This is a genomic window from Ignavibacteriota bacterium, from assembly GCA_019637995.1.
Taxonomy (GTDB): Bacteria; Bacteroidota; Ignavibacteria; order Kapaibacteriales; family UBA2268; genus JANJTB01.
Genome location: JAHBUQ010000002.1, coordinates 1,267,322 through 1,324,992, shown reverse-complemented (window position 1 = coordinate 1,324,992; position 57,671 = coordinate 1,267,322). Strand labels below are relative to the sequence as shown.

The window sequence follows — 57,671 nt, the reverse complement described above, 5'->3', positions numbered from 1 at the left end:
GCTTTGGACCGTAAACCGGTCTTACTGAAACGCAGCTTTAACTCAACTATCAATGAATTTCTACTTTCTGCTGAATATATAATAAATGCAGGCAACCCGAATGTTATACTTTGTCTTAGGGGAATTCGCACATTCGAGCAAATTGATTCTATGATGCGCAACACACCTGATTTGGCAAGTATTCTTGAGCTTCGTGAGCATACTGACTTGAAAATCGTTTTCGACCCATCTCATGCATGCGGAGATGCGAAGTTCGTAGTACCGACTGCTGAAGCTGCTTTAAAACTCGGAGCAGACGGCTTGATAGTTGAAACTCACAATGCTCCGCATGATGCTATTACTGACGGCAAACAGTCTATCGAACCTCGTGAACTCGAAAGGCTTATCAATTATATTAATATCAACTACTGATTTTGGAAATGTCTGAAATAAAATCTACAAATCATGTTTATAGTTTTTGCGATATTGAATCTGTCCTCAAATTTTTCAATAACCCTGATTATTTTTGTATAATTGATAGTAATGTTGTTGAATTATTCTTTAGTGATTTGAAAATTAATAATCAATTTGTTATAGAAAGTATAGAGAAAAACAAAAATTTAGATCAAATTGCCCTTTTATTATCTGAGTTGATTGTTAGAGAAATAGAAAGAAGTGTTACAATAGTCGGAATTGGTGGTGGAATTGTATGTGATATTGCTGGATTTATAGCTTCTATTTACAAAAGGGGTACAAACCTTATTTTAGTTCCAACTTCACTTCTGGCTATGGTTGATGCTGCAATTGGTGGCAAGAACGGAATTAATCATAATGAAATAAAAAATTCAATCGGGTGCTTTAAAATTCCTGATTATATTTTGATTTCCATTGATTTTCTGGATAATTTACCCGACAAAGAAGTCCGGAATGGAATTGCAGAACTAATAAAAATTTCTCTTGTAGCAAATGCTATACTGTTTGAAATTTTATCAGAGTTATCAGTACTCAATATTACAGATTTTAAAAAACAACCGAACCTTAAATCAATTATCGAACTGGCTGTTGATACGAAAATTGAAATAGTAAGTCAGGATTTATATGACAATGGCATCAGACATATTCTAAATTTCGGACATACAATTGCACATGCATTAGAGCTTAGAAATGAAATAAGTCATGGACAAGCTGTTGCTTATGGCATTTATGCAGCTGCTGCTTTTTCGAGAGAATTGAAAATTTTAAGTGGTTATAATTTTGAAAGAATTTCTAAGATTCTACAAAATTATGGCTTTGTGACTGATTTTGATTTTGATACAAAAACTGTTTTAAATGATTTGAATAATGATAAAAAAATTTACTCCGGCAAGATTCGTGAAATCTTTTTAGAGTCAATTGGAAAGTTTAAGTTTATGAATTTGTCTTTTGAAGAGTACGGAGACTTACTAAATGATTTGCGTTAGCATTGGCAATATTGAGCTGGATGAATTTGAAAAATTAGTTGACAATTTTGATTTGATTGAAATAAGGCTTGATTTATTCAATGCTGAAAATTTACGCTTATTCGAAAAATATTTATTATTTGCGGAAAAACTAATAATTACAGCAAGATTAAACGGTAAAGATAACATTGAACATCTTATATCTGCCATGGTAAAAGCTGTTGAAAATAGAGTAAGATATATTGATATTGATATTAATGAAATTGGTCAATTCAGTGAAATTATCAAAATAACAAATAAAAAATATACAAATCTGATACTTTCATATCATGATTTTGACAAAACACCAAATGATGAGCACATAGAAGATATTATATCTATGATGCAGGCTAAATCGGCTGATATTTTCAAATTGTGTTTTAAGATGAATTCAACAGGAGATATTATAAGGACATTCAGAATCTACAATAATCATAAATCAAAGAAAATAATTGCATTTAATCTTGGACAGGATGCTTCTCTTACAAGGTTACTGGCATTGCAAATGGGAGCGACATTTGTTTATGCCGCATTAGACGAAAATTCCAAAACTGAAAACTCACAACTTATACATACTGAAATGGAAGAACTTATTAGGATTTTGAATTTATGAATAAGTTGGCTGTAGTTGGAACTCCCATTGCTCATAGTCTTAGTCCTGTGATATTTAATCATATAAATCAATCAAATAATATTGATTCACATTACACAAGATTGTGCGGCAGCTCATTTTATGACATTATTGACCTTGTTAAAAAACTGAATATAACGGCATTTAATATTACCTCACCCTACAAAAGTCTTGCTTATAAAGTCAGTGAAAACCAGCATCAGAATGCTCAAAAACTTAAGCTGGCAAATTTTTTATATTATAAAAATGAATGGAGAGCATATAATACGGACTCCTATGCTGTCTCCGAAATTATCAAAAATAATAATATCAGAAATAGCAGTAAAGTATTAATTCTTGGCAGCGGTGCCGCCGCCTATACAGCATACAAGAAGCTGAAGTCCATGAAATTTGATAATATTACGGTTGCTAAACGAAATTTTTTAAATAGCTCGGATTATATTCGAATTATTGAATTAAACAGGATTAAGACTTTTAAAAATTTTGATATACTTATAAACACTTTACCCGAAAATGAGTATATCACCGCCCCGATGATTGATAATCCTGAACTAACCATTATAGATGCAATTTACCATAAACCATATCTCAAAGCTGCCGAATGCAAATATATTTCAGGGTTAGAATGGCTTGCTTATCAGGCAATACCATTTATTGAGCTTCTTTATAAGACTACGGTCAATTTTGAAACAGTGCTATCATTACTTCAAGATGCCAAACCCAAAAAATCAATAGTTTTAATTGGTTTTATGGCAGCAGGAAAGTCAAGCATTGGTCAGGATTTAGCCAGAAAATTAAAAATGAATTTCATTGATACAGACAAACTTATTGAAAAAAGTGAAGGTAAGAGTATCGCTGATATTTTTTACGATCATGGTGAAAATCATTTCCGTGAACTGGAAAAGAATATGATACTTAACCTGAAACCTGAGAATAATTCGATAATTGCTTTGGGTGGAGGTGCCCTCAATTGCGCTGAAATCAAAACTCATTTAAAGCAAAATTATTTTGTTGTTTACTTATATAATGATTTTGAAACTTTGAAGAATAGAATTTTAGAAGATTTGAATTCAGATAGACCGCTTTCTAATTCGGAGAATTTAAAAAAATTATATGACCAAAGGCAGGACGAATATTTCAATGCTTCTGATTTAGTGATTTATAACCGCCATTTTTCTGAAACATTAAATACATTAAGCAATGAAATTCGTAGAATCATCTAAAATATCCGGGAGCTACGAACCACCAATATCAAAAAGTTATGCTCAAAGACAGATTATATGCAACTATCTTAGTGGTTATGATAACTCGTCTTTAAGTTCTGATTCAGCTGATGATATTGCTGTAGCATATAATTCGTTAAAAAAATTAGAGGAAACATACTCGGAAATTTTACTCGGAGATTCCGGTTTCTGCCTGCGTGTAATACCTGTACTGGCATCTCTCTGTTACGACAAATCGAGCTTCCTGATTTCAAATCGTATGAAAGAAAGATTTGATATAAATCTTTTCGGACAGACCGGACTAAAATCACAAATTCTGGATTTTGATAATCAAAACAAATTACTTTCAGTAACCGGAAAACTTAAAGCCGGCAGATTCGAATTAGACGGCTCTGTTACAAGTCAGATTTTAAGCGGTTTGATTATGTCTCTTCCTCTTCTTGAAAGTGATTCAATTATTTATGTAAATAATTTAGAAAGCAAAAATTACATTGATTTGACAATTGGTATAATTGGAAAATATTCAGTAAAAGTTTTCCACGATAATTATAAAGTTTTCCACATTCCAGGTAAACAAAAGTATAAATATGTGGAAAACTATGTGGAAAAAGACTGGAGCAGTGCCACATTTATATTATCAGCTGCTGCTTTCGCTTCTGAAATTGAATTACAAGTTTCAGGATTGAACTTGGCAAGCTCTCAACCTGACCGAGCCATTCTTAATATTTTTGATTTAGCAGATATTAAATATACCTCAATTGATGACAAAATCATAGTTAAAAATTCAAAAATAAAATCATTCAGCTATGACTTTTCGGATTGCCCTGATTTGGTACCTGCAATTATACCTCTTACAATAAATTCAGATGATATTTGTATTTTAAAAGGTATTAGCAGGCTGAAATACAAAGAAAGCAACCGTATAGAAGCACTAATAAGCGAGTACAAAAAATGCGGCATCAAAATTGAGCATACTGATAATACTTTGATAGTTCATCCCGGGAAATTTTCGGGTAATATCATTAACACACATAATGACCACAGAATAGCAATGTCACTGGCTGTTTCCACATTGTCAGGAGTAGGTAAATTGTCAATCGAAAATCATCAGTGTGTATCAAAATCATATCCAAATTTTTGGAGAGATTTAACAGAATTAGGAGCGAAAATTTATGAACAGGTTTGGTAGAATATTTTCAGTGCAAATCTTTGGTGAAAGCCATGGATTTGGTGTAGGTATACTTATTGACGGTTGTCCTCCGGGTTTATCTTTAGGTGAAGATGATTTCATCCCTGATTTGATAAGAAGAAAATCCGGAAGTTTCGGCACCACAAAACGGATGGAATCAGACCATCCGATAATAAAATCCGGATTATACAATGGCACAACAACAGGAGCTCCGATATTGATTGAGTTTCCAAATATGGATATTAAATCAGAAGATTACTTCAAAAACAGATTTTCGCCAAGACCCGGACATTCAGACTTTACAGCATATACCAAATTCGATGGATATAATGATTTCAGAGGTGGCGGGCATTTTTCGGGAAGACTTACAGCAGGGATTGTGGCTGCCGGAGTTATTGCCAGGAAGATAATAAGTCCGGCAAAAATAGAAGCACGTTTGATTGAAGCCGGTGGCTCCAAAGATATAGAGACGGCAATTCAAAATGCAATGGACAGAGGCGATTCTGTTGGTGGTTTGATTGAATGCAGAGCTACGCAGATGCCTGACTCATTAGGTGAGCCTTATTTCGATTCTGTGGAGTCAGTAATATCTCATATCATTTTCTCAATACCTGCAATTAAGGGAATAGAATTTGGAGCCGGGTTTAAATCAGCTGAAATGAGAGGTTCAGAAAATAATGATGAAATAATTGATATAAGCGGAGCTACAAAAAGTAATAATTCAGGTGGCATCAATGGCGGTATCACAAACGGAAATGATTTGATTTTCAGGGTTGCTGTAAAGCCAACATCATCAATAGCAATTAAACAAAAAACAGTTAATCTTAAGACAAGTGAAATTCAAACTATTGAAGTTAAAGGGCGGCATGATGCTTGCATTGCATTGAGAGCACCTGTGATAATAGAGGCAGCAGCGGCAATAGCACTTGCAGATTTGAAACTAATAAATAAAATGTATAAAAATTAGATTTGTTCTTGGTGATCCCGACTGGATTCGAACCAGTGGCCCCAAGTTTAGGAAACTTGTGCTCTATCCAACTGAGCTACGGGACCATTGTTTTTAAATCAATTTATTGTATCATTGCCTTCGAGCATAATTCTTCCGGGATAGTTACTTGAAGGTGAATTATCAAAATTTAATGCAGCAATAAACGAACGTAGAAGATACCTGTCAATTACCGGAAGTCCTGTAAGAAGTACTCTGTCAATCAGCATTTCAAGCTGTTCGTTATTCATAAGACCTAACGTTTGATATTGCACTAAATCGGCTAAAGCTTCTTTTGTAAAAATATCTGTTTCATGGTCAAGCAATACTCTGAATCCTTTGGTCTCGACTAAATACGGACCTGCATCAGGAATTTTGACTGAATCGGTCTTTTCGGCAATCCAGCTAAAAGCAGTGGAAATTTCGCTTGTAGTATAACCCAACTTTTCGAGTTCCTTGATATTGGAATCCGAAAAACGCTTTTGGTCTCTTATCGAGCTCATAACATAAATTATGATTTCCATTATTCTTTCAGCCATTAATTACCTTCTTTAAGCATTTGTAGGTAAAAATCTTCTTTTATCGTCATCTTTCTTTTTTCTTCCTCAGAATCATCTTTATAACCGGCTAAATGCAAAGTTCCGTGAATTGATAATCGTAAGAGCTCATCTCTGAAGGGAACACCATAGTCCAATGCCTGCAGTTTTGCAGTATCGGCACTGATGTAGATTTCGCCAACAAGTGGATTTGATTCAATTTCAAAAGTTATGACATCTGTAGCATAATCATGATTAAGAAAATTTATATTTAATTCATGAATAAAACTATCAGAACATATTATAATGCTGATTTCGCCGGTTTTTTTTATTTCTCTTTCCGCAACTTTAAGTACTGCCTGAGTCATCAATTTACTTGGCAGGTACTTATGCGTACTTTCGTTATATATATTTACTTCTATCACAAATACCTTGACGATAAATTCAGCATAATAGTTTTAATCAAGAACTGATTCAGTAATAGACAGCTGCATTGCTGATAAAATTACTGCCGGATGAAGCTCTGCAAAGTCCTGTCTAAGGAGTTCTTTACTGATATTTGAGTAAAGTGAGCAAGTACATTCACTGCCAATAATCAAACAAGAAAGTTTATCAGTGTCATTTTGAATAAAAATAACTTCGTCAGGCTCAAAAAACATCATTGCAGATATGTCGTGAAGTTCGTAATAGCCATGTCTTGTCTGCACTGAAACCATAGCGCCTTCTATGTCGCCAAGGTGGACATCTTGATAAATTGTAAACACAAGAGGTTTGAAATTATCAGGACTTTTTAGTGTCCAGGTAACTGCACCTTCAAAAGTCTGATGCTCTGCACCGAGAGTATCATCAATTTTCTTAATTATATCACTATTTATTTTGAATTTCATTTCTAAAGCCGAATAAGTTTTCTATATTTCATTTAATTCTAATCAGTAAAAATAAGTTTTTATAAAAAAATATCAAAATATTTTGTTCATTTTTTCAATAATTTCATATATTTATTATTCAATACGATTATTGAGGGTTTAAGTTTTAACATAGATTAAACTAATTAAATTTTTAAATAATTATCGTTTCAATCCGTATGTGCAGTTTTTGTTGGACAATATTGTATTTTATTTATTTAGGAGATTTTTTATGTATAAAAAAATTATTTACTCGTTTCTTATTTTAGTGATTTCTTTCAGCAATCTTAAAGCTGATGAAAAGAACATTGCTGTTGGTGTGGGTCTTGGACTTAACCGAGGCATAAATGAAGGTATTCAGGATGAAAGAACAATAGGTCCATTATTCAGTGCGTTCGGTATTTTCAATAATGGAATCCTTTGGGGATTAAGCCCTGAAATCGGTATATCCTACTACCAAAATGGTACCTCAGATGTTGAAGGGGGGTTTTCGCAGTACAAAACATCCTATATTGTTCCTGAATTAAGATTACGCTATTCACTTGGCAATAATCTTGTTTGGAAGCCATATATATTTGGCGGTGTAGGCGCTATGATATACAATATTGATAATAACGTACCCTTTAACCGTGATTTCTTGGAAAATAGCGGTGTTACAGTTGCATTTCCTGTTGGTGCAGGTGTCGGATATCAGTTTGACTATAACTGGGGATTAGATCTTAGTGCAGGTCTTCATCTTACTTTAACAGATAATCTCAATCCTGTATATGATGATATTAATGACGGTAACTGGATAGCAAGACTTGGTGTCCATTATGTTGTTGCAAGATTTTCACCTGATTCTGATGGTGACGGTCTTACTGATGACGAAGAACGCCTTCTCGGAACTGACCCTAATAATCCTGATACCGACGGTGACGGATTGCTTGATGGTGAAGAAGTGAAAAAATACAAAACTGATCCACTTAATCCGGATACTGACGGTGGTGGTGTAAATGACGGAATAGAAGTTCGTAATGGTGCTAATCCTCTTGACCCTGATGATGATATCCTCAATATTGGAGTTGGTGAAAGAATCATTATGAAGAATATTGAATTTGCAACCGGCAAATCTGAAATCAATCCAACTTCAGAAAAAATCCTTAATAATGCTCTTAATGCTATGAATAAGATGACTAATACTACATTCGAAATCGTCGGTCATACAGATGATGTAGGCAGTCGCGAGAATAATATTCAACTTTCTTTGGAAAGAGCAAATGCTGTTAAGAAATGGCTTGTTGACCGTGGTGTTAATGAAGCAAGATTAACTACTCGCGGTGCTGGTCCCGATGAACCAATCGTTGCAAATACTAATGCTGAAAATCGTCAAAGAAACAGAAGAGTAGAGTTCTTCAGAACTAAGTAATCTTCATTCATTCAAATTACTTATTAATAATTAAGGGGCTGCTTGTTTTTAAAAACAGGCAGCCCCTTAAAATTTCAAAATTATACTTATTCTACTTTCTTCATCTGCTTTTCAAATACATTATCTTGCTTGCATTTAATTTCTGAATTCCATTCCTGACCTTTGTAGCCATCATAAGTGACATCGAAAGCATATTTACCTTCACAAAGATTTGTAAATTTGACATAACCATCTTCGACTGTAAGTGTTTCAATAAGTTTTCCATCTTTCCATATTCTAACTTTAGAACCATTGAGAGCTTTTTTGGTGTCAAAATCAGTTACCCATACTTTAGCCCATGCATCGCAGCAAACATCTTTTTTGGTAAGAATTTTGTTAAACTCCTTAACCTCATTGCAGTCCAAATAGACTTCAAATTCAAGTACATCGTAGCTTTCGTGATAGATCATTACAACATAATTTCCTTTGCAAAGTTGTTTATCAGAAGCAGCAGTACCATTCTGAGTTTTGAGTGTGGTAACAATTGACTTTTCTTTGATAATCTTGATCTGAACATTATTGAGCAGATTACCGTCTTTGTCATTAATTTCAAATTTCATCTGATTATTGCAGCAGTCATCGCCTTCTTTTCCCTGAAGTTTGATATCTTTTTCTACCGGTTTATCGCATGATTCGATATAGAAATAATCTTCAGAAACTTTATAATCGCTATGAGCAACTCTTATAAAATGCTTTCCTATGCATAATTCTTCGAACACAACTTTACCATTCTCATCGGTCTTCAAAATGCGATTTTTTCCATCAAAAGTAACTTTGACTTCAGCATTTGCAATTGGATTGCCCGATTTATTGTCTTTAATATATATAAATGCTTTGCCACAGCAGTCTGAGCCTTCTTTCTTCTGTAATTCTTTTATGATCTCAATTGTTTGCTTACAATCAAATTCTATTGACCATTCTATAGATTTATATCCATCAATGACTATCTCGGCAGTATATTTTCCTTTACAAATTCCATCAATCGCCGCAATGCCATCTTTTGAATATCCATAGTAAATCATCTTGCCATTTTGCCATAAAATAAGTTTAGCATCATTAATTGGGTTACCCGAGCCGGCTTCCTTAATTGATACTTTCAAAATATTGTCGCAGCATGGCTCTTCAGAATTCTTCTTCAAAACAACAGCTTTCTCTAAATTCTGCTCACAGTCAAATTCTAAATCCAGTTCCTGTGAAGCAAATCCCTCCTGCTTTATTAAAACCGAATATTTACCCTTACAAATATCAGTAATCTTCAGCTTACCGCTTTCGTCTGAATATCCCTCATATTTGACAGCACCATCTCTGCGGAACAATACCTTTACAGATTTCAGAGGGTTTCCGCTTTCGTCTTTAATCAGAAAATCAGCAGAATTATTGCAACATGTTTCTTCTTCTTCCTGCTTTTTGATTAACTCAACAGCAACTTCTACTGTGTCGCACTTCCCAATTTCCTTATATCCCTCAAGGACTTTAAATCCATCGAGAGCTATACGATAAAAGAATTTTCCTTCGCAAAGTTCCGTGAATTCAACTTTACCGTCATCACTGGTTTTCTTCGTGTCAATTATCCCATCTTTGTTTGATAGCTTGACTTCAGCTCCGGACAACAAATCATCTGAGTCATTCTTTTTTACTACAAAAGAAATTACTCCGCAACAATCATCATCTTCGCTAAGCTTGGATAGTTTGATATTGAGATTTTCCGACTTACCGTCTTTGAGAAAATCATTAGGTGATTTAATCATGGTTTTGAAACCATCAGCTGAAATTCTGAGACGATAAGTCTCAAAATCAATGTTTACTGCAGAAAATGAAAATTCACCTTCAGCATTTGTTTTTGTGTTATATTTTACCTTTTCACTCTCATCAATTATTTCTACCGATGCTTCAACAATCGGATTATCATCAGCATCATAGACAAATCCGGAAAATGTAAAGGATTTATCAGGCGATGTGGTGTTATCGGTACAGGACTGAACGAAAATCAGCATCAAAGCTGATAAAATGAGAAAAAAATACAATTTCATAAAAACTCCGGTTAATAATTGAATGAATTATATTACTATGACACACAAGAATGAAAAAAATCACATTGGTGAGCATAAATTAATTTTAAATTCACAATCGTTTAATGAGATGACATATTTATACATATAATCATAATTAAATATATACCTATAAATTTGTTTATGTCAGCAAAGATTGTTAAATTTGTAATTAGTTATTTTTGAATTTTAAAACTAAATATTTTAATACTTATCATAGGTTTACAAATGTCAAATTACAAAATAATCTGGACTAAAATTGACGAAGCTCCCGAGCTTGCATCTTATTGTCTGCTCCCAATTGTGCAAAGTTTTACAAAAGGAACAGCAATAGATATCGAAACGCGGGATATTTCACTTGCCGGAAGAGTTATAGCCAATTTCCCTGATAATCTTACTGATGAACAGAGAATTCCTGATTACCTGAGCCAGCTTGGTGAAATTGTTAAGCAACCTGATGCAAATATCATTAAATTGCCAAATATCAGTGCTTCAATTCCGCAATTGCAAGCAACTATAAAGGAATTGCAGCAAAAAGGATATAAAATTCCCGATTATCCTGAAGAGCCAAAAAATGATGAAGAAAGAATATTGCAGGAAAGATTTGCAAAATGTCTTGGTTCTGCAGTAAACCCTGTTCTCAGAGAAGGTAATTCTGACAGAAGAGCAGCTGCATCAGTCAAGAAATTTGCTCAAAAATTTCCTCATAGAATGATGAAGCCTTGGCCCACGGAAGGCTCTAAGTCTAAAGTTGCTTATATGAAGTCTGGTGATTTTTATGGCTCTGAAAAGTCAATGACTATGAGTAATGCTGATGATATAAGAATTGAATTTGTAAATCCAAATGGTGACGTAAAAGTATTAAAACCAAAAGTTTCTTTGCTCGCTGGAGAAATAATTGATTGTGCTGTAATGAATGTAAAATCCCTTCGTGAGTTTTACTCCAAGCAAATTGAAGAAGCTCGTAAAGATGGAGTTCTTCTGTCTTTGCACTTAAAAGCTACAATGATGAAAATTTCAGACCCTATAATGTTTGGTCATGCTGTGTCTGTTTATTATAAAGAAGCACTTGATAAACATTCTGATTCATTAAAGGAAATCGGTGCAAATTTAAATAACGGGCTGGCTGATGTGATAGAAAAATTAGACAGGCTACCTGCTAATAAAAAAGCAGAAATTGAAGCCGATATTGCTAAAGTATATGAAAATCAGCCGCCCCTTGCAATGGTTGATTCAAGATACGGTATTACTAATCTACATGTTCCTAATAACATAATTGTAGATGCTTCAATGCCTAATGTTGTACGAGATGGTGGCAAAATGTGGAATGCTAACGATGAACTTCAGGATTGTATTTCGATGATACCCGATAGAAGTTACGCTACAATGTATGAAGCAATCATCGAAGATGCAAAAGTAAATGGGCAGTTTGACCCTTCTACAATGGGTGCGGTTTCGAATGTCGGGCTTATGGCTCAGAAAGCTGAAGAATACGGCTCACACGATAAAACATTCGAAGCGACAGAAAGCGGGACAATCAGAATTGTTAGTTCCGCCGGTAACATACTGTTAGAGCAAATTGTGGAAAAAGGCGATATTTTCAGAATGTGCCAGACTAAAGACCTGCCAATAAAAGATTGGGTTGGTTTAGCAGTTAGAAGAGCGCGTGCTGCTCAGGCTCCTGCTATTTTCTGGCTGGATGAAAACAGAGCTCACGATAGAGAAATTATAAAAAAAGTAAATTCCTACCTTCCGGAGTACGATACAAATTCGCTTGATATTCGTATTATGAAGCCTGTTGACGCAATGAAATTCTCACTCGAAAGAACAAGAAAAGGTCAAGATACTATATCAGTTACAGGTAACGTTCTCAGAGATTATCTGACAGATTTATTCCCGATTCTTGAGCTTGGAACGTCTGCAAGAATGCTTTCAATAGTACCACTTTTAAATGGTGGTGGTCTTTTTGAAACAGGCGCAGGTGGATCAGCTCCTAAGCATGTTCAGCAGCTTGTTAAAGAAAATCACCTCAGATGGGATTCTTTAGGTGAATATTGTGCTCTTGTGCCTTCGCTTGAACTGGCTTATGAAAAGACAAATGATAAGAAAGTTAAAATTTTAGCCGAAACTCTCGATACAGCTATTGGTGTTTATCTCGAAAATGGCAAGTTGCCATCACGTAAGGTTAAGGAGCTTGACAACCGTGGCAGTTCCTTCTATTTGGCTTTATATTGGGCAAAAGAATTAGCGCAGCAGAATGAAGATTCTGAACTTAAAAGCAGATTCACTGAGATTAATAATTCTTTAACTGAAAATGAAGCGAAAATAACTGCAGAACTTATCGAAGCTCAGGGACAGCCTGTTGAATTGGGCGGTTATTATATGCATGATTTTGAAAAGACAACAGCTATAATGAAACCAAGCAAGACATTCAATAATATAATTGATAGTTTATAATATTAGCATATAAAAATGCCCCTCGCAAATCTACACATCTGCCAGGGGCTTAATTTTTTTAAAAAAATAGCTGAGCTCAAATTGCTGAATTTATTTACTCAACATTTTTTCTTTCTTATCATTTCTTTTCTGAATCATGATTATAGCCGCTATTGGTACAACTACCATTAGAATCATAACAATGCTCATTCCAATCAATTTAGAATCCATTTTATTCTCCATGAAAATTGGTTATTAAATACAGGGCAAAAAACAAACTACCCCAAAAATTAAATGTATTCAGGAGAAAATGTTAGAAGAAGGTTTTGTAAGGAAAATTTAAATTTTGACTGTAAATATTGCTAAAAATATCGCTTGTTTTGAAATTATCAGATTTTAAGTAATGCGAATACTTTAGATTTGTGAAATGTTTTAATCTAAGTAGTGATTTAAAGAATATTGAGTTATTAGATAAATATCTGATGTTATCATTATTTAATTTATTAAGATTATAATTATATAAAATAATATAAATATCTGATATATTATCAACTTTATGATGTGATTCGTTATCAATCTCGCTTATGCTAATTGAATAAATTATCAGATTTAGTGTGATAATCAGAATAAGGAAGTAAACCGATATTATACTTTTTATTTTCATTAATTTATAATATTTAAACAAATTTAACATATTGACGGAATGAACTGAATTGATATTTTAATTCCAAAAATAAAAAAAAGCCGACTTTTTGAAGCCGGCTTATTTTGAATGGTAAAGCATATATTGTTTAATTAAACATATACCTTATGGTAAATTGCATACGCCAAACATCGAAAATGGAGTTGCCGTTTATAAATGAATTTTTTATCCATTCATTATTAATTCTTCTGAGTCTGTACTGTGGAGTTCCATCAGGTAGTGCAGTTTGTGATAGTAACGGTTGATTATTTTCTAATACTTGTCTTACACCCCAATCAGGATTTAGCATATTTGTAAAGTTAAATAAGTCAAGTCTTAGAATTATACCATTTCTTTTGCCAAAAATTTCACCGTAAATTTCCTGGCTTAGGCTTAAATCAAGTCTTGTAACCATAGGAAGTTTCACTCCATTTCTTTCAGCATACTGACCACGTCTCGAACTTAAATAGTCGTCCTGATTAATGTATGCTTCCCAAGCATTTGCTTGCTCTGCGGCAGTGAAAGTAACACCACTTGCAGTATATTCCTGGAAATTCATTTCTGACTGGTCTTTAGGAACATAAATCAGGTCATTGCTTGTACCACCATCACCATTGAAGTCGCCTGCAAATACATAGCTTTGTCTGCCACCTGTATAGGCATCGAGGAATAAAGAAAGTGTTGTGGAGCCAACATTAAAGTAGTCAAGTTTATAAGACATAGCCGCAAAATATCTATGGTCAGGTGTATAAGCTGAATAGCCAAGTCCCGGATTATTCGGGTTTCCTGAGTGTTGATTGTTATTCCATGAGCCGAATGCTATAGAACCAGGGTCAACAGTATTCTTTGCTACACCATAAGCATAACCTACTTTTGCATAAAGACCTTTTTCAAAGCTTTTTTCCAATGAGGCAGCTATATTCCATGAATATCCGATATCCTGATTTTTAAGAACAACAGCATTGTCAATATTAGAATGAATACGATTGCCGGAAGTCCATCTCTCGCGATTGTCAGGACCGGCATAATTTGAACTTGGGTCAGATAAGTTTGCATTTATGTAATAAACGCCGTTAACATCCTGAGTATAAATAAATTCAGCTGTACCAATTACATCCCAAGGCATTCTCTGGTCAACTGCGAAATTAGTTCTCCAGACCTGTGGAAATTTAAAGTTTTCATCAGTAAGAGCAAGTTCATATCTTGATGCAGGTTCGCCTGTAACACTGGCGGGCTTGTAAGCATCAGGATTTGGGTTAAAAGGACGATTGTTTACTGGATTTGCATCAGTTCCGTCTAATCTTTCGAAACCGGTCATTACACCGTTATTACCTATTTGGTTTGATATCCATACAAATGCAGGTTGACCTGTGAAAACGCCTGTACCGCCACGCAACTGAGTAGTTTTATCTCCCATCAAATCCCAGTTGAAACCTAAACGAGGTGAAATCAAAGGTGCTGCTTCAGGAAGTTTGTCAGTTCTGTATTGTACATTATTTCCTGCTTCATCTTTGAAAACAAGTTGTTCGGCTGCTTCATTTCTAAATCCTGTTTCTTCAAACATAGGAATATCAACACGAATACCACCGGTTAGTCTGAAATTATTAAGCACTGTCCATTCATCCTGAACATAAAAGCCCATATAATTCACTTTGAGTGGCTGAACCGGCTTGTCCTGTCCGGGAATATTTGAATATCTGTACTGGAATCTACGAAGATTTACAGGTGAAGTTGTACGGTTTGGATTTGCTAAATAGTCATTAGCATCTGTGTAGAAATCTTCAAGTGAATTATATACATAAGCACTTTGTGAACCTGGGAAGAAGATATTTTCTGATTCATATCTTTCATAAGAAAAACCAAAGAGCAGAGTATGGTCTTTAAGAAACCAGTTAAAGTTGTTTTGAATCTGGAAACTTGAGTATCTTAACTCATTGCTTGGTGTGAATGGTTCGGTGCCGAATGAAGTATAAACCTGACTACCATCCAAAATATCAACAAATGGGAACAGAGAACCAGGAGCTTCACGGCTTTCATCGTGGAATCTGTAACCTACGATAAGATTATTTGTCATATTATCGTTAACAACGCTGTTCCACTCACCAATGATAGAACGGATATTTTCCAATATTGCATAGTTTGAATTCTGGAAATTAAGTGAATTTATAGTTGTTCTTCTTGTACCGAATCCAAGAGATGATGAGTTTGATAACAATATGTCAGATTTTGAATTCAAGTGATTATATCTCAATGAAAATTTGTTTTTCTCATCTAAGTTATAATCTAATCTTAAGATAAATCTAAGAGCAGGTGTACCAAAATCATATCCTTCATAAGCTCCTGTTTCGTAACCGAAATTTTGTTTTAAAAAGCTACTTAATTGGTCTAAATCGCTTCTTAAAACTCTTGTAACATTACCACCTGCTTCCTGAGTGCCATCATTAGCTTTGTAATTTGTACCGGGACGTACATCATCTTCCCACTCAAAATTTGCAAAGAAGAATAATTTATTTTTGATAATCGGACCGCCAAGTCTTCCGCCAATCATATTGAAACCGAAAGTACCCGGGTCAAAATCTCTTTCGCCGATTTTTGTACCAACAAGAGCATCAGTTCTGTTCTGGAAATAGACTGAGCCTGAATATTCGTTTGTACCGCTCTTTGTAACCATATTTACACCGGCACCAACAAAATTACCCTGACGTACATCATAAGGAGCGATATTTACCTGAATCTGCTCAATCGCATCAATTGATATTGGTGCAACATTTGTTCTTTCACCGGGTTGGCCACCAAGGCCAAAAGAGTTATTAAAGTAAGAGCCGTCAACAGTAATATTATTCAATCTGTTATCCTGACCAGCAAAACTATTTCCGCGTGACTGTGGAGTTAATCTTGTAAAATCGCCAATTGTACGATTAATAGTAGGAAGTGCATCAATCGCATCGCTCGATACTGATGTTGCAGCACCTGTTCTGTCTGAATTGAATACAGCATCCGATTTGCCGTAAACAATAACATCTTGAGTTTGAATTCTTGATTCAATCAATTTGAAATCAAGTTCATTTGTCTGTCCAAGTGTAACACTTATATTTTCATATTGTTTCTTGGCATATCCAAGAAACGAGGCAACAACCCTGTATGGTCCGCCTACTCTCATACCAAGTATAGTATAGCGACCGTCAGCACGTGTAATTGCGCCGTAAGTTGTTCCCGATGGAACGTGAAGAGCTGTAACTGTTGCACTTTTCAGTGGCATATTGCCATCATCAGTTACACGACCGGTTATTGAACCTGTAGTTACACCTTGTGCTAATGCAGTTGAGCCTGCTATTACCAGCACAAGTAAAATAGTAAATAAAAACTTCATACCAACACCTAAAAATGTTAATAAAAAAAATAATTTATTCAAAAGTAACATTTGAATAAAAACATTAAGTAAATAAACTGTTAATTATCTATTAATTTTCTTTTTCTAAAATATTATTTAAAAGTTTTTATTTTTTACAAAAACTATCTTCTCCTGCTTGGAAACCGGTCAGGAGTCCATGGAGCACCGATGTTGTCAAGTTCCGAAAGTAGCTGTTTGTAATCATTTTCATAAATATATTTCAATTTTGAAATAAACTTTTCAAATTCTGAATCAGCAATTTTATAGCTGTCAATATTTGTTTGTGTTGGAGAGGAAGTAGTGTACCACATAGTAAATACAATATATCCAATCCTTCCGGATATACTTAGAGGTTGATTTCCTGCACGGTTCGAAATAGATTCGTCACCATTGAGTTCTTTGTTCAATTCATTCAATTTAGAAATCAATAAATCAGTTTTTGAAATCAATTCCAATTTTGCTTCAGGAGTAGCTTTGACAGCGTTTTTTATCGCTTTCAATTTGCTTTGCATATCTTTGATTATAGTGGTTGATGCAGATACTGCTGAGCTTAAGCTGCTTACTTTTTGCTGGAATTCAGCTAAAAATTCGACATCCTGAGCCGGCATTGTTCTGCTTTCGAGAGGTTTGCATCTGAATTCAACGGCAGGATGAAGTTCTTTAAACTGACCATTATGGTACAATTCCATTGATACTGAGTATCTTCCCGGAACAACCGGCATAGAAGAATGCTTATTAGGGTCAGTTTTCTCCATAACTGATGAAGAACTTGGATATTTCATATCCCAAACAATCCTGTTAATTCCTGCTGAAGGACTTTGTTTAAGTCGTCTGATAATAGTATTTTCAGCATTTCTGATTGTAAAAAGCAAATATGCTGATTCTTCCAAATCTTCCTCTCTAAGTTGTTCAAAAGTTGGATATGGAGGAATTTTACCTTCTTTATTTAATTTACTTTCCTCTTCTTTTCTGATTTGTTTTTTAGTTTTTGGTACATCTTTCAGATAATAAGTAAATACAGCTCCAAATGGATGATTTTCACCTCTGTAGAAGGTTGAGCCTTCATTATTACGGCTCTCAGATCGGTCTTCAATATACATTAATGCATCTTTTATCGGGAAAATAAAAGCATCTTTTTCAGTAAATTCATCATTTAAATATCTCAATGGACTGTAATCATCAAGGATATAAATACCTCTGCCGAAAGTTCCGATGACCAAATCTGTTTCGCGTTCCTGAATGTCCAAATCTCTTACAGCAACTGTTGGAAGCCCGCTTTTAAGCTGCGTCCATTTTTTACCGGAATTATTTGTATAAAAGAGCCCAAACTCAGTACCAGCAAAGAGTAAATTTGCATCCTGAGTATCTTCTTCTATAGTCCAGATTGGTCCATTATCCGGTAAATCCGAAGATATTGATGACCAGGTTTTCCCTTTGTCATTGCTTTTCAGAATATATGGTTTGAAATCAGCATCCTTATGGTTGTTGAATGAAGCATATACAACATTTTCGTCGTGTCTTGAAGCGTATATATCGCTAACATAAGTATTGGCAGGAACTCCCGGGAATGATTCTATTTTTGTCCATGATTTGCCATTATTATCAGTTACCTGAATAAGTCCGTCATCTGTTCCAATATAGAGCAAACCTTCTTTCACAGGCGATTCTACTAAAGATATAATATTACCGTAAAGTGAGGTAGATTGATTTTTGGCAACAGCTTCAGGACTCCATATCTTGTCCATTACTTTGAGTTGGTCTCTGTCAATTTTTCTTGTCAAATCATCACTGATTTTTGTCCATGAGTGCCCTCTGTCGTTGCTCATAAAAACTTTATTAGCTGCGACATAAAGTCGCTCGGGCTTATGTGGGCTAATTATGAGTGGTGTATCCCAATTCCATCTTAGTTCTTCATCTTTCTCAGGTTGTGGCTGAATACCTGCAATCTCCCCACTCAATTTATCATATCTTATGATATTGCCATATTGCCACTGTCCATAAATGATATTTGGGTTTTTGGGATCTATTTGCGGTTTATAACCGTCTCCACCAACAAGATAAATCCAGTGTTGGTTTAAAATTCCCCCTGAATGGCGGGTTCTGGCAGGTGCACCAAGTGAATTGTTATCCTGAGTTCCACCATAAACACTATAAAATGGCTCACTATTATCTGCCTGAATTCTATAAAACTGTGTAACAGGTAAGTTTTCAAAAAACCTCCAGTTTTCACCTCCGTCATAGGATTCATAAAGTCCGCCATCACCGCCTATTAATACATAATTATTATTATCGGGGTCAATATAAATAGCGTGGTCATCTACATGTCGTTGCTTGAGACTAACATTTTTCCAATTTTTTCCGCCATCCACTGATACTTTTGTGTAAGTATCGGGCATCCATATTTTGTCAAGCTCAACAGGGTCGCAAAATATTTCTGAATAATATTGTGGACTGGCAGACTTAACAGAACTTTGCTTTATCCATTTAGCTCCACGGTTTGTGGATTTAAAAAATCCGCTTTTATCATCTTCCGCTTCTACTAAAGCATAAACGAAGTCAGGATTAATTGGAGATATAGCCAGACCAATTCTCCCAATATCGCCGGATGGCATACCGCTCATTATTTTCTCCCAAGTTGTACCTGCATCTGTTGATTTATAAACAGCTCCTTCAGGTCCGCCATTGAGTAAAGTCCATACATGACGTCTTCTTTGATAAGAAGCGGCATACAAAGTTTTGCTGTCACGCGGGTCAATTACGACATCAGTAACGCCTGTATTATCAGAAATGAAGAGGGATTTCTCCCATGATTTTCCGCCATCAGTGGATTTAAACAGACCTCGGTCGCCGCCCGGACCCCAAAGTGGACCTTGTGCAGCGACATAAATAACATTAGAATTATTCGGGTCAACAATGATTTTTCCGATGTGTTCAGATTTATCCAAACCCATTTTTTTAAATGAATCTCCACCATCTGTTGATTTATAAATTCCATCGCCCCATCCGACACTTCTCTGACTGTTGTTTTCTCCGGTTCCAATCCAAACAACAGAAGGGTTGTTGGGGTCTAATGTAACACAACCAATCGAATATGAGCCGTAATTATCAAATATGGGTGTAAATGTTACACCTTTGTTTGTGGTTTTGAATACATTGCCGGAAGCTACTGCAATATACATTTCAGATTTATTATTTGGATTAACTGCAATATCGCCAATTCTTCCTGATGTAAGTGCTGGTCCTATACATCTCATTTTCAATCCACTAAGTGATGGCAATTTTGAGTCTTCAGATTTGTTATCAGCAATAAGCTGACTACAGTTTACAAATGATGCCAATAATAAGATATAAATATATTTCATAAATAAATAAACCGTTTTTGTAACAATCAAAAAGATAAAAATAAATACTTTTTTTTAAATATATGAAAATTATTTTTCAAAGTAATAATTTGTGAAAAAAAAAATGTCTTATACCCAAATTTTTATCAATAAAACTGACAATTTCAAAATTAACATATATATAATCTTATTATTATATTGAAATGTATATTAGTATGTTATATTAGAATACTTTAGAAATATTAGAATCAATAAAACTATGAAATATTATTCATACACTTTTTCGTTTTTTGATAAAGAATTCCCAAAATAAAGTAGAATTATTAACCGAATATTATATTTTTTTTATCAACACATGTAGCAAAAATGATTTTCGTTTGTCATTAGTATAAAAGCGATGCCTAAAAATCTAAATTTAATTAGAAAAATGCATAGCTGTAAATTGATAAGAATTTTAGTTAAAAAATTAATAAATAAATTAATAATTAATGAAGTATTTTTAATAAATTGAGGTATGAGATGAAAAAATTCTATACTATGCTTGCTGTGATAATAGCTATTATTACATTAGCAGCATCATTGAATCTGCAAGCTAAAGACCAAAGCGATGCCGAAATCAGAAAAGATTTGAAGGAAAAACTTCCTTATCTGATGGGCTCGAATAATGCCGGAACACTGTTCTATATTACTTTTCACCCTTGCTGGGAAGAAGTAGGTGAAAATAATAACCTACGAGTTTATATATCAGCTCCGGTAGCAACAACTGTAACCCTTGAAATCGAAGGTCTTGGTATCTTCCGTCAGAAACAGACAATACCAAATGACGTAATTGATTTCATGCTTACACCATCTGAAGGTCAGCCATATACAAAAACTGACCGTGTTCCACCGCAACCGGAACAAATATGGGAAAAACGCGCTGTAAAAATTACTGCCGATGACCCAATCATTGTGTATGGTGTAACTCGTTTCCGTTATACATCTGACGGTTATCTTGCACTTCCTGTAAGCTCTCTTGGAAATAATTATCAGGTTGCATCTTATGCAGACCCAACAAATAATACTTTCCAATGGCTTACTTCATATACAAGTGTTGTCGGTATTTATGAAAATACTCGCGTAACATTTAGAATGGGTGGTTGCGAAAGCTGTTATGTTCTGCGTGAAGACGGTTCATATTTAACATTCAACCAAACAATAAGACGTACCCTTCATCAGGGTGACGTTTGGTTGTTACCCGGAATCGGACCTTTTAATGATGTATCAGGCTCAACTGTCAAAGCAAATAAACCTGTGAATGTAATCTCGGGAAGTTTCTGTGCTTATATTCCAACCCACATCGCAGCTTGTGACTTTATAAGTGAGCAGGAATTACCTGAAAATACCTGGGGTACAAAATACCATGTTACACCAATACACACAAGGAAGAATTATTCTCTGATTAAAGTATTTGCCAAAAAACCATTTACTACAGTGAATTTTGATGGCAATCCTACTGTTTACATTGCTACCCCCGGTGGTGTGGCAGGTACAGGTTATATTGAAACCCGCGCCGGTGTAATGAATCCCGGTGATGTATCACCTAAGCCGGTCGAAGTATCATCTGATGAAGCAATTTATGTAGTTCAATTTAACCCTGGTCAACAGGATGACGGTGTTGAAAATGACCCATTCCAGCTTGTACTTACTCCTACTGAGCAGTATCAGACGGAAATCGTATTTAATACTCCGGGTATCCGTGGTCTTTATGGCTTTAAAAATAATTTCCTTAATATTGTCTACAAAGCAACAATTGACGGTGGTATTCCTGAAGATATGATGTGGGCTGAAGTAGTTGACGGACAGTTCCGATGGATTCCTATGACGTCATATTCAGGAAACCCGGGAGAGAGATTCTTTCCAACAGAAGAAGACGGTCGCCATTACCGTTCAAAATTTTTGAGATTGCCTTATGATGGTGTTTACAGAATTAAAGCTAATGATCCATTTGCTGCTTATGCCTATGGTTCAGATCAGTATGACTCATACGGATGGCCCGTTTCTGTAGCTGTTGCTGACCTTGAAACACCTGATTCACTTGCTCCTTATGTAGAATTTGCAAAAGAATGTAGTGGCAATGTTGCCGGTTATGTATTAGACGAACCAAGAGTTGACCCTGAAAATCGTTCAAATCTTGGACTTGTTTATATGGACACTGATGACAGCTACAATTACAGATTTCAATATGACCCGTTTATTGCCGGTATGGATCCAAAAACAGACTGGACACTTACAGTCCGAAATGCAGCTTTGAACGCTCAGGCACATCTTGTATTTGTTGATAGAGTGGGTAATCGTACTGATACAATAATCAATCACTTTGCAATCAGTCCGAATATGTTCCCATATTTCAGCGATTACGGTACTTTCAAAATCGAAAATCCTAATGTTGAAAAAACGGTAACATTTACTATTAAAAATGATGGCGATAATGCTATTACCAGAGACTACGAAATCTATGTAATTCTTGACTCTGATGAAGAAGAAGCAAAGGCAGGCGACATCAATACTTATCAAAATTTTGACCTTATTGATATTCAGGGTTTGGACTTATCACCTATGGCAGTTGGTCAGGAACGTAAATTTGATGTTAAGTTTACTGCACGCACTGAAGGTACATTCAGAGATTCAGTAGGTATTATGGTAATTGACAGGAATACCAGAGAAGTTTGTGTTCATCAGTATTTTGCTGAAGTGGTTGCATTCGTTGGTAATCCATTTATTTCAGCAACTGATAAAAACTTTTACGAACAAGTAGTAAATAACAGAACTGTAAAATACGACTTAACAGTTACTAACCCTAATCAGGGTGAATATTTAGCAACTGTTCCACTGAGAATTACCGATATACAGTTTACTGGAGATGAAATCGGTCATGGTGGAAGTAATGCTGTGTTTGAAATAGAAGGATTAAATAATATTTCTGCAGCTAATCCATTGCTAATAGCACCGGGTGCAAGCCATACATTTACAGTAAGCTTTATGCCTAAAGCTGTTAGAACTTACAGCTCCCGGATTACCTTCATAGCTGATGCCGATATGCCTAAGAACTATACTGTTCTTGATGGTGTAGGTATTCAACCCGGCTTGCTTGTTAATGGTGATGATTGGGGCGAAAGATTAGTTGACCCGAATGTTTATATTCAAAAACCCGGACCTTATGACTATACTCCTTACTTGTCTCCAAATGGAGCAATCGAACTTACAAATGACGGTTCAGCACCTGTAACTTTAAGATTGCCTGAAATAGTTGAACAAACCAGAGGCGAAGGATTCAAAGCTTATCGTGGTACTGAGCTTGTTTCATTGACTACTCCGGGCGTACTTGCTGACTTATTCCAGAACAAAACGATTGCACCAGGTCAAAATCTAACAGTTCCTGTATATTTTGACCCGAAAGATGAAGGACAATATCATTTGATTATTAGATTTGTAAGTGACGCAGTTGGAAGCCCAACATCTACATTAATTGGTGTTGGGGTATATCCTAAATCAACAACCGGTGATCTCGAATTTGAACCAAGGATTGTTGGTGATGGTGCCCGCGAAAGACTTACAGTAAGATTTACTGCTGATTTGTGGGATTATGACTATCCATTGACTATTACTGATTTTGTATCCGAAAATACACTTGCCGGCACTACAGTCTCTGATTTCAATGGTAATGGCGTATTCCGCTGGGATAGCGATAATATTCGTCACAGCGATGGCAGTGTTATTTCTCTTCCTATTACTCTTCAGCCTGACGATTACCTTGATATTGACGTAGAATTTGAACCAATAGCAGCAGGTAATTTTGAAGCTACACTTACAACTGTAAGTAATGCTGATTTTGAAGCTGTTTCAACATGGACTGCATCAGCAGAAGAAGAAGGTTCAGAAATGCAGCCTGCAATAGCTACTACTTGCTTGAATTCGCCAATTACTATGAGACCTACAATACGCAACTTAGGCTCGATTCCTCTTGAAGTTACAAGCATGAATATTCAGAATGTCAATAATCTTCCTAATTTTAACGTAATTGATTTTGATATTCAAAATCCACAGATTACTCTTGCTCCTGCAGGACAACCCGGAGATATGGCTGAAATTCTTATAGTATTTACTCCAAGTACTAATTATAACAACGCTGTTGTCAGACTTCAGGCTAATACAAGCTCTAATACTAAGCCGATTGACTTTACTGATCTGACAGTTACAAGTACTCACGTTGTTCAACCGACTTTCAGCTTAGTTTCAACAGGAGTTGGAATGGGAACTCAAAAATCAGTTGAAGTTGACCCGGGTGAAGGCGATGCTGTTTCTTATACTTTAGTAATGAATACTAATAACGCCGTTCCACTCGCATCATCATTGATTTTTGAAGCTGAAGTTATGTATAGTAAAGACTTCTTAGGTCTTGGATATATTGACAGAAATGCTAAGACTGCTAAAGTTCAAATTGGTCCAAGAATGCAAGAACTTGGATGGAATGTAAATGCTGTTGTTAAAGATTTCGACGAAGTCACAAATATTGAGACAGTTACACTTACATTTACAGGTCCACAGCCACTTTCGCAAGATTACGGTGATTTAGTTCTTGCTACTGTACTTTTCGATTCTTACCTGCCATGGTATAAAGATGGCGACGGTAATGTGAAAATTAAGAATGAACCTGTAACTATTTCACACGTGATTCTTAATAACGACCCTTGCGTAAGCTACACTGCTGAATATACAACAGTATCACTTAATCCTACTTGCGTTGATAATTTGCGTCCAATTCAGATATCAGCTGAAAAATACGGATTAAGACCAATTGCTCCAAATCCTGTTGGATCAGCCGGTGCTGACATTAACTTCTCAGTTGGTGGTTCAAATATCTTTACTGAAATTAAAATTTATAATTCTGCAAGCGAACTTGTATCTACAATTTTCAGCGGAACTTTAAATTCAGGTCAGTACAGTGCAAGACTTCCAATTGAAAACTTATCAAGCGGTATGTACTTCATCGAAATGGTTTCAGGACCATTCAGATCAGAATACGAAAAACTTATTATAAGCAAATAAATCATTTGATTTATAATAATCCTGAAAGTGAGCCCGAATTTCGATTCGGGCTTTTTTTTTCTTTTAATCTGTTTTATAATCGAAATTATTAGTGACTTAGAGAAAAGTGTATTTTTAATTTCTGTTAGTCTAATCGTAGTCGAAGACTGTATAGAAGAACACTTCTACTAAGTATATCCTGAACTAAGTCGAAGGGCTCAATTTGACAAAAGGTTTTTTATATATACTGCATTTTTATATATTTTCTATTACTTTGCAAGAGAAAATTTTCCAGAAGAATTATTCGGATTAATATTTAGTTATGTATATTCGTCATTAACTTATGAGAAAATTTATTCTAAAATATATATTTATTTTTGTCCTGACTTTCATATTCAACAGTATTGCTTTCGGAAAGTATTATTTGTTGCGTGTTGAAAATATTGATGAGGTCAATATACATCAACTTCAAGATTATACATATTACAAATCTGATAACGGAAGTTATGATTTTATCATACATTATGATGAACTTCAGAATTTCAGTCAAATGTTTATTAATTATGACATATTAACAGAAAATCTTGAAGCGGAATTAAACAGGAAACTCAGAAAAAGCAACATAAGCGAAATTAAATTATCAAATGAATATTTCAGGCTTGGCTCAGTAAGCGGATATTTTACTTATTATGAAATTTATTCAGAATTTGACCGAATGATGGAGCTTTTTCCTGATTTCGTATCGAAGAATCTGGAAGGGTATTCAATCGAAGGTAGACCGATTTTTTCTTATTGTTTTGGAAATAACGCTTGCTTTAGTGATAATATCTTCCCGCAGGTTTTGATAACATCATTAATTCATGCACGTGAGCCGGGTTCTGTTTTTACTTTGATTTATTACTTCTGGGATTTATTAGCCAGATTTGAAAATGGTGAAGAGCTCGCCCGAAATTTACTGTCAAATCGCCACATTTATGTTATTCCGAACCTAAATCCTGACGGTGTGGTATTCAATGAAACTAATTATCCGCAAGGCGGCGGATTATGGCGAAAGAACCGTAGAGTGACATCTGATAGCACTTTTGGAGTTGATATAAACAGAAATTTTGGTCCACTACAAGCATGGGATGCACCTAACAACGGCTCCTCGTTATTGATGAGATCTGATACTTATCGTGGGACGGAACCATTCTCAGAGCCTGAAACCCGAATAATGAGAGATTTTTTAAAAAATAAAAATTTTCGCATTGGTGTGAATTACCATTCTTTTGCAAATGCTGTTTTCTATCCTTATTCGTATTTAAGCAGAGAAAATCCTGATTCGAACTTTTACAGATATTTTCTCACTGACAATTATTACAATAATCGCTATCTTTTCGGATTGGATTTGGATGTAATTAATTATCCGACAAGGGGCAGTTCTGATGATTTCTTGTATATGGGAAATGATGATTTCGAGGGATTTCTGGCTATGACTTGTGAAGTTGGGAATCCAATTGAAGGATTTTGGTCGCCTATAGAAATATCATTAGAAAATGCTAAGCAAAATATCAAATATCTGGATAATTTAATTATTTCAGCTGGTCAGAATATTTCTGTGTTTGATAAAGATGTTTATATAAAAAATAATAAATATTATATCAGGCTTACTTTGGCTAATATTGGTTATGAGAATCTGCCTGAATTTGATGTAAAAATATTTCAGCCTGAAAATTTAATATATTTCGCATCTGATATGAAAAGGCTGCCTGCACTTATCAGAGGTGATACTGCATCGGTTGAATTTGAATATCATCCACTATCTGTTGCAAACGGCAGTATAATTGATTTTCAAATTACTGCTTATTTGGATTTTGAGAAGAAAGAACAATTCAAGTTGCAAATATTCGATTATGATGAGACAGATTTGTTTGATGAGAGTATCAAATATTCTTTTGATAAAGATTGGCATTATTCGATTGATGGCAGTAATACAAAAGTATTGAAAAGTAATTTTGGCGATACTTATAAACAGAACATCGAATCTAAAGCTGAATTTGACTTGCAGGATGCTGCTTCTGATAAGAGCTTATATACTTTAAGATTCCGACATAAGTTTGGAATTGAAGCAAATTACGATTTCGGATTGATTTTTGCTGAAAATCATTTCGGTGCTAATGTCAATCCTCATTTTGGAGAAAATCTTGTAAAAGGCAGAACAAGACCGGGTTCCAGACAATCTGATCTATTGTTTGGTTTCCATGGAAGTTTTAAAGAATGGTTGCCTCAGACTTTGTACTTAAATGATACTGCAGATATTTTCAATAAAATTTCATTTAACCTATGGACTGATAAGGGTGTTAATAAGTCAGGCTGGATAATCGGTGATTTGAAGCTTAGAAAGTTTTCTCCGGATAAAACTAGTATTATTGAACCTTCTAAAAACGAATATTTCAGAATTTATCCAAATCCTATTTTGAATGGTGAATTTGTACTAGTTTCAGATATAAGCATTACAAATGCGGAATTACAAGTTGTATCAATTAACGGTAAAGTGGTTTTTGCAGAGAATTTTGAGTTGGTGAAAGGAGAAAATCGAATTATTTCAAATAATATTTCCAATGGGAAATATTTTATAGTAATTAAATGCCCGAATAAAAATTATTTAATCCCTTTTACAGTAATTAATTAGAAATGATTTACTGAAAATTAAATAAAGTAATTTAAATAAATCATTTTTTCGGTAATTTACATTATTTTTGTAATACAATATTTTATAAATTTATCGTATTTGTAATATTATAAATCTTTGAAATCAGGCTTAAAAAAAATATGAAATATATCATTATGTTTGGGTCAATAATACTTGCAGTATTGTTCAGTGTTTTGCCCAATTTGTCAAAGCCAAAACCGACCTGGTGGAAAATTTTGGCTGTTCTGTTTGTAATAATCGCATTAGTAATGACTATCGGTCCTCCGGTAACAGGCAACCTGTCAACTGCCGGATATATGAAAGAAGGCTATTACGAATCTTTGAATATATCCATAAATGTCCGCAAAGACCAGTTTGTTTATGATGAGGTCAATAAATTCTGGATTAAGGGGCTCGGAGATGCCGATATCAAATCGGGAGAAAATCTCAAATACAACCGAAAACTAATTATCAGGTCAGAAAATTTACCTGAAGAGTTTAAGGCAGCCAATAAGCTTGTGATTAAAGCGAAATATAACAAGGATTTTGATGCGCTCGAATATATAGGCACTAAGTTCATCAATCCGCCTTTTGATTATCCTTTTGTTCCGAATCTTGACGAAAGAATCAAAATTCTGAATCTCCATGTACCTATGGCTTGGATTGCAGTTGTTGCTTATCTGATGTCAATGATATATGCCATTATGTACCTACGAACAAATGACCTGAAATGGGACATTTATAATGCATCAACAGCCTCCCTTGGAAATCTTTTTGCAATTCTTGCTACTGTTACCGGTATGCTTTGGGCTAAATATAACTGGGGTAGCTACTGGAATTGGGACCCGCGTCAAACTTCAATATTCATATTGATTATGATTTATGCTGCATTTTTCGCACTTCGTGCTGCAATTGACAGCGAAGACCGTCGGGCAAAACTTTCGAGTGTTTATTCGATAATTTCGTTTGTCACAGTTCCATTTTTAGTGTTTGTTCTTCCAAGACTTGCAACAGGTTTGCATCCCGGCTCCAAAGATGATGTAAATGCAGGTCCGCTTGTTTCTGCTCAACCAAATGCACTTGATACAAATATGCTGTGGAGTTTTGGACTGTCATTATTTGCATTTACAGTAATATATTTCTGGATTCTCAACATGCTGATGAGAACCAATAAAATTAATCACAAAATATCATAAGGATATAAATAAATGGAAGCATTTTTGCACGATAATTCACTATTTGTTGTTTTGGGTATAGCTATAATTCTCTGGGTCGGAATAGCAATATATATGTTCATGCTTGATTCTAAAATTAGCAGGCTCGAGCGACAAATTGTGAATTCAGATGAAATAAACTTAGATGAAAATAGCAACATATAACGATTTTTGTATGTTATTTGAAAAAAAAGTCTTATATTACAGTTTAAGAATATGAAATTTTAAAAACTTTAATTTGAGTTAAAAATTATGAATAAAAAATATATCATTGGCAGTGTTATCGGGGTAGTTTTCGTAGTTGTGGCTTATTTATCTTTTGATTCTTCAAAGATTGAATATACCGATTTTGAGCATGCTAAAGAGTCCGGTAAAATTGTACAAGTCGTGGGTTCATGGAATAAATCAGAGAATTATCATTATGATTCTGATAAGAATGAGTTCATTTTTTTAATGAACGACGAAAATGGCAACTCATCCCATGTAAGAGTAGAAGGTGCTAAACCAAATAATTTTGATGTTGCACCAATGGTTGTTATCAAAGGTAAGTTCGAAGGCGATAAATTTCACGCCAAAGAAGTGCTTACAAAATGCCCTTCAAAATATGAAGGACAGTTCGACGAGCTTAAGGGTGCATCCCTATATAACTGATTTTTTAAAAATAATATTAAGTGGTTGAAATGCTTGGAAAAGTATTGATATATATGACTGTTGCCTTTAGTGGAATCTCGGTCCTTGCATATCTGTTTTCTGATAAAAAAGGACGAGATAATCTACTTAAATTAGGCGTTTTTTCATACTATGCTATGACATTTACAGTTGTTGCGGCATGTATTTATCTTCTATCGAATATTTTAGCTCATAATTTCCAGTTTACATATATTTGGGAATATTCTTCTACTGAGCTACATGATTACTTCCTTGTTGCATCGTTTTATTCCGGTCAGCAGGGCTCATTTATGCTTTGGATGCTTATGCTTACTATTATCGGCTTGGTAATTAATTACCGAACAGCCCGATATGGTTATCAGTCGCTGTCTATGGGAATTTTCACATCCATCATATTTTTTCTTGCTGTTATTCTCATTTTCAAAAGTCCGTTTGACTATGTATGGGAAACGTTTGCAGCCGAAAACTTAGAGGTGGGTTTCATGCCTGTAAATGGACGCGGACTAAATCCTATTTTACAAAATTACTGGATAACAATTCATCCTCCGATTCTGTTTATCGGATATTCCATGATGGCTGTACCTTATACTTATGCCCTGACTGCATTAATCAAGCGTGATTACAAAGGATGGATAGATAAAGTTATGCCATGGACACTTTTTGGTGCAGGTATTCTTGGGCTTGGAATTATGATGGGCGGCTACTGGGCTTATGAAACACTCGGATGGGGCGGTTTCTGGGCTTGGGATCCGGTAGAAAATTCTTCACTTATTCCATGGATGATTGCTGTTGGATTCATTCATACTTTGTTAGTTCAAAGAAGAACCAACGGACTTGTTAAGACAAATATCGCATTAGGTCTCTTAACATTCATATTTGTTGTATATGCAACGTTCCTAACTCGAAGCGGAATTTTGGGAGATACTTCGGTTCACTCGTTTGTAACTCCGGGCGCTATTGTATATAATATGCTAATATTATTTCAGGTAATTTACCTTGGACTCGGCATATTTTATATGGCTACAAGATGGAAGGATATGACTGCTTATGTCGGCAAAAAGGCAATTTCATTTGCATCAAAAGAATACTCAGTATCTCTTGGTGCTATTGTATTCCTTGCACTCGCTGCAATTGTAATTATGGGGACATCATGGCCCGCAGTCGCTGAACTTTTTGGTCAGGAAAAAGTCGCTGTTGATATTTCAAATTATGATAAATTCGGAAGTATTTTTGCTGTTATATTTTTGATTCTAAATGGTATTTCCCTCTATCAAAGATGGAATTCAGGCAATATTTCTGATATTTTCGGCAAGTTAATTATACCGACAGGTGCTTCAGTAGTTTTGGTTGCTGTATTTTATTTTATGGGATTAGACAATCTGAATTTTATACTACTTACATTTGCTGCCTTTTTCTCCTTGATAACAAATCTTGAGTATTTGATTAGGAATGTCAAATCCAACCCAAAATCATTAGGTGCGTATATTGCACATATTGGATTGGTATTCTTGATTCTTGGTGCTGTAATTAGTGGGGTTTACTCATCTACTAAGCAAGTAAGACTAAAAACTAATGAAACTAAGTCCGCTTTTGGCTATGATTTTACTTTCGTTGGCTACAATCAAATCGAAACCGAATTTAAAGACCGTGAGAAGTTTAAATATAACATTAAAATCGAAAAGAATGGTAGTTCCGGTATGGCAAGCCCGATAGTTTACTGGAGTGATTTCAACGAAAAGCAATCGCCATTTCTTGAGCCGGGTGTTTATACGAAATTAGAAAAAGATATATATCTTTCTCCAAAGGCTATCGAAGCTGAAAGTGATCTTCCACGAGTTGCACTTCGTAAAGATGATAAAGCAACAATACCACTGGATACTAATTTGATGGTTTCGGTTAAAAGCTTTGTTATGGATAAAAACGCGGCATTCTCCGGAAATAGTGTAGTTCTCAATACTGTAGTTAGTATTGAACATATTGATGGTACTATATTTAGTGATACTTTGAATTCTCTGCTCGATGCTACATCATGGGAAGCCCAGCCAAGCTGGAAGAAAATTGCAGATTCTGAGGTGGAAATAGCTATGACGAAACTTATCCGAGATGTGGATAACATTCATAATACCAGAGCTGTACTAAGCTTCAAAGAAGCTGGTAAACCCGAACCGGCACTTGTTGATGTATTTACTTTTGATGTTTCAGTTAAGCCTTTTATCAACCTTGTATGGCTTGGTACACTTGCTGTGACAGCAGGATTTTTCTTGGCTCTTTACAAATATCCTACAAAGAATAAAAAAAATATTGCTGAAGAGTAATATTCTTTGTAATCTTTATAATAATGTTTCGTCTTTATAATGAAAGATAATCAATTATTTATATTTTGGAGAAAATGATGTTAAAAAAAGTTTTTCTGGCATTACTATTAGCAGGTATTTATTTATCGGTAGTTTCATGCTCTGATTCTAAAGCAGAAAGCAATTCCGTCAAAACGCCGGTTTATTTTATTAATTCTGTTATGCCTGCTCAAGATGGCTATATGGTTGACTTTAAGTATAAAGATGGAAGTAAAGACCGCTCTTTAGCCGAGCTTACTAAAGGCAAAGTTGTATTTCTGAATTTCTGGGGTACCTGGTGCGGTCCATGTAAAAAAGAATTACCTGATATTATTGAAATCAGTAAAGATCTTAAGAATAAAGACTTCATCGTCATTGGAGTTGCTCTTGAAAGAGGTACACCTGAACAGGCTGCAAAAACTGTCACTGAATTTGGATCTGGGCGTGGTATTGATTATGTAAATTTCATTGGTAATCAGGATATTACTAATGCTTACGGTAAAATACCTGCTGTTCCAACAACATTTATCATAGATAAGAACGGTAAAATTGTTGAAAAAATCGTTGGTGCAAGAGATAAAGCTACTTTCATGGCATCAATTAACAGAGTTTTAAAATAATATTTTACTTATAAATCTTTTAAAGCTGCTTTGTTTATTTACAATGCAGCTTTTTTTTTGAAACAAGTGTAATGTATAGTTTTAATAAAATATTTTATAATATTTTATAATATTTAAATATTTTATTTTTAGTTTTGTATTATGTTATTTATCAAAAAATAGAATTTAATGTTATGAAAACAATTTACCTGATATTATTACTGGTTACAGTTTCCAATAATCTATATTCTAAAACACTTCAGGTTGGAGGAGGAAAAGAATATGCTACAATTCGTTTAGCAGCACTTCAGGCAGAAGCAGGTGATACGATTTTTGTATATGGCGGCGTACATCAGGGTGGTATGCTTATTAGTAAACTTCAGGGGACTGCCGACCTAAGAATTTTTATTATTGGCCAGCCGGATACAGAAGTAATAATTCGCGGTGGCGGAAATTCTATTCAATTCTCTGATGCTAAATATGTCGAAATTCAGGGACTAATCATAGAGAATCAAACCTCAAACGGAATGAATATAGATGATGGCGGCGATTACTCTACTCCTGCCGAATTTATCACTATATCAGATTGCATATTCAGAGATATTTCCGCCACGGGCAATAATGATTTATTGAAAATGTCAGGCGTGGACAATTTCATTATAAAAAGCTGCATTTTTGAGAACGGCTCAGCAGGTGGAAGTGGCGTAGATATGGTGGGTTGCCATAATGGTAAGATACAAAACTGTATATTTAAGAATATGGGTAGCAATGCCATCCAAGCCAAAGGAGGCACTCAATATATTGAAATTTATGCAAATTATTTTGAAAATTGCGGACAAAGAACTTTAAACCTCGGCGGTAGCACAGGACTTCAATATTTCAGACCAATTGATGCAAAATTTGAGGCAGCCGATTTGCAGGTTTATTCAAATATTTTCATTGGTTCGCTCGCCCCGATTGCTTATGTCGGCAGTGTCAGAGTAGATGTGATAAATAATACAATTATTAATCCTGAGCGCTGGGTCATCAGAATTTTACAGGAAACAGTAGATGAAAGCCGCTTTGAAAAATGCGGAAATAACAGATTTGAAAATAATATAATTTATTTTGGCAATATCAGCACAGAAACCAATGTCGGAACAAACACAGCACCTGAAACATTTACATTCAGAAATAATTATTGGTACAATCATCAAAATCCGAACTGGCAGGGACCTAATTTGCCGGCAACAGAAATAAATCAGGTCGTAGGCTTAGACCCATTTTTTGAAAACTTTACAAATAATGATTTCCGTCTTAAAGCTGCAAGTTCTGCCCGCTCATATATAACATACACAGGTATGCCGATTCAGGACTATTCGGGCAATAATTACCTGCAACCACGCTCAGCCGGCGCCTTTGAATTTAATGATAATACAGTAGTAAAAGAGAGCAAAGAATCATTGTTCGTTATAACGCCAAACCCCGCAAGTGATTTCATCACAATTCAATTACGCAACAAAGGGCTTCAGCCCTTTGCGGCAGATAGAGTGCAAATATTTGATATGCTTGGTTTGGAAGTCATATCCACCCCGTCTGCTTCGCAGCCACCCACAGGAGAGGGGAATTTAAGAATTGATGTATCTCATCTGCCCACGGGAGTGTATTTCGTACAAATTATTGGAAGCAATGGAGCTTGCTCCATTGTCAAGAAATTTGTGAAGATGTAAAAGTCAAATCCCCCTAAAAGCGAACTGTGGGATTGGATTTTTTTTGCATTATAATCTAAATATGTTTATAAAATATTTGGTAGTTAATTATAATTTTATTAATTTGCTTATGGAAATTTGTCATAGTTGATAAAACTTATAATTAGCAGAGAATTTATAAGTTTTTTATAGTTATTGAACTTTGTTTGATTATAATTATAATTTTCCCTGTTAAAGGGAGATTGTTTCAATAATTTAAAGGAGTTTTTTATGCGTTATCAACCAGAGCAACAGAGCAACAGAGCAACAGAGCAACAGAGCAACAGAGCTACAGAGCTACAGAGTAATATCATTAGTACCATTAATTTATGGTGCTCAAAAGTGATGCGTGCAATGCCTGTAATTGTCCTGATTTGTGTATTAAGTTTTAGTCCGGATTTGGCATATTCTGAGCAGGACTGCTATGAAGAGCAACAAAACTTACAATGTGATCCTTGGATTTCAGTAACTGTAACCCGTTCTTTTCCTGTTTTTACTGCGTGTCAGATTACTGTTTTTTATTCATACAGAGAATGTTTGGATATATCTTGTTCTCCACCCAGAAAAGTTTTACAGTACCGATTAGGAAGCATTGATATACCGGATTATTGCCAAGGTTTGATGGCTCAGTTATTCCCGGGTTTTCCTGATAATTGGGGTGGAATAATGAATCAAGCATACTGGAATATGCTTGTTGATGCAATTTTTTACACACTTGGTAAAGAATACATAGTTGATAATTCTATATCAATTCCGAATTGCAGCGGAATTCCACCGAATTGTGACGATGCTCCAACCGGCTGTGACAACATTTTTGAAGTTTACTATACTCAACCGAAATGTCGTGCATATTGTGTATTAAAAGGACCTGTAGGACCACTTGGCTTTAGAAATACCAGTGTAACTCCTATCCATTGTGATAGCGAAACAACCGTAGCCTGCTGCGAACACCGGAAATATTTCTGCTACTGTGGGAGTGAATTGCAGGTAACAAATGTTGATACTTATACTCAGGGAAATTGTAACGTTTTAGTTGAACCTGTGAATTTGTGCCCTTACCCTGAGGAATATGAAAGACATTTTATTAATTGCTCTCAAAACTGTGGTGAATAATAAGGAGAAAAATTATGAAATTATTCATTATGTTATTTGTGTTATTTTCGATATTATTCACTTCCATTTCAGAATGTAAGGAAGAATTGAAGTTAATAAACACAAGGATTGAAGGACAGAAAAGAATAAGCAACTTCTTACTTATAAAAACAGAAAAGAATGATGATTTATTCAAACAAGGTCCCAGAAATCTAAAGTATGTAAGATTAGACGGTGTAATATTAAATTCTAATGATTTCGGAAATACGTGGTTTAAAAAAAATGAAGTTGAAATACCTGTAACTATTGATGATATTTCTATTTTTCCAAATCCGGTAAAAGAATCTATCAACATTGTCTTCTCGGAAAATGAAAGCTTAAAGCGAGACTTGAAAATTTTTGATTTAACTGGATATTTACATTATTCCGATAAATTATATTTTTCAGAGGTTACAAGTTTAGATTTGAGCTTTCTGCCAAATGGTTGTTATATTATTATCATATCCGGTGTTGACAAATTTTTCAGGTTTGTCAAAATTTAAAAATTAATTATCCTCCACTAATCATTTTGTTTAGTGGAGGATTCATATTATAAGGAGAAAATGCAGATGAGAAAGTTATTTTTAATATTGTTTTTTTTACAAATTATTGCTTTACATCATCATACCAAGGCTAATCCCAATATTGTTTGGGAGAAAGAATTAGAATTAAATAATATGACAGGTGTTTGGATTTACAAATTAGGAATATTTGATAACGAATTATATATTTGGCTCGCAGGGAGTAACCAGAATGAACCAACATTGAAAGCTATTAATAATATAAAAACAGACATTTTTGGAAATGTGATTTATAATAAAAAAGCTGACCAAATGAAAGGGAGAAATGGTGGTAACTCATTTATTTATTACTTTTATAGAAATAACAACTATATGGAATTTAGAGGTATATGGAATTGGGCTCCTGGTGGACTTTCAAATTATCATAGTATTAAAATTCAAAGTGACGGAGAAATGGAGAATTTCCACTCTGATTCTTCAAATAAGATGATTTTTTATGATCCGGCTTATGCAAACTCATTTTATGATAGCGTTTATGTCGGCTTCTTCCACGCTTACAAAGAGGAAAATAAACAAAAACTTTTGGTTCTAAATGATGATGGAGAATATATCAGAGATTTGCAACTTGATACAGCAGGCATTAATGAGCCGATACATTGGGATAAACAGCAGTATTATTTATTTCCGAGTTCTGATAAGCATATTATTACTACTCTCTACAGTCCGATTGATACCAAACAAGATCATTACGGTTGGAATGATTTTGTATATATTTGTAAATTTAATTTAGATGGCAATCTGATTTGGAATTCCAAACTTCATAATGAAGGGTATAAAAGACTTAATATATATTATATCAGAGAAAACACTGATTCATCATTCTTTATAATTGGTGAAGTATTTAATACTCTTTCCGATAAAGCTCTTTACTTTGCTAAAGTCAATAAAGATGGTATTAAATTATGGTCGAAGACTGTGAATCATGCTGATCCAATAACACGGATAGAACAATCATTTACACCTCTTAGAAATGGTGAATTCTATGCTATCTATGGTCGTATCCCGGCACGGACAAAAGAGAATGAGGAAGGTTCTGACTTTTATATGATGATTATTGATTCTTCAGGCAAAGTTGTTGAAGAATATTCATGGAATAGATTTACCAATATTAATGCTGTCAAAGGTGTAGTGGAAAATGAAGACGGCAATATAATAGTTTTAGGTAGAAATGGATGGGATTCATATTATTTAGCAGAAATTAAACCTGATTTTTTAACAAATGTGGCTAATGAATCTGCAAGCCGGGAATTTAGAATCGGCTTATATCCAAATCCTGCAAGTGATTATGTCAGGATTAAAACTATCAATTACGACTCATATATGACAGCTCTTTGCAGTTTGGTTGATATCAATGGAAAAGAAGTTCAAAAATTTAACTTCACAGATGAATATGATTTGAGTACAAAGAATCTTAATTCCGGAAATTATATTTTAAGAATCAATTTCATCAATGAATTTGGCTTGTCATCAGGAACAGTTACCGAAAATATTTTAATCATTAAATAGAGGAAAATGAAAATGAAATTTTATATTAACTTTTTAATCCTGATTCTCTTTTTTCCTTATTTTTCCAAATCACAAGCAGAATTGGATAAGGTGTGGGAAGTCAATTGCAAAGTAAAAAATCTATCTTATTTAAATTTGATAAATTACAGCATTGACAATAAAAAAATTAGATTGCTAATAGATGGACAGCCACCTAAATTACTATTAAAAAACCCAGCAATTATTGATATTGATTTTAATGGTAATTTACTAAAAAACATAAGTACAGTTATGAGCAAAACCGCAAAACCTTACTTTGTTTCTGATCTAAATAATGAGCATCACTATTTCACTAAATATGATGGCAAGATAAATATTTTGGTTACAGATGAAGACGGAGACTCTCTTTCCTTTGTTCCTTTTGATTTACCGTCAAATTACTATGCAACTTCGAATCCTATTTATTACAATGAAAGTATCATTCAGTATGTGAGTGATTTTGAAACTCTCGATGGATATCTATATTATTTTGATAAATTCTTTAATAAGAAATTTGAAATTAAATTAGAAAAACCTAAATCAGAATTATACTTGTATCCATACCCTCGTTTAAAAATAGATTCAGCCAATTTTGATTTATTCACATTATTCTATGGTCCAACACTATACCTTGATGGTTCAGTAGATCATTTGGTTTTAGTTAAATATGATACACTGGGTAAGATTAAATGGGAGACTGATATTCAATTGCCAAATAATAAAAGAATATTTTATCAGGATTATAAAATTGAAGCTGACAACATATTCATATTATATTATGTTAAAGAAGACAAAGATAAATATTTTTCTATACTTAAATTAAATAATAATGGAGAAATTATTACAAATATCCCATTATACGACGATTTAACAAATCATTTTTGGTTAAGAACAAAATTCATTAGTAATGATAGAATAGCTTATTGGGGATACAATGTTAGTGCTGATCCATTAGAAGTTTCAATCAATTTTTTAAAGATATTAAACATAAATGGCGACATTCTAAATAAATATGAATGGCAGAGTTTTCACACAATAATTGGTTTGTTTGAAACTCATTTGAGTAATTTGATTATTTTAACTTCACGAATTGATACGTTAAGTGTAATGGAAATCAAATTATCAACGGTTTCTGTTCATGATTATAATTATTTTGCTGACAATACTCAAATCTCAATCCACCCTAATCCCGCAAGTGATTTCATCACAATTCAATTACGCAACAAAGGGCTTCAGCCCTTTGCGGCAGATAGAGTGCAAATATTTGATATGCTTGGTTTGGAAGTCATATCCACCCCGTCTGCTTCGCAGCCACCCACAGGAGAGGGGAATTTAAGAATTGATGTATCTCATCTGCCCACGGGAGTGTATTTCGTACAAATTATTGGAAGCAATGGAGCTTGCTCCATTGTCAAGAAATTTGTGAAGATGTGAGATAGTAAAAAGTTGAAAGTTTAATCAAAAGTTGCAACAAAGGGCTTCAGCCCTTTGCGATAAAATTATGTAGCCAAATCAGATGTCCGACACTTGCAAGGTGTCGGACATCTTCTAAAGAAGTTTTTTTCATTCAGAATCGAAGGCAATGCATCCATTAATAAAAACCAACCGAATTAATCAATATTTTTTGTCAAAAGATAAGTTACAGAATTGAATATATTAATTAATAGGAATTGTTGGGCTGATTTTTATTGAACTCATCCTCAGACCACAATTCGACGAATTCAGGTATAAGCTAAATGAAATTCAAAAAGTTAAATAACAATATTCATAGTTATCTCAAATGATTACAAGTAATTAAACGTATCATACAACAAAAAATCCCTGCAAACATATGCTTACAGGGATTTTTAAATATATTGATAGTTACTGTAATTAGTTGCCTAAGAACATTTTGACTGAGAACTCAGCCCATCTCAAAATTGGTCCGTAGAACAAACCGAAAATCAAAGTAGGTAGAGCCAGCATAAACACAACTAATTGGCTTGCATAAGAGAAAGAGAATGGTTCTTTCTTTGCTTCAACTTTTCTGACCCACATATTGCGAATAACTTTGGCATAGTAGAAAAGTGAAATAACACTATTGAGAACACCAATTACCGCCATCCAATACCACCCACCTTCAAGTACTGCACCGAAAAGTACAAGTTTACCAACAAAACCCGCAGTAGGCGGAAGACCGGTTAGCGAAACCATAAATATTGTCATAAACGTAGCCATAACAGGAGCCCTGTAACCGAGTCCTTCGTAATCATCGAGTTCTTCACTGCCAATCTTATGGGCAAATAACATTACAACAAAGAAAGCACCGAAATTCATAAGCATATAGAAGAAGAAATATACCAGTATGCTCATAATACCTGAACTTGACATAACAACAACACCCATCAGCAAGTAGCCGGCATGAGCGATTGATGAATAAGCGAGCATACGTTTGACATTACTTTGCCAGAGAGCTACAAAATTGCCAAGCGTCATTGTGGCAATTGCAAATATAGCAATTATATAATCCCATGGTAGTCCTTCGAGCAATGCCCAATTTGCCTCGCTTGATGCATTAGTATCAAGGAAAGCAAGTCGCATAAATCTGATAAAGATTGCAAAACCCGCAGCTTTAGATGCTACTGATAAATATGCAGTTATCGAAACAGGTGAGCCTTCATAAACGTCAGGTGTCCAGAAATGGAAAGGTACAGCGGATATTTTATACGCAAAACCTGCAATAATCATAAGCCCTGAAATAAATACTGATAGTTCACTAAATCCGTACTGCATGAAGTATGTCTGAATTTCGTAAATATTCAAGGAACCTGTCATACCAAACATCAGCGACATACCATAAATCATAATACCCGAAGATAGCGAACCAAAAATAACATACTTCAGTGAGGCTTCACTTGAGCGTTTTATTTCCTTAGTATATCCTGCAAGAACATAAGAACTCATACTCATAGTTTCGACAGCAAGGTAAATCAATATGAGATTTGATGCACCGGCAAGCAAAAACATACCAATTGCCATACCAAGAACAAGCATATAATACTCGCCCATCCATACATCACGCTTATGAAGTTCTTCACTAAACTCCGACATCACAAGCACAAGTATAGTCGAAATGATAATAATCATTTTAAAGAAGTCAGCAAAGGGGTCAACTGATGTAAGATTTTGAAATGCTCCGGAAACAATTCCGGACTGCATAATCAAAAACACAGCAGTTACTAAACTTCCTAAAATTGAAATGCCGGCATTTACCTTGTTATTTTTGAATACTAAGTCTGCAATAATTACCAAGACAAAAGTTGCAAGCAATGCCAGCTCGGGTCTGAATAACCCGAGACTGTTTAATAAGTCATTGACAATTGCATCGTACATATCTATTCTTTTTTTTAATTTTCAACAATAATTAATTACAAACCGGCAAAGTTGCCGCCAATTCTAATCAGTTCAACAAAATGATTGACTGAAGAAGTCATCATACCGATAACAGGATTTGGGTTGATACCAAGATAAATCACAATAATTGCAAGAGGAACCAAACCACTAAGTTCGATATAATTTATATCATCATTTTTATAAATTTTTCCTGTTGTATCCCAAGGACCTGACCATTTTTCAGGAAGTTTTCCAAAGAACACTTTCTGAAGTGCCCAGAGCATATAGCCTGCACCAAGAATGATACCAAGTCCTGAAATCACAGTAAGCACAGGGTAAGTTTTGAATGCACCTAAAAATACAAGTGCTTCACTGACGAAGCCGCTAAGCCCCGGAAGACCAATAGCTGCAAAAAATGCTATCGTCATAATACCTGTGTAAACCGGCATTTTATTAGCCATACCACCAAACTCATCGAGATTACGTGTGTGAGATCTGTCATAAAGTACGCCAACAATCATAAAGAGCATAGCTGTAATAGTACCGTGATTAAACATCTGGAAAATTGCTCCGACCAAACCTTCGGTATTAAGAGCAGCAAGACCGAGCATAACGTAACCCATATGGCTGACAGATGAATAAGCGATAAGCTTTTTGAAGTCTCGTTTGCCAACATTGAACTGAGCCAATGCACATAAAGCTCCATAGACAATACTCACCATACCTATAAACGCTATCCACCAGTTAAAATAAACCACAGCATCAGGGAACATAGGCCAGGCAATACGTATCATACCGTATGTACCCATTTTTAAAAGTACGCCGGCAAGAATTACAGATATTGCAGTAGGTGCTTCTACGTGCGCATCCGGCAACCATGTATGAAATGGTACAATCGGAACTTTGATGGCAAACCCTACAAAGAGTGCCGCGAAAGCGATATATCTCCAATTTGTACCAAATCCGTAAAGGATTGAATTTTGATCGTAATTAGCAGGATTCATCATTTCAAACATATTGAATGAACCGACCGCAAAATAGAGAGCAATCATCACCAGTAGCATGAATACAGAACCGAAAAGCGTATAAAGAAAGAACTTAATAGCCGCATATTCTTTACGAGGACCGCCCCAAATACCGATTAAAAAGTACATCGGAAGCAGCATTAATTCCCAAAATACATAGAATAAGAAGAAATCTAAAGCAACGAATACGCCCATCATACCTGTAACAAGCAGAAGGTACATCGCAAAATAGCCTTTAGCAGCTTTCTTTATGCCCCAGGATGCAAATGTTGCAAGGAAGGATACAATTCCTGTCAGCAGAAGCATTGGCATACTGATACCATCAATACCCATAAAATATTCGATTGTCAAATTACCGAACATTGGGAGACCGGTAACAGAAATCCATGTAAAGCGTTCTACGAATTGCATTGAGCCCGCATCATTGATACCCGGCATACTTAAATTGAAGTTAGAATATATAACTAAAGCCAAAACCAACTGAATGAAAGTAACAAACAGTGTTATATATCTGAAATAATTCAATGAACGGGCACGGCTTAATTCATCTTTACCACTTGGTATTGCAAGAATAGCAATCATACCCAATATTGGCAAGAAGGTTATCCAGGTGAGAATTCCGACCCCAAATATGTTTAAAGTGCCTGACATTAATCCTCCGATTTATTTTTATTTTCTAAATTTTTCATTTTGTTAAACTACCCACCAAATTAAAACAATTAAACCGATTATGCTTAGCAGCAAATATGTTTGCACGCGTCCTGTTTGTAATTTTCTTAAAACCGAACCTGAAAAACCTACCATACCGCCGGATAAATTAACCAAACCATCAACAACGCCGTTGTCAAATTTACCTGTAAAAGTACCCAATCCTCTCCATAAATATCCCATGCCATTAACAATACCGTCGAAGATTTTGGAATCAATCCAATACATTAATTTTGAAAACAGTAAAGTACCACCAATAAATGTCTTTTCGTAAATTTCATCAATATACCATTTATTGTAAGATAATAGATATAGAGGTTTGATAGCATTTGCGACCTTTTCGGGGTTAATTTTCTTATATTGATAGAACATAAATGCCAGAAATATACCAAAACCCGCAATTGCGAGAGACAGGAACATAGCAGTATAATGCTGGTGATGCAATTCTTCTTCAAATTTATTTAAAACAGAATGTCCTCCATGCTCCGCACCATGACTTTCCAAAGGCGTTATGAAGTCGAATTGCAACTCTGCCGGAACCACAGTTGCGACAGGTTTAAATGCTTTAGCAAACCAGCCGGATGATGCATCAATCGGATTGAATGAGTAGAAAATCCAGATTGAAAGTATAGCAAGCACCACAAGCGGAAGGACAATTTGAGTTTTGTTTTCATGAGTTTTTGCAGCAACTTCAGTTTTTGCCTCACCATGGAATGATACTATTGTCAGTCTGAACATATAGAATGCAGTCATACCGGCAGCAGAAAATGCCATAACCGGAATGAGCCAGTGTCCGCTTAAGTTGCCGAATGCAAGCGTTCCGGCAAGGATACCATCCTTACTCAGGAAGCCTGATGTTAAAGGCACACCGGCAATAGCAATTGTTGCAAGCAAAAATGTCAGGTATGTTTTTGGCATAGTCTTACGCAAACCACCCATATTACGAATATCCTGAGGGTCTGTATGGTGGTCGTGCATTTGGTGCATTGCATGATGCATAGCATGAATAACCGAACCTGAAGCAAGAAACAAACATGCTTTAAACCATGCGTGTGTTACAAGATGGAAAAATCCGTATGTATAAGCTCCTACACCAAGCGCCATAATCATAAACCCAAGCTGGCTAACAGTCGAATATGCGAGTACACGTTTGAAATCGTTCTGTGTTATACCGATTGTAGCAGCCATGAAAGCTGTAAAAGCACCTGTGTATGCTACAAAAGTAAGAGCATCGGCAGTGAATATGGGGAATATTTTGGCTGTCATAAAAACACCTGCTGCAACCATTGTCGCAGCGTGGATTAAAGCACTTACAGGAGTCGGACCTTCCATCGCATCAGGAAGCCATACATGAAGTGGAAACTGTGCTGATTTACCGATAGCACCGGCAAATAGCAGAATTCCCATCGCTGTGAGAATTGTTCCGCTCTCAAAAGGTAGGGCGCCGTTACGAATCTGCTCAAAAATTTCATCGAACATAAAGGTATTGAATGCAAAGAATGCAATCATAATACCTGCAAAAAATCCAAGGTCACCCACACGGTTTGTTATGAATGCTTTCTTCGATGCGTTCGAAGCAGAATCTTTTTCGTACCAGAATCCGATGAGTAAATAGGAACTCAAACCTACGAGCTCCCAAAATATATACATATTCAGCAAATTATTGGCAATAACAATTCCGAGCATCGAAAAAGTAAATATGCCAAGATATGCAAAAAATCTCGGGTACCGCTTATCATCATGCATATATTCAGTAGAGAACAGATGCACAAGAAAACTTATCAGAGTAACTACTATAAGCATTGCTGCCGCTAAGTTATCAACTCCCACACCGAGGTCAATAGTTCTGTTACCCAGTGAGAACCAACTGAATTTCCATTGAATCAGCGCTTCTTCCGAAAAGGTAACTAACTTACCATAAGCAACTACCGCAGCCAAAGCAAGATCAATACCGAGAATAACAGTACCGATAACGCCCGCCGCCTTGCCCAGTTTTTTCTGATTAAAAATAATTATCAGAAAGCTCACAAGGGGCAATATGAGTATCACTAATGATAACTGAAGTAATAAGTCGTGGCTCATAATTCGCTTCTATTAAATATTATTATTATTCTTTCATACTACTAACTTCGTCAATATTAACGTGCCTAAAGTTATGGTATATGTTAAGCACAATTGCCAGAGCAACAGCTACTTCTGCCGCAGCCAGCACAATTACGAACATTGCCGCAATGTGTCCGTCAAAATTCATACCGCCGTACTTTGCAAAAGCTATGAAATTGATATTCGCAGAATTGAGTATCAATTCCATGCTCATCAGAACCATAATCGCATTTTTGCGGGTTATGATACCGAACAAGCCCAGCGCAAAAAGTATGGCGCTTATTATCAGGTAATGATTTAGTCCGATTTCCATTTCAATTTCCAACAATTATACTTACTTTCTTCTTGCAATTTTTGCCGCTCCGATAAATGCGATTAATAGTAATATCGCAGCTACCTGAAAAGCTAAGAAATATTCGGTCATTAACAGTATGCCTATAGGCTTTACTGTTGATTCTACAACAGGAACAGGCTTCTCGAACCAACTCGTAGAGAGATACATATAAATCAGAAAGCCACCAAATGTAACAGTAGCCAGACCGGCTAATACATACTGCACTGTGCCGGTGGTCCCTGATTTAATATCTAAATCAACAAACTTCGAGGTGAGCATCACACCGAATATTATAAGAATCAAAATACCGCCGATGTAAACCATAATTTGTGTAACGGCTATAAAATCAGCATTAAGTAAAACGTACAATCCGGCAACTCCAAAGAATGTAAACAACAATGAAAATGCCGAATACATCATCTTGCGGGAGAATACTACGCCGGCGGCTGAAATCAAAACTATCGCCGCAAATCCGTAGAATACTATGTCGTACCAGTTCATATAATTTATAAATTTAGTTAAAAATATTCAAAAAATTTACTCGCCGCCTTCTTTAGCCTTTGCAGCCATTCTTTCGGCTCTTTTTCTTTCATTCTCGCGTCTTCTTTCGTCACGTGCTTTTTGCTTTTCAAGATCCTCTTCAGATAACTCTGTAGGTGCATCCTCAACTTTGGGAGGTTCTACTTTTTTAGGTTCTTCTTTTATCGTAACATCTTCAGCCTCTTCAGAGCCGCAAGTTGATTCTTCTTCTTTTGCTAAATTGGCTAAAGCTTCTTCAGCTGCTTTTTTAGCTTCAGCGTCAGCTTTTTTCTTAGCTTCCTGCTCTTCTTTTTTCTTAATCTGATACTGCTCAAATGATGCTTTCTTTTCAACTACTTGCTCAGGTGTCAAATCAGAAAAATTATACTTTAGGTTTTCTCTGTCAAATTCTGAATATTCAAATTCCTGAGTCATATAGATAGCTTCTGTAGGGCAGACCAAAGTACACAATGAGCAGAAACAGCACTTAGCAAAATCAATCTCATGCTTGGTTACCCACATTTTACGCTTTTTGCCGTTATTCATATCAGGAACGTTTTCTTCATCAGGTGTAACTCTGACTGTTTCGACTTCGATACAATTTATCGGGCAGGCTTTGGCACAACTATCACAACCATCACAACCTGCCATATCCACAAAAAGTCGGTTGCGGGAATTTAAAGGCATATCACCTGAAGTTATCGGATGATAAATTTCAGGATACTGATTTGTAACTTTTTTCCCAAACAAGTGCTCTAAGGTAATTTTCATACCTACACCTGTTGTGGAAAGTCCGTCATATATTTTTTTGAAATAATCCATAATTAATCTCTCTTTTATTTAATTTTCCTTATCAATTACTGCCTTTTATAATCCGGGAGTGAAATAAATATAATTAATCATACTCCATGCAGCAATCGCTACGAAACAAACAAACGCAAGCGGTGTCATTACTTTCCAGCTGACATACATAAGCTGGTCAACCCTTAATCTCGGCAATGTCCAACGTAGCCAAATCTGAACAAATACTAAGAAACAAGCTTTTCCTATAAACCATACCGGCTGCATAAACGGCTGATTCAGGAAATCGCCGAAAGGTGACTGCCAACCGCCAAGGAAAGCAATTGCAATTAGTGCAGAGACCGTAAACATATTGGCGTATTCTGCAAAGAAAAACATGGCAAACTTCATTCCGCTGTATTCTGTATGGTAACCAGCAACGATTTCTGATTCTCCTTCAGGAATATCGAAGGGAATACGATTTGTTTCAGCCAATCCACCGACAAAATGAATGATAAATAGAGCAAGTGTAAATGGGATGATAACGACTTTCCAAATTGGTCCTGAGCCGCCGAAAATATTCCAGTTCCACAAGCCGCCTGATTGCTGATGAATGATTACCTGCAAATCAAGTGAGCCTGCAAGAGCAGCAATTGCTAAAATTGCAAGTGCTATAGGAATTTCATAGCTAACCATCTGAGATACGCCACGCATAGCTCCAAGGAGCGAATATTTGTTATTCGATGCCCAGCCACCCATCACAATACCGATTACTCCGAATGCACCTACTGCAAAAATATAGAATAAACCAATATTCAGATGAGCAGGCACGAAATTAAAAGCAAATGGTATTGCCGCAAATGCAGCGAAAGCACCTGTAAACATCACATAAGGAGCAAGATTGAAAAGTGGCTTGTTTGCTTTATCAGGAACAATATCTTCCTTCTGAAGCAATTTTACAACTTCCGCAAGCGGCTGCAGGACACCTTTCCAACCTGTACGCATTGGACCTAACCTATCCTGAACCCATGACGCAATTTTCAATTCACCAAGAATTGCAACTAATGCATATATAAGCAAAAATGTCAATGGAATAATAACAAACAGAGAGTAAGTTATTATGCCGTCTCCAAACAAGTTATATATAAAATTCTGTTCCATAGTTTTATTTATTTAGTTAGAATTATTTTCAGTTTTTATGATAAAATCTATCTGTCAATTTCACCTAATACAATATCAAGACTACCGAGAATCATAATTAAATCGGCAATCATATATCCTTTTGAAATTTCAGGAAGTACACTAAGATTTACAAAGCTGGTTGCTCTCGAACGCATTCTGTAAGGATTTACAGAGCCGTCACTAACAATATAAAATCCTAATTCTCCTTTTGGATTTTCAGCTTTTGCATATATTTCACCTTTTGGTGGCTTTGCTCTGCGAGGCACAAGAGCACGAACATCCGAACTTTCGTCAGGAAATTGTGCAACTATCTGCTCTATTATTTTGCAACTTTCTTCCATTTCTTTCATTCTGACAATATTTCTGTCAAAGCTGTCGCCGACAGTTCCTGCTTCGCCTTTTCCGACAACTACATCAAAATCAAGCTTGTCATAAATTGAGTACGGCTCTGATCTGCGTAAATCATAAGGAACACCTGAGCCGCGTAGAACCGGACCGCTAACACCATAATTTATAGCAATATCTGCAGGAAGAATACCAACATTAGCTGTCCTTTCGACAAAAATACTGTTACCGATAAGGAGTCGCATAATTTCAGCATTAGTTTGTCTTACAGTATTGACAATATCCATACACTCACTTTTGAATGTAGGCGGAACATCACGCATAAGACCACCAATCCAGAAGTAATTAAAAAGTAGTCTGCCGCCGGAGGCTTTTTCGAAAAGATTGAGAATCATTTCTCTGTCTCGGAATAAATAGAGAAACGGAGTGAATGCACCACAATCCAGACCGAAAGTCGCAACAGCTATCTGATGATTAGCTATACGATTTAGCTCGCAAAACGCTACACGAATCATTTCGATTCTTTCAGGAACTGTAATTCCAAGAAGTTTTTCCATACCCATTACATAAGGAAGCTCATTATTCATTGAGGCAATATAATCCATTCTGTCAATGAAAGGTATGACTTGTGGGTATGACATTTTTTCACATGATTTCTCGAAACATCTGTGAAGATAGCCGATATGAGGCACAACTTCAGTTACGATTTCACCGTCAACCTCGACTTCCAAGCGAAGTACACCGTGTGTTGAGGGGTGCTGAGGACCCATATTAATCCTCATTCTTTCAGTTTCTACCCTGCCAAAATCAACGTCAAGTATTTTTTTCTCAGTCATAATTTATCTTCTTAGCATTATTTTTCAAAATTAGTAAGCTACCTTAATACCATGATATGTTTCCGGCTCCTTGTAATCTTTTCGGAGCGGATAACCTTCCCAGTCATAAGGACATAAAATTCTAACCATAAAAGGATGACCTTCAAAGACAATTCCGAACATATCGAATGCTTCTCTCTCATGCCAATTTGCTGTTTTCCATACTTTTTCGACTGTAGGTACTAGGGGCGTATCTCTGTCAAGTTCTACTTTAAGCACTATTCTGTGATTCTTAGGAAGTGAATATAAGTGATAAACAACAGTCATATTTGTTTTGTAGTCAACACCCGATAAATTCACCATATAGTCGAAAAGAAATTCGGGTTCATCTCTTAGATAAAGACAAACTTCAGTAATTCTTTGCGGACGAACTGTAATAAAAGCTTCTGTTGATGCATCTTCAGAAAATGCCAGAATATCATCACCGAATTCTGCCTTTAATTTATCGTATATTTCATTTGCAGTCATTTATTTACTCTCCTCTTTTTTAAGATAATCAAGAGAATAACCTGTGTAGATTTTTCTATTTACATCATTATAGTCGGCATTTTCTTGCTTAACTCTTTCCTGATATTCTCTGACTTTCTTTTGTCTTAGCTCAAGAGCGGCAAGGTCTTCAGGGGACATTTTTTCGCGTTTTCTGAAAATTGCTTGTGTGCTTATCATTTTCTGAAGTTTTACCAAACCTTCGAAAAACGCTTCAGGCCTTGGTGGACATCCCGGAACATAAACATCAACCGGAATAATTCTGTCAACTCCTTTAAGTACATGATAACCATGTTCCCAGTATGGACCGCCGGAATTTGAACATGAACCCATAGACATTACATAACGCGGCTCAGACATTTGCTCATAAAGAGTCTTGATTCTGTCAGCCATTTTAAGAGTTACCGTACCGGAAACAATTATAAAATCAGCCTGGCGGGGTGATGTTCTGGGAATAGCACCGAATCTCATCATATCAAAATGAGATGCGTTCAGAGCCATAAATTCGATAGCACAACACGCTAGTCCAAACTGAAGATACCAGTCAGATTTGCTTCTTCCCCAATTCAATATATCTTCAACAGTACCTAAAATTATGCCATCGCCCTGTATCGGGTCATCTAATCTATTTAATAAGCCCATAATTTTACCTTAGTTTTCTTTAGTTTTGATATTTTTTAAGTATTCTTCTCTTGTAGTCACAAGGTCAGACAGAACAGGTATCTGTGGCTGTGGCTTTTCCCAGTCTAAAAGTCCTTTAGCCCAGTCATAGGCAAGCCCCAATGCAAGGATGAACGCAAATACAATCATTCCCCAGAATGCAAACCAGCCCATTTCTTTAAAAACAACCGCCCATGGGAAAAGCATTACAAGCTCGACATCAAATATTATAAATGCCAATGCTATTATATAAAATCGGTTATTAAACTGTATCCAGGGCGAGCCGATTGGCTCCTCGCCTGACTCATAAGTCGAGTTTTTGCGTGGATTGGGACGGCTGGGGCGTATCAGAGCAGCTACCACAATACCTGCAGCAACAAAAAAGACACCTACAAATAAAAAGACTAATACAACAGAATATTCAGTCAGCATATCAATACCATAAATAAATATTTTAATTTACTCAATTGAACTAAAACAAAACTAATAAAATATTCAGATAAAATAAAATTAATTTTCAAATATTTTTTTTCAATGTTCGTAACCTAAAATATATGATTTCACAACTTCTTTATATTCAAATATTTAGTTATATTGATACTTGAAGTTAAAAAATATCACAGAATCCAATTTAAAGCAAATTTTCAGAGTGCATTTTACAATTTTTCAATATATCAATCGTAGCTTAACCAACATATTATTTTAGTTATATTAAAATATATACAAATTTGTAAATTTATCAATTTTATTATAAATCATTAAGAATATTCTTAATAAATTATTTATTAAAATTTTAAAAATTCCTTTTCAATTTTTTTTTATGAAACAAATTTTCAAAATCAAAATGTTTAAATTCACATTATTTATAATTCTTATCTTAGTTGCGTATACCTCTATGAATTTATTTAATAAATCAGAACTGCCTGCATCAAATCCGGAGCTTGAAACTATCAAAACAGGCTGGAAGGGAAACCCAATTAATTCTGAAGGCAAATTCGATAATCACGAATTTCCATTTAACAACGATATTACGAGAGTCATAAAGTGGCAATTCGAGAAAAATCCCCAAAAAGCTGAAAAGAATAACGATACTTTCAGACTACCGGTTGTAGATGGGTCAGACTTTTTGAAAAGTACGGAGGATGGGCTGATTTGGATAGGTCATGCTACTTATCTAATCAGAATTAATGGTAAACTTATTATCACAGACCCGATTTTTACAGTTCCATCACCTATGATGAAAAGATTTTCAGCACTTCCTATCAAACCTGAATATATAAATAATCTGGATTATATCCTCCTCTCTCACGAGCATTATGACCATTTAAATAAAGAAAGCTTTAAGTTGATTGTAAAGAATAATCCGCAGGCTAAATTATTGACAGGACTAAAACTTGGTCAGTATTTACGGGACTGGGCACCTCAAAATCAAATTCAGGAAGCAGGCTGGTATCAAAAGTATAATATTACAAGCGATGGAATTGAAATTACTTTTCTTCCTACAAGACACTGGGGAACACGCGGAATAAGCGGTTTCAATAATAAACTTTGGGGAGCATTTATGATTCAAGCTGCCGGAAAGTCAATATATTTCGGGGGCGATTCGGGATATGGCTCACATTTCAAAGAAGTTTTCGAGCTATTCGGAGCTCCTGATTATGCAATTATCGGAATTGGTGCTTACAAACCGGAATGGTTTATGGCTCCAAGTCATACAAGTCCTGCTGATGCTCTTAAAGCTGCAAATGATATGAAAGCTAAAAATTTTCTGCCTATGCACTTCGGAACATTCGATTTATCCGATGAACCAATCGGCGACCCATACCGGGAAGTCAACAGAATTTATAAATCAAATTATTCTCAAGTATTTAAAATGACAATTCCAAATATTGGAGAGAAGATAAGATTTTGAGAGATGATTTTTATTGTCAAATTATTCGATAGCTTGTCATAAAATAATTTAATTGATTAATATAAAATAATTTTTATTTCACTTAAATTTTCATATTTTTGCTATACAGGTGATTGCTGAAAAACCTAAAAAGAGTAGGCATTAATATTTTGAGGAGTTTTCTATGAAGTTAAAACTTTTTATTGCTGCAATTTCTTTATCAGTTATTGCGCTTCTTTCTTCTTGTTCACTTACTTTACCTGCAGCTGCAACATCGAACCCGATTGGTTCAAAAGTAGGCACTGCCAAAGGTACCGGATTCTTTGGTGTTTTATTCTTTGATGCTGATGCAAGTATCAGAACAGCTGCTAAAAATGGTGGCATCACTAAAGTTTCTACTGTTGACGTTAAAATGTCAAATATACTTGGTATAATTGTTAGCTATGAAACAATTGTAACCGGCGAATAATAATTTTACTTTTTTCGGGCTGTATCATTTTTATATTATGGTACAGCTCTTTTCTATTTCATATTCTTCAAAATGAAAAATTTAATTTCCATATTAATTCTCTTGATATTTATGCTTCAATCCTGCGGCACAAAGGATACTGACAGTAATTCAATATTCATTGGCGGCACAGACAAATTGTTATATGATAAAGATAATGAGTCTGAGCAAAAAATGACAAAAGAAGCATTCGAAGATTATGAGAATATTCAGCACAAGTTAAGCAGAAGTGTATATCCATTGCACAAAATTGTCAAAGGTGACAACTATGTAATATATGTTGCGCTGCCATACAATGTCAATTTAGTGGATATGGTTAATGATTCATTCAAAAATGAAAAAGAAAAAAATCAACTAAAGTCATTTAATCGTATTGAAAATAATTTTATATACAGGGAGCTGATTAAAGACATTAATTCTACAAAAAAATATCTTGTTAATATAACAAGCCCTGATTCAACATTGATTTATAAATTTTATGAAAGCGGATATGCTAAAAAAAGGATTAAATTCAACAGCTAAGTACGTTGCTATTACTTTACTTTTGGGGGTTCTTTTCTCTTGTGGTAGCATGAAACCGGGAAGTACAAGTAAAGCAGGCAAGTATTATGAGGATTTTTATATTGGTGAAGGGAAAAACCAGTATTATATCAAACCTCTTGAGTTTAAATCTCATAATCATGAGTTAAAAGTAGATTTTACCATCAGGGATTTTGAATTCAAAGAAAAAGGCGCCTCTTTCAATTTTTCTATATACTCAGATGAAATGATAAGTCGAATTGATTCACTTACAATACGTACTATAAGCGGGTCACATACGATAAGCAAAATTGACAGGATGTTCTTCGAAAAAAAAGGTAAAGGTTTCCATATCCGTTCAACAGGCTATGGCGATGCAAACCAAATTTCGACATTCTTCGGCACCATTGGTGTTAAATTGAATATTTTCCACGATTCAAAAATAATTGAATTTGATGAAACCGGTTCAACGAAGAAAGCCCGCAAAGCAATCAATGATGAACTCATGTTAATCATTGGACATTACTAATTTCCTCTTTTCCTTCTTCTTGGATCAGTTGCCTTAGTCTCCAAAATTTTATTGTTGAAATTAATTATGTCCCTGTAATCAAGGCATGGTAAATTATCATTACAGCATGGTGATTTTATAAGCTTTCCGGCTTTATATTCGAGAGTATTAATCCTTACATCTATTCGCCTGATGGTATCAAGCATGAATAGCGACGAATCAATATCGCGAATATAACGAGGAATTTTATACTCAGTCGGGTCAAAATAATTTCCTTTTGCAAGAATTATAATCTTCGATTTGAAAACAAGTTCTTCAACAGATTTCAGCGAAAACGGCAGATTCAGATTGGCATTCTGCAGTGCGTCGTCATCAGGAAGCAAAGTAAGCCCATCAACATAATAATCATAAAATCCTCGTCCGACAATAGCTGTATCCAGCAATTTATCCAAAAGTTCAAGATAACCATAATATGCTCTAAGCCTTGATAGTGTATCATTATTCAGGTTCAGAGAACTTTTGTCCTGAATCATAACTCTATGAAAATCAATATCATAGTCACGAGTATCCTCGATAAGGGTTCCTTCCACATAATCAACATCATCACCGATATACCAGCCTCTTCTTACAGGTCTTCGGTCACTCCAGGCATCAAGACTGATAATCAGCTTACTTCCGGGGGTAATGCTATCTATTACCCTAAATGCAGGTATAATTTTATTCGATATCATATCAGCCATTTTGTAGAGATTTGAGTCCACTATACGGGCATAATCCTCATATTCATAAGTTCGCTTCAGTCTGCCCTTCATACCTTCGCCAAAATACTGGTTATCTTTATGAAGTTCAATCCAGCGGGCTTCTCTGAACTTGAATGATTCCAGGGTCCTCATATCTCTTCTGAAATTCCTGAGAGAATTAACTTCCCAGAATCCTGTCTGAAAATATGGTACATTCTGCTGATAGCTTGTCAAAACACCTGAAAATTCACAATAACAAGGTGGCTTGATGATGTAATCAGGTAGTAGATAAACAGTATCATGAATAACTATTTTTTCATTTGATTTTGGTTTTTCTCTGTAATAAATTTCATTCATGGTTGCTACTGACCTGACCGCTCCACTTAAAGCCGATTCAACAGCAAAGTCCCCACTATATAATGCGGGTCTTAGCTCTATTCTGTTCCAATATTTTGTTATAGTAATCTGCTTATCATAAGCTACAATATCACCTGATATTCTGGCATTAATAATCTTTTCATTTATTACATCATCAGACTCAACCTGAATGCCTTTTTCGATTATCATTCCTTTTTCTTGACGTGTAATATCCTGGTTAATAGTTATAAATTCTTTTGAATTCATTGAATAGCCGGTTAGAATATCAATTTTTAGAGAAGAATCCAGGTTTCTTTCATAAAAAGTCTCAGATGGAGCCTTATAACCTCTGAAAATTATTTCTTTGTCAGACAAACAGTCCATATCATTAAAACTACTTCCACCTTTAACCAAATAATTTTTCTCAAAATCGAGCTTAACTTTCAACTTGCCGTCCTGATAATTATCAGAAATAAGTTTGCCTGATTCATCATAAATTGCTAAGGAAGCATTTTTTACGGGCTCATCAGGTTTTTCAAGATTGACAACGACAATTTCAGCAAAAAGACCCGGCTCATAAACCGGCTCTTTCGGAATAACAGGTTTTTCAGGCTTTGGGCAGTTATATTTTTCGGGTAATGGATATTTATAAATGTCATATCCACCAATATTCTCTGTTCGGTCATTTCCGGGTTCACAGTCACAGGCTTTCATTATTCTTTTTCGGTTTCTGTCCGATGAAAAATATAAAGGATTATCTTCTGCTTTTTCGAGATGAGGGAAGGGGACATATGGGAATCGCTCATCAGCAGGAGTATTTATGCTGTAAGTCAATGAATCTGCTGTAGGCGATTTAAGGTCAATCAGCTCCGGTACTGATAGTAAAGAAATACTTTTAGAATCGAAATTAATATCAAGTTTTGCTGCATAAATGTCGAAATCGCCAATATTAGCATTATCTCTATTGCTTGAGAAAAAGAGGGTAGGATTAAAATCCTGACAATACACAAATGGCGAACCCTCATTGAAATTGGTAGTATTTGCACCTCTGAGAGGTCTTGGTGTTTCCCAATTAAACCCTTCGAAGCTCAAAGTATCAATAGAAATTGTTGGGTCATATTCACCAAAACTGTAGTATAAATCAGTCGAGCCGCCATAGATCGTATCGCCTTTGAGATTGATTGCTTTGCTGAATGGATTATCTCTGTCAGATGAAAATATCAGCAAAGTAATCAGTTTACCTTCGGAGTTTTCCTTTGTAACGGCTGTAGGGTGTGAGTCCCAGAATCTGCTGTTAATTTGGTTCAGCTCAACAAATCTAATCTGTCCATTTTGATTTTTTCCGAAATAGAATATATCAGTTCCGCCTTTTGGAATTGATTTTTCGAAAGGCAAATAATTTGCAGCTAAATATTCAAAAGATGGTGGATGCGAAAACGAAGCAAAACCTGAGCTTTGGCTTATAAAATAGAGGGATTCGACATTTGCAGTTAGATTTCTAACAGCTGCAATACGATTAACAGCATCAGGCTTTTTGGACATTGTATATTGAGATACATCAAATTCTCTTTTGCGGCGTAATTCCTTAAGTTCATCATCTTCTGCCACTTCCGGGATAAATAATTTATCAATATACGCTGCCGAAGGCATGACTTTCACAGAGTCAAGACTGATTTCAGATTCAGGCTGAAGGCAATTCGGACAGTCAAGATTTTTCACACGGGCAGGAGCAATATCATCACTCTCGGAGTTTTTATATTCCCCTTCAATTTCATTGAGATTTTGTTTAGGCAGGTATAATGTCGGTCCGCAAGCAATTGAAATCATTGCTGTTGAAACTATTAAAATGCCAATTAATATACGTATTGTTGGAATATTATTCAAATAATATGGCATATCAATTCACCCTGTTAAACATGATTGATACTCTCCCCTTTTGTGGAGGAAGTGTTCCTGTGTTTATATCTGAAATCAGTACAACAAAATAATCGCCTGATTGGGAGCGATATACAAACATATCACCTGCACTGACACGAATAGCAACATTTTGATTATTAACCCTGTCGAGCAGCATATTAATATCAGCTTGAGGCGCAGCAGGAACTCCCTGCTGACCGGTAACATTTTCGTTAAGATTATTTAAAATGCTGATGTCATTCTGTGTATAATTTCTTGGAACAAAACTACCCTGAATTCCTCTTCCATATTGACTTAAATTATCTATTGATGAAATTATCAAATCACGGTTAAAATCAATATAATCACAAAACAAATTTGCATTATCTGTAAGAAAATCATCTGTAATTCTGGCAAGATTTCCTTTGAATTTAAGATCTGCAGTAGTATCTATCATATTAACATCCATAATCAAAATATCACCCATCATAGCAGAATTAATTGGAGAGTTATCAAAAATAGCGATTTTAAATGCCTGATTATTTGAGTAATTCAGTGATGAGACTACAATCTCACCCGTTAAGGCAAATCTTTCATCATTGACAAAAGTACCTGTCAGATTATTTCCTGCCGGGAAAACAAAATTATGAACTGAATATGACGGACCCGGTTTGAATTCATCATCAATTCTGATAAGTTCAGCATTAAACTCAGTAATTGTTGCCTCTCTGACCAGACAATCAAACTGTGGATTATTTACAGGCTCTACTCCACAATCACAGCAGGAATTCAGAAAATACGCTGTAATAAAAACAATAATATAAAATAGTTTGATTTTCATTTTCAATATCCTAAAGTAATTCCGAGTCTGAATACAAGCATATTGATTCTCCTTGAATTACTTACATTATTATACAAAATTGTATTATAAGTTTCACCGACTGCAACTGACCTGTATCCAAGGTCGAAAGAAATATCAAAGAAACAAAATGGCAGAGGTATATCTACTCCAAAGCCAAATCCATAAGACCATGGGATACTTAGTCGGACATCAGGAAGTGCAAAACAGTCATCTT

45 protein-coding genes and 1 tRNA gene (2 of these 46 running past the window's edge) are annotated in these 57,671 nt (G+C 35.2%); 24 read left to right on the top strand and 22 right to left on the bottom strand.

Annotation, left to right across the window (positions count from 1 at the left end; all coding sequences use genetic code 11):
- The 6 genes in view from KF896_11580 to KF896_11555 are tightly spaced (at most 8 nt apart) and all read left to right on the top strand, a layout consistent with a single transcriptional unit that may run on beyond the window.
- Window positions 1-411: the final stretch of a bifunctional 3-deoxy-7-phosphoheptulonate synthase/chorismate mutase gene (locus tag KF896_11580; protein MBX3044349.1), read on the top strand. Its footprint begins 627 nt before the window's first position; 411 of the gene's 1,038 nt are visible here — the last part of the coding sequence; the start codon falls outside the window, past its left edge; the stop codon is at window positions 409-411.
- An 8-nt stretch (window positions 412-419) separates the two neighbouring features.
- The gene (locus tag KF896_11575) at window positions 420-1,439 is read left to right on the top strand and encodes a 3-dehydroquinate synthase (GenBank protein ID MBX3044348.1); all 1,020 of its coding nucleotides are present in this window, start codon (window positions 420-422) and stop codon (window positions 1,437-1,439) included.
- The gene (locus tag KF896_11570; GenBank protein MBX3044347.1) at window positions 1,426-2,070 is read left to right on the top strand and encodes a type I 3-dehydroquinate dehydratase; all 645 of its coding nucleotides are present in this window, start codon (window positions 1,426-1,428) and stop codon (window positions 2,068-2,070) included. The genes KF896_11575 and KF896_11570 overlap by 14 nt, the downstream gene beginning before the upstream one ends.
- Window positions 2,067-3,311, top strand: a complete 1,245-nt coding sequence (locus KF896_11565; protein MBX3044346.1) for a hypothetical protein — start codon at window positions 2,067-2,069, stop codon at window positions 3,309-3,311. Before KF896_11570 ends, KF896_11565 begins: the two co-directional genes overlap by 4 nt.
- Window positions 3,289-4,500, top strand: coding sequence for a hypothetical protein (locus KF896_11560; protein MBX3044345.1), 1,212 nt, complete (start codon window positions 3,289-3,291; stop codon window positions 4,498-4,500). Before KF896_11565 ends, KF896_11560 begins: the two co-directional genes overlap by 23 nt.
- Complete coding sequence (locus KF896_11555) at window positions 4,484-5,467, top strand: chorismate synthase (GenBank protein MBX3044344.1); 984 nt, start codon at window positions 4,484-4,486, stop codon at window positions 5,465-5,467. The genes KF896_11560 and KF896_11555 overlap by 17 nt, the downstream gene beginning before the upstream one ends.
- 9 nt (window positions 5,468-5,476) lie before the next feature.
- On the opposite strand, the gene KF896_11550 is transcribed toward KF896_11555, so the two are convergent.
- From KF896_11550 to KF896_11535, 4 genes are all read right to left on the bottom strand, one after another.
- Window positions 5,477-5,553, bottom strand: a tRNA-Arg gene (locus KF896_11550).
- 12 nt (window positions 5,554-5,565) lie between these two features.
- Window positions 5,566-6,024, bottom strand: coding sequence for a DUF494 family protein (locus KF896_11545; GenBank protein MBX3044343.1), 459 nt, complete (start codon window positions 6,022-6,024; stop codon window positions 5,566-5,568).
- Window positions 6,024-6,446: an rRNA maturation RNase YbeY gene (gene ybeY, locus KF896_11540; protein ID MBX3044342.1), complete on the bottom strand. Its 423-nt coding sequence runs from the start codon at window positions 6,444-6,446 to the stop codon at window positions 6,024-6,026. Before ybeY ends, KF896_11545 begins: the two co-directional genes overlap by 1 nt.
- A gap of 33 nt (window positions 6,447-6,479) precedes the next feature.
- Window positions 6,480-6,908: a hypothetical protein gene (locus KF896_11535; GenBank protein MBX3044341.1), complete on the bottom strand. Its 429-nt coding sequence runs from the start codon at window positions 6,906-6,908 to the stop codon at window positions 6,480-6,482.
- 250 nt (window positions 6,909-7,158) lie between these two features.
- Here KF896_11535 and KF896_11530 point away from each other — a divergent pair, with 250 nt between their 5' ends.
- Complete coding sequence (locus KF896_11530; protein ID MBX3044340.1) at window positions 7,159-8,334, top strand: OmpA family protein; 1,176 nt, start codon at window positions 7,159-7,161, stop codon at window positions 8,332-8,334.
- A gap of 86 nt (window positions 8,335-8,420) precedes the next feature.
- Here KF896_11530 and KF896_11525 read toward each other — a convergent pair whose 3' ends face one another.
- A complete protein-coding gene (locus tag KF896_11525; protein MBX3044339.1) occupies window positions 8,421-10,403 on the bottom strand; it encodes a carboxypeptidase regulatory-like domain-containing protein in 1,983 nt (660 codons plus the stop codon).
- Window positions 10,404-10,649: 246 nt separating this feature from the next.
- On the opposite strand from KF896_11525, the gene KF896_11520 reads away from it, so the two are divergent.
- The gene (locus tag KF896_11520) at window positions 10,650-12,878 is read left to right on the top strand and encodes an NADP-dependent isocitrate dehydrogenase (protein ID MBX3044338.1); all 2,229 of its coding nucleotides are present in this window, start codon (window positions 10,650-10,652) and stop codon (window positions 12,876-12,878) included.
- A 292-nt stretch (window positions 12,879-13,170) separates the two neighbouring features.
- Here the strand turns inward: KF896_11520 and KF896_11515 are convergent, their stop codons facing one another.
- From KF896_11515 to KF896_11505, 3 genes are all read right to left on the bottom strand, one after another.
- Entirely contained in the window at window positions 13,171-13,521 is a 351-nt protein-coding gene (locus KF896_11515) for a hypothetical protein (protein ID MBX3044337.1), read from the bottom strand.
- Between the two features lie 127 nt (window positions 13,522-13,648).
- Window positions 13,649-16,909: a TonB-dependent receptor gene (locus KF896_11510; protein ID MBX3044336.1), complete on the bottom strand. Its 3,261-nt coding sequence runs from the start codon at window positions 16,907-16,909 to the stop codon at window positions 13,649-13,651.
- Window positions 16,910-17,052: 143 nt separating this feature from the next.
- Complete coding sequence (locus KF896_11505; GenBank protein MBX3044335.1) at window positions 17,053-20,292, bottom strand: glycosyl hydrolase; 3,240 nt, start codon at window positions 20,290-20,292, stop codon at window positions 17,053-17,055.
- Window positions 20,293-20,790: 498 nt separating this feature from the next.
- Between KF896_11505 and KF896_11500 the strand changes: the two genes are divergently transcribed.
- From KF896_11500 to KF896_11445, 12 genes are all read left to right on the top strand, one after another.
- Window positions 20,791-25,359 carry a hypothetical protein gene (locus tag KF896_11500; protein MBX3044334.1) on the top strand — a complete coding sequence of 1,523 codons (4,569 nt, stop codon included), beginning with the start codon at window positions 20,791-20,793 and terminating at the stop codon, window positions 25,357-25,359.
- A gap of 403 nt (window positions 25,360-25,762) precedes the next feature.
- The gene (locus KF896_11495; GenBank protein ID MBX3044333.1) at window positions 25,763-28,009 is read left to right on the top strand and encodes a T9SS type A sorting domain-containing protein; all 2,247 of its coding nucleotides are present in this window, start codon (window positions 25,763-25,765) and stop codon (window positions 28,007-28,009) included.
- A gap of 317 nt (window positions 28,010-28,326) precedes the next feature.
- The gene (gene ccsA, locus KF896_11490; protein ID MBX3044332.1) at window positions 28,327-29,205 is read left to right on the top strand and encodes a cytochrome c biogenesis protein CcsA; all 879 of its coding nucleotides are present in this window, start codon (window positions 28,327-28,329) and stop codon (window positions 29,203-29,205) included.
- 12 nt (window positions 29,206-29,217) lie between these two features.
- Window positions 29,218-29,388: a CcmD family protein gene (locus KF896_11485; protein ID MBX3044331.1), complete on the top strand. Its 171-nt coding sequence runs from the start codon at window positions 29,218-29,220 to the stop codon at window positions 29,386-29,388.
- 87 nt (window positions 29,389-29,475) lie between these two features.
- Window positions 29,476-29,874, top strand: a complete 399-nt coding sequence (locus KF896_11480; GenBank protein ID MBX3044330.1) for a cytochrome c maturation protein CcmE — start codon at window positions 29,476-29,478, stop codon at window positions 29,872-29,874.
- Between the two features lie 29 nt (window positions 29,875-29,903).
- A complete protein-coding gene (gene ccsA / locus KF896_11475; GenBank protein ID MBX3044329.1) occupies window positions 29,904-32,207 on the top strand; it encodes a cytochrome c biogenesis protein CcsA in 2,304 nt (767 codons plus the stop codon).
- A 77-nt stretch (window positions 32,208-32,284) separates the two neighbouring features.
- Window positions 32,285-32,845, top strand: coding sequence for a TlpA family protein disulfide reductase (locus KF896_11470; GenBank protein MBX3044328.1), 561 nt, complete (start codon window positions 32,285-32,287; stop codon window positions 32,843-32,845).
- Between the two features lie 173 nt (window positions 32,846-33,018).
- On the top strand, window positions 33,019-34,533 hold the full coding sequence (locus KF896_11465) for a T9SS type A sorting domain-containing protein (protein MBX3044327.1): 1,515 nt from the start codon (window positions 33,019-33,021) through the stop codon (window positions 34,531-34,533).
- Between the two features lie 249 nt (window positions 34,534-34,782).
- Window positions 34,783-35,664 (top strand): hypothetical protein, encoded by an 882-nt coding sequence (locus KF896_11460; protein MBX3044326.1) that lies wholly within the window; start codon window positions 34,783-34,785, stop codon window positions 35,662-35,664.
- Between the two features lie 14 nt (window positions 35,665-35,678).
- The gene (locus KF896_11455) at window positions 35,679-36,185 is read left to right on the top strand and encodes a T9SS type A sorting domain-containing protein (protein ID MBX3044325.1); all 507 of its coding nucleotides are present in this window, start codon (window positions 35,679-35,681) and stop codon (window positions 36,183-36,185) included.
- 66 nt (window positions 36,186-36,251) lie between these two features.
- Window positions 36,252-37,769 carry a T9SS type A sorting domain-containing protein gene (locus KF896_11450; protein ID MBX3044324.1) on the top strand — a complete coding sequence of 506 codons (1,518 nt, stop codon included), beginning with the start codon at window positions 36,252-36,254 and terminating at the stop codon, window positions 37,767-37,769.
- A gap of 12 nt (window positions 37,770-37,781) precedes the next feature.
- Window positions 37,782-39,221 (top strand): T9SS type A sorting domain-containing protein, encoded by a 1,440-nt coding sequence (locus tag KF896_11445; protein ID MBX3044323.1) that lies wholly within the window; start codon window positions 37,782-37,784, stop codon window positions 39,219-39,221.
- Window positions 39,222-39,659: 438 nt separating this feature from the next.
- Here KF896_11445 and KF896_11440 read toward each other — a convergent pair whose 3' ends face one another.
- The 11 genes from KF896_11440 to KF896_11390 all read right to left on the bottom strand — a co-directional run bounded on the left by KF896_11440 (window position 39,660) and on the right by KF896_11390 (window position 50,614).
- Complete coding sequence (locus tag KF896_11440; GenBank protein MBX3044322.1) at window positions 39,660-41,159, bottom strand: NADH-quinone oxidoreductase subunit N; 1,500 nt, start codon at window positions 41,157-41,159, stop codon at window positions 39,660-39,662.
- Window positions 41,160-41,194: 35 nt separating this feature from the next.
- Complete coding sequence (locus KF896_11435; protein MBX3044321.1) at window positions 41,195-42,802, bottom strand: NADH-quinone oxidoreductase subunit M; 1,608 nt, start codon at window positions 42,800-42,802, stop codon at window positions 41,195-41,197.
- A 75-nt stretch (window positions 42,803-42,877) separates the two neighbouring features.
- Window positions 42,878-44,974, bottom strand: coding sequence for an NADH-quinone oxidoreductase subunit L (nuoL, locus tag KF896_11430; protein ID MBX3044320.1), 2,097 nt, complete (start codon window positions 44,972-44,974; stop codon window positions 42,878-42,880).
- Window positions 44,975-44,999: 25 nt separating this feature from the next.
- Window positions 45,000-45,308 (bottom strand): NADH-quinone oxidoreductase subunit NuoK, encoded by a 309-nt coding sequence (gene nuoK, locus KF896_11425; protein MBX3044319.1) that lies wholly within the window; start codon window positions 45,306-45,308, stop codon window positions 45,000-45,002.
- A 21-nt stretch (window positions 45,309-45,329) separates the two neighbouring features.
- Window positions 45,330-45,830: an NADH-quinone oxidoreductase subunit J gene (locus KF896_11420; protein ID MBX3044318.1), complete on the bottom strand. Its 501-nt coding sequence runs from the start codon at window positions 45,828-45,830 to the stop codon at window positions 45,330-45,332.
- Between the two features lie 36 nt (window positions 45,831-45,866).
- A complete protein-coding gene (locus KF896_11415) occupies window positions 45,867-46,670 on the bottom strand; it encodes a 4Fe-4S binding protein (protein MBX3044317.1) in 804 nt (267 codons plus the stop codon).
- A 45-nt stretch (window positions 46,671-46,715) separates the two neighbouring features.
- Window positions 46,716-47,789, bottom strand: coding sequence for an NADH-quinone oxidoreductase subunit NuoH (nuoH, locus tag KF896_11410; protein MBX3044316.1), 1,074 nt, complete (start codon window positions 47,787-47,789; stop codon window positions 46,716-46,718).
- A 47-nt stretch (window positions 47,790-47,836) separates the two neighbouring features.
- Entirely contained in the window at window positions 47,837-48,991 is a 1,155-nt protein-coding gene (locus KF896_11405; GenBank protein MBX3044315.1) for an NADH-quinone oxidoreductase subunit D, read from the bottom strand.
- A gap of 30 nt (window positions 48,992-49,021) precedes the next feature.
- On the bottom strand, window positions 49,022-49,498 hold the full coding sequence (locus KF896_11400) for an NADH-quinone oxidoreductase subunit C (protein ID MBX3044314.1): 477 nt from the start codon (window positions 49,496-49,498) through the stop codon (window positions 49,022-49,024).
- Complete coding sequence (locus tag KF896_11395) at window positions 49,499-50,158, bottom strand: NADH-quinone oxidoreductase subunit B (protein MBX3044313.1); 660 nt, start codon at window positions 50,156-50,158, stop codon at window positions 49,499-49,501.
- A gap of 9 nt (window positions 50,159-50,167) precedes the next feature.
- Window positions 50,168-50,614: an NADH-quinone oxidoreductase subunit A gene (locus tag KF896_11390; GenBank protein MBX3044312.1), complete on the bottom strand. Its 447-nt coding sequence runs from the start codon at window positions 50,612-50,614 to the stop codon at window positions 50,168-50,170.
- Between the two features lie 457 nt (window positions 50,615-51,071).
- On the opposite strand from KF896_11390, the gene KF896_11385 reads away from it, so the two are divergent.
- From KF896_11385 to KF896_11370, 4 genes are all read left to right on the top strand, one after another.
- Window positions 51,072-52,088, top strand: coding sequence for an MBL fold metallo-hydrolase (locus tag KF896_11385; protein ID MBX3044311.1), 1,017 nt, complete (start codon window positions 51,072-51,074; stop codon window positions 52,086-52,088).
- Between the two features lie 163 nt (window positions 52,089-52,251).
- Window positions 52,252-52,536, top strand: coding sequence for a TRL-like family protein (locus KF896_11380; GenBank protein MBX3044310.1), 285 nt, complete (start codon window positions 52,252-52,254; stop codon window positions 52,534-52,536).
- 72 nt (window positions 52,537-52,608) lie between these two features.
- On the top strand, window positions 52,609-53,097 hold the full coding sequence (locus tag KF896_11375; protein ID MBX3044309.1) for a hypothetical protein: 489 nt from the start codon (window positions 52,609-52,611) through the stop codon (window positions 53,095-53,097).
- A complete protein-coding gene (locus KF896_11370; GenBank protein ID MBX3044308.1) occupies window positions 53,054-53,623 on the top strand; it encodes a hypothetical protein in 570 nt (189 codons plus the stop codon). Before KF896_11375 ends, KF896_11370 begins: the two co-directional genes overlap by 44 nt.
- Here the strand turns inward: KF896_11370 and KF896_11365 are convergent.
- The 3 genes in view from KF896_11365 to KF896_11355 are tightly spaced (at most 2 nt apart) and all read right to left on the bottom strand, a layout consistent with a single transcriptional unit that may run on beyond the window.
- On the bottom strand, window positions 53,620-56,595 hold the full coding sequence (locus KF896_11365) for a hypothetical protein (protein MBX3044307.1): 2,976 nt from the start codon (window positions 56,593-56,595) through the stop codon (window positions 53,620-53,622). The genes KF896_11370 and KF896_11365 overlap by 4 nt on opposite strands.
- 1 nt (window position 56,596) lies before the next feature.
- A complete protein-coding gene (locus KF896_11360) occupies window positions 56,597-57,436 on the bottom strand; it encodes a hypothetical protein (GenBank protein MBX3044306.1) in 840 nt (279 codons plus the stop codon).
- Between the two features lie 2 nt (window positions 57,437-57,438).
- Window positions 57,439-57,671: the 3' portion of a hypothetical protein gene (locus KF896_11355; protein MBX3044305.1), read on the bottom strand. 925 nt of this gene lie beyond the right edge of the window; only the last 233 of its 1,158 coding nucleotides appear in the window; its start codon lies off the right edge, out of view; it ends in the stop codon at window positions 57,439-57,441.

Bases quoted from the DNA above. Each gene is read 5' to 3' on its own strand.
- KF896_11565 (MBX3044346.1), top strand. From the start codon at position 2,067: ATGAATAAGTTGGCTGTAGTTGGAACTCCCATTGCTCATAGTCTTAGT.
- KF896_11440 (MBX3044322.1), bottom strand. From the start codon at position 41,159: ATGTACGATGCAATTGTCAATGACTTATTAAACAGTCTCGGGTTATTC.
- nuoL (MBX3044320.1), bottom strand. From the start codon at position 44,974: ATGAGCCACGACTTATTACTTCAGTTATCATTAGTGATACTCATATTG.
- ccsA (MBX3044332.1), top strand. From the start codon at position 28,327: ATGAAAGAAGGCTATTACGAATCTTTGAATATATCCATAAATGTCCGC.
- KF896_11560 (MBX3044345.1), top strand. From the start codon at position 3,289: ATGAAATTCGTAGAATCATCTAAAATATCCGGGAGCTACGAACCACCA.
- KF896_11395 (MBX3044313.1), bottom strand. From the start codon at position 50,158: ATGGGCTTATTAAATAGATTAGATGACCCGATACAGGGCGATGGCATA.
- KF896_11370 (MBX3044308.1), top strand. From the start codon at position 53,054: ATGAAAGCGGATATGCTAAAAAAAGGATTAAATTCAACAGCTAAGTAC.
- KF896_11520 (MBX3044338.1), top strand. From the start codon at position 10,650: ATGTCAAATTACAAAATAATCTGGACTAAAATTGACGAAGCTCCCGAG.
- KF896_11575 (MBX3044348.1), top strand. From the start codon at position 420: ATGTCTGAAATAAAATCTACAAATCATGTTTATAGTTTTTGCGATATT.
- KF896_11480 (MBX3044330.1), top strand. From the start codon at position 29,476: ATGAATAAAAAATATATCATTGGCAGTGTTATCGGGGTAGTTTTCGTA.
- KF896_11405 (MBX3044315.1), bottom strand. From the start codon at position 48,991: ATGACTGAGAAAAAAATACTTGACGTTGATTTTGGCAGGGTAGAAACT.
- KF896_11570 (MBX3044347.1), top strand. From the start codon at position 1,426: ATGATTTGCGTTAGCATTGGCAATATTGAGCTGGATGAATTTGAAAAA.
- KF896_11515 (MBX3044337.1), bottom strand. From the start codon at position 13,521: ATGAAAATAAAAAGTATAATATCGGTTTACTTCCTTATTCTGATTATC.
- KF896_11500 (MBX3044334.1), top strand. From the start codon at position 20,791: ATGAAAAAATTCTATACTATGCTTGCTGTGATAATAGCTATTATTACA.
- nuoK (MBX3044319.1), bottom strand. From the start codon at position 45,308: ATGGAAATCGGACTAAATCATTACCTGATAATAAGCGCCATACTTTTT.
- KF896_11415 (MBX3044317.1), bottom strand. From the start codon at position 46,670: ATGGATTATTTCAAAAAAATATATGACGGACTTTCCACAACAGGTGTA.
- KF896_11485 (MBX3044331.1), top strand. From the start codon at position 29,218: ATGGAAGCATTTTTGCACGATAATTCACTATTTGTTGTTTTGGGTATA.
- KF896_11360 (MBX3044306.1), bottom strand. From the start codon at position 57,436: ATGAAAATCAAACTATTTTATATTATTGTTTTTATTACAGCGTATTTT.
- KF896_11375 (MBX3044309.1), top strand. From the start codon at position 52,609: ATGAAAAATTTAATTTCCATATTAATTCTCTTGATATTTATGCTTCAA.
- KF896_11545 (MBX3044343.1), bottom strand. From the start codon at position 6,024: ATGGCTGAAAGAATAATGGAAATCATAATTTATGTTATGAGCTCGATA.
- KF896_11420 (MBX3044318.1), bottom strand. From the start codon at position 45,830: ATGAACTGGTACGACATAGTATTCTACGGATTTGCGGCGATAGTTTTG.
- KF896_11365 (MBX3044307.1), bottom strand. From the start codon at position 56,595: ATGCCATATTATTTGAATAATATTCCAACAATACGTATATTAATTGGC.
- KF896_11525 (MBX3044339.1), bottom strand. From the start codon at position 10,403: ATGAAATTGTATTTTTTTCTCATTTTATCAGCTTTGATGCTGATTTTC.
- KF896_11385 (MBX3044311.1), top strand. From the start codon at position 51,072: ATGAATTTATTTAATAAATCAGAACTGCCTGCATCAAATCCGGAGCTT.
- KF896_11400 (MBX3044314.1), bottom strand. From the start codon at position 49,498: ATGACTGCAAATGAAATATACGATAAATTAAAGGCAGAATTCGGTGAT.
- KF896_11555 (MBX3044344.1), top strand. From the start codon at position 4,484: ATGAACAGGTTTGGTAGAATATTTTCAGTGCAAATCTTTGGTGAAAGC.
- nuoH (MBX3044316.1), bottom strand. From the start codon at position 47,789: ATGGAACAGAATTTTATATATAACTTGTTTGGAGACGGCATAATAACT.
- KF896_11465 (MBX3044327.1), top strand. From the start codon at position 33,019: ATGAAAACAATTTACCTGATATTATTACTGGTTACAGTTTCCAATAAT.
- KF896_11470 (MBX3044328.1), top strand. From the start codon at position 32,285: ATGTTAAAAAAAGTTTTTCTGGCATTACTATTAGCAGGTATTTATTTA.
- KF896_11505 (MBX3044335.1), bottom strand. From the start codon at position 20,292: ATGAAATATATTTATATCTTATTATTGGCATCATTTGTAAACTGTAGT.
- KF896_11450 (MBX3044324.1), top strand. From the start codon at position 36,252: ATGAGAAAGTTATTTTTAATATTGTTTTTTTTACAAATTATTGCTTTA.
- KF896_11530 (MBX3044340.1), top strand. From the start codon at position 7,159: ATGTATAAAAAAATTATTTACTCGTTTCTTATTTTAGTGATTTCTTTC.
- KF896_11455 (MBX3044325.1), top strand. From the start codon at position 35,679: ATGAAATTATTCATTATGTTATTTGTGTTATTTTCGATATTATTCACT.
- ccsA (MBX3044329.1), top strand. From the start codon at position 29,904: ATGCTTGGAAAAGTATTGATATATATGACTGTTGCCTTTAGTGGAATC.
- KF896_11535 (MBX3044341.1), bottom strand. From the start codon at position 6,908: ATGAAATTCAAAATAAATAGTGATATAATTAAGAAAATTGATGATACT.
- KF896_11460 (MBX3044326.1), top strand. From the start codon at position 34,783: ATGCGTTATCAACCAGAGCAACAGAGCAACAGAGCAACAGAGCAACAG.
- KF896_11380 (MBX3044310.1), top strand. From the start codon at position 52,252: ATGAAGTTAAAACTTTTTATTGCTGCAATTTCTTTATCAGTTATTGCG.
- KF896_11445 (MBX3044323.1), top strand. From the start codon at position 37,782: ATGAAATTTTATATTAACTTTTTAATCCTGATTCTCTTTTTTCCTTAT.
- KF896_11510 (MBX3044336.1), bottom strand. From the start codon at position 16,909: ATGAAGTTTTTATTTACTATTTTACTTGTGCTGGTAATAGCAGGCTCA.